We start from the raw sequence: 57,671 nt of genomic DNA, 5'->3' as shown, positions 1-57,671 counted from the left end.
ATCACCAGGCCGTAGCTCGCCATCAACGTAGTGACATAAAAGGGCAACCAAGGCGAAGTGGTGGTGACTTCCCTCTGGGTCATATCCGATTACTTCTACTACATCAATTAACGGTCCTACCAATGCTGTGATACCGGTTTCCTCCATTAATTCGCGCTTTGCTGCACAATGTAGGCTTTCTCCCGGTTCCACTGATCCTCCGGGGAAGCCCCAAGTGCCCCGTTGAGGTTCTTTACTGCGTTGGACGAGGAGAACTTCATTATTACGCAGAGTTACGGCGATTGCTGCCAAGCGTGGCTTGGCAAGTACGGAGTTCAGGCGGTTTTTATCAGACGTGTTAAAAGGGGAGGTACTACTGAGCGTAGATGCGTTAGCGGGCGTTGAGTTACCTTGCGACACGATACACTCCTGCATTGAGATTCGGATAATACAGGCGTAGGTGTCAAAACAGATTCATATATGGTTTATGTCCGTTCCTACGCCGGTATCAGCCGGATCAGGTTCAAAGGGTTTGGATAACTCCATCTCAGCCTGAATAACAGGCACCCCTCGGAAAAGTTACTGTTACTATGAGTTTTAGTATAAGTCAATATTTGGGGGGCAATTCAATGCGGCGGCTTGGCGGACGCCGGGGCGGTTTTGACACCTTCTTCGCACACTTGGCTAACGGCTAATTGGCCCGGCTTATTCGCCAAAATCACCGCGCGACGTGGTGCGGGGTAGCCTTCAATGGTGCGCGTACGGTCGTTAGGGTCAAGAAAATCCGCCAGTGATTGGTAGGTCATCCACGCTGTTGAACGCTGCTCTTCCAGGGTGGTGACCGCTTCATCGACCACGCGGACGTTGATAAAGCCACAGCGTTCCAGCCAGTGGCAGAGCGCTTTGGAAGAGGGTAGGAAGTAGACATTAGGCATCGCCGCATAGCGCTCGCCGGGCACGAATACCGTCTGCTCGTTTCCCTCAACCACCAGGGTCTCCAGCACCAGCTCGCCACCTGGCGCCAAGGCTGCTTTTAACTGCTGCAGATGTTCCAGCGGAGCAGGGCGGTGGTAGAGCACGCCCATGGAAAATACCGTATCGAAAAAACCGAGGTTCTCCGGCACATCCTCAATGCCCACCGGTAAGAACTGCGTTTTTCCGCCATCGGCATCGCCGACGAAGTGGCGTACCGCCTGAAACTGCCAGTAAAAGCGTGGCGAGGGGTCTATGATCAGCACGAAGGCCGCGCCTGCCCCGGCCATCCGCCAGGCGTGATAACCGCTGCCACCACCCACGTCGAGCACCTTACGATATTGTAGCGGTGCCAAGTGCGGGGCCACTCGTTGCCACTTCCAGTCCGAGCGCCATTCGGTATCAATATGAATGCCACCCAGTTGAAAAGGGCCTTTACGCCAGGGGGCGAGCTTTCTTAGCAGGTTAAAGCACTGACGCTGCTGGCTGTCACTCAGGGCAAGGTCGACGGTGACCGTATCGCTGTTTAAGTCCACGTGCCTGTCGGAGGGCAGCGCTGGCAGTTTAGCAACAGCCTTTTCCCAGGCGGAGAGGTCGCCATGGCGGTTACGATCTAACCCGTGGGCTAACTGCTCAGGTAGCTTTGTAAGCCAGGGTGTTAGCGAAGCATCCAGGGTTGCTTGATCCAAAAACGCCTGATAAATCGCGCGATGATCGTCGGGTAACGGCGCCACCTTTAACCCTCCTTAAACGCAATTAGCGAGGCAAAGTTAAGGTACTGGAACCAGGTCATCGAGCGTGGAAAGCCAGCCTGCTTCAAGCGGCCATGGAGGGCGTCGAGGGTATCCGGTACCAGTACGTTTTCAAGGGCGGTGCGCTTCTGGCTTATTTCCAGGTCGCTATAGCCATTAGCACGCTTGAAATCATGGTAGCGCTCGACCCGCCAGGCGTTATCGCGCTCGTCGGCATCCACGGTTTTCTCTGAGAGAATCAAGACGCCACCCGGCTCCAGCACCGCGTAAAGCCTTGCCAACAGCGCATCGCGGTCTGCGGCAGGGAGAAACTGCAGCGTAAAGTTGAGAATGATCATGCCCGAAGGTGCATACTCCAGGGTACGAATATCAGCTTCTTCTACCTGCATAGCATACGCAGGGCACTCGTCGGCAAAGGTTTGCCGGGCCTGGGAAACCATGGCGGGGGAGAGATCAACGCCCGTATAGCGAAAGGCGTCCGGCGCCAGCGCGCCCGCTAACGCCAGGCCCGAGGCGCCCAACGAGCAGCCCAGGTCATACACATGGGCGCCGTGGCGCAAATGGCGCTGGGCAATGAGACTCAGCATACCCAAAATTTGCCCGTAACCAGGCACCGAGCGGCGGATCATATCAGGAAAGCAGGCGACCACTTTTTCATCGAAAGAGAAGCGCGCTACCCGGTCAAGGGGTGTCGAAAAGATAGCGTCACGGTAAGATGCATCACTCATGGGCAAGCCGGAATCATGGAAAAGGCGTATTAGTTTACGCGCCCTGAATTAACGAGAACAGGCCTGGTTAGAATAGACTTGGTTAGGATAGGCCTGGTTAGAATAGATTCCTGCTGCAAGGATCGACGCCACTGGAGATGCCATATGGCCTCAGCATCAAGCGCTACCCCCGATACGTTACCCGCGTGGCAGACGTTGAAGCATCACGCTGAAACGCTGCAGCACGTTCACTTGAAAACGCTGTTTGGCACCGAACCCTCTCGCTGGGAAAGCTTTACTCGCCAGGTGGCAGGCTTGACGCTGGATCTTTCCAAGCAGCGCTGGGATGACGATACGCTCGAACATCTGTTTACCCTGGCCAGCGAAGCGGGCGTACCCTCTGCCATTGAGGCGCTGCTAAGTGGCAAGCGGGTGAACGTCAGCGAAAATCGCCCGGCGTTGCACACGGCGTTGCGTTTACCCGCCGATGCGACGCTTGAGGTGGAAGGTGAAGATATCGTCGTCGCTGTGCACGAAAGCCTTGCCCAAATGGAGCGCCTGGTGAGCCGTTTGCACGCCGGGCAGTGGCGCGGGGCCACCGGCAAGCCGATTCGTCATGTGGTTAATCTAGGTGTCGGCGGTTCTGACCTTGGGCCGTTAATGGTTACCCATGCGTTGACAGATTTCCGGCCCAAAGGTATTCATCCGGTCGAAGTGCACTTTGCCTCTACCATGGATGGCTCGCAGTTAGCGGATTATCTGAGCCGGTTAAACCCTGAAACCACCATCTTTGTGCTGTCATCTAAATCATTCACGACTATCGATACGCTCTCCAACGCCAACACGGCTCGCGAGTGGCTGTTAAGCCGCTTGACCCAACATGGCGCGACGCCGATTAGCGCTGAATTAGTGGTTCGTCAGCATTTCATTGGTGTTTCGGCGAGTCCTGAAAAAATGACCGAGTGGGGCATCACTCCCGACCACCAGTTAACCTTCTGGGAGTGGGTGGGCGGTCGCTATTCGCTTTGGGGCACGATTGGCTTACCCATTGCGCTGGTGGTCGGCATGGCGAATTTCCGCGAATTCCTCGCGGGTGCCCACGCCATGGATCGCCACTTTTCTGAAGCGCCCATGGAAGATAACTTACCTGTCCTGCTTGGATTGGCAGGTATCTGGAACGTCAATTTTCTGGATATTCGCGCGCACTCTATTCTGCCCTACGATGGGCGTTTGGAGTACTTTGCCGCATACCTTGAACAGCTGGAGATGGAGTCCAACGGCAAGTCAGTGACTCGCCAAGGTCAACCCGTCAACTACTCTACCTGCCCGGTGCTTTGGGGGCAGTTGGGGCCCAATGCGCAGCATGCGTTTTATCAGTTACTGCATCAGGGCACTCAACCGGTCGTGTGCGATTTCATAGCGCCGCTGAAGCGCTATAACGAAGTAGAAGATCCGGACACCCGTCACCATCTTAAAGCTCAACACCGCTTGTCGCTGGCGAACTGCTTTGCCCAGTCCCGCGTTCTTATGCTTGGCGACGATGCCTTGGAAGATGACGGCCCGCGGCCTGAGCATAAGCGCTATCGTGGCAATCAGCCTTCAACCACAGTGCTGCTTGACCAATTGACGCCCGCTACCCTGGGGTCGCTTATCGCGCTATATGAACACAAAGTGTTTGTTCAGGCGGTAATTTGGGATATCAACCCGTTTGACCAGTGGGGCGTTGAGCTAGGTAAGCAGATCGCCACGGACACTCAAAAGATTATCGACCATCAGGGCGATCTATCGCGGATGGATGCTTCCAGTAAGGGGTTGATTGAAGCGTTCTGGGCGGCTGAGCAGGAATAATGTAGCCATTCAAGCCCGGGGCTAACCCGGCGACAGGTCTACGAGGAGGCGCTGTGAACCCATCCATGGGCGCTAAATTTGCCATCTGACCGCCATGGATGGCGGAAATGCCGGAATTGAAGGGATCACTTTTCCGGCCATGGCAAATGACCTCCTCTACGACCTATCCCCGGCGCCCCTGGTAATAAGCATGAAGCATGGCTAGATATACAGCTTTTTGCTTTTCCGCTATCCTGTGCTTCTTTGCAAGCTGCCCATTACTCGATTCAGCATTAATATGGCTGCCAGTACGATTTTTCAGGGAACCGACGTTACATGACCCAGTTTGATGCCTCTCAGTACGGCGCGAGTTCCATCGAAGTCCTGTCCGGGCTCGAGCCGGTACGTAAGCGTCCCGGTATGTATACCGACACCACACGCCCCAATCACTTAGCCCAGGAAGTCATCGATAACAGCGTCGATGAAGCGCTGGCGGGGCATGCCACCATGATCAACGTCGTGCTGCATAGCGATGGCGGGATCGAAGTGCAGGACAACGGCCGGGGGATGCCGATCGATCTGCACCCTGAGCACGGTGTGTCAGGCGTTGAACTGATATTTACCAAGCTACACTCTGGTGGCAAGTTCTCTTCCACTAGCTACCGCTTCTCGGGCGGCCTGCATGGGGTAGGGGTGTCAGTGGTTAACGCGCTGTCGCGTCGGTTAGATGTCGAAGTCACCCGCGATGGCGCACGCCATGCCATGGCCTTCGAGTTCGGTGAGAAAGTCGAAGAGCTGCATGAGATTGGCAAAGCCCCCAAGCGGGCAAGCGGTACTCTGGTGCGGTTCTGGCCAGACGAGAGCTACTTCGATAGCCCCAAGCTCGCGCTAACCCGGCTTAAACATCTGCTGCGTGCCAAGGCGGTACTTTGCCCCGGCTTGAAAGTCACGCTGGTAGAACCTGACGGTACTTCGACCGAGTGGGAGTTCGCCGACGGTTTGCGCGACTATCTGGTCGAAGCTACCGACGGCTACGAAGTGCTGCCGGCGGAGCCGTTTGTCGGCCACTTCAATGACGACGAGCACGGCGTAGACTGGGCGATTCAGTGGCTACCCGAAGGCGGAGAAGCGCTGCTGGAGAGCTACGTTAACCTGATTCCCACGCCGCAGGGTGGCACCCATGTAAACGGCTTTCGTTCCGGGTTGCTGGACGCGCTGCGCGAGTTCTGCGAATACCGCAGCCTGTTGCCCCGGGGCATAAAACTCACCGCCGACGATCTTTGGGAGCGCACCTCCTTTGTGCTCTCGGTTAAAATGCTCGACCCACAGTTTGCCGGGCAAACCAAAGAGCGGCTCTCGTCTCGAACCATTGCCGGTTTTGTTTCCGGCGTCGTTAAGGACGCTTTCTCGCTGTGGCTGAACCACCACGTGGATCAGGCCGAAGCGATTGCCGAGCTGGTGATCAGCGCGGCGCAAAATCGGCAGAAAAAAGCCAAAAAGGTCGCCCGTAAAAAGGTCACTTCCGGCCCGGCGCTGCCCGGTAAGCTGGCGGACTGCTCCGGCCAGGATCCCGCCCAGAGCGAGCTGTTTTTGGTCGAAGGGGACTCGGCAGGCGGCAGTGCCAAGCAGGCACGTAACCGCGAAACCCAGGCCATTTTGCCCCTGCGCGGTAAAATCCTGAATACCTGGGAGGTGGAGACCCACGATATCTATGGTTCTCAAGAGGTTCACGATATCGCGGTCGCCATTGGCGCCGACCCTGGAAGCGCCGATTTAGAAAAACTGCGTTACCACAAGATCTGTATTCTCGCTGATGCCGACTCTGACGGCCTGCACATTGCTACGCTGCTCTGCGCACTGTTCGTGCGCCACTTCCCCAGTTTGGTGGATGCAGGCCATGTCTATGTCGCGATGCCACCGCTTTACCGCATCGATTTGGGCAAAGAAGTGCATTACGCCCTGGATGAGAGCGAAAAAGCCGCCATTCTCAAGCAGCTCGCTAACAAGCGTGGCACGCCCAACGTCCAGCGCTTCAAGGGCCTGGGTGAGATGAGCCCGCTGCAACTGCGTGAAACCACCATGTCGACGGAAACTCGACGCCTCGTCCAGCTCACTTTAACGGAAGGCGACGGCACCATGGAAATGATGGATATGCTGCTGGCCAAAAAGCGTGCCAGTGATCGCAAAAAGTGGCTGGAAGATTACGGCAACCTCGCAGACATTGAGGTATAACCCCCGATGACCATGGATATTCAAGTAGCGGAGGGAGACGTCGAACGCCTCTCCCTGCGCGACTACACTGAAAAAGCGTACCTCGACTACTCGATGTACGTCATTCTCGACCGCGCCTTGCCCAATATCGGCGACGGTATGAAACCCGTGCAGCGGCGGATTATTTACGCCATGCGCGAGCTGGCGCTGCACGCCAACGCCAAGTATAAAAAGTCGGCGCGTACCGTCGGTGACGTACTGGGTAAATTTCACCCCCATGGCGACAGCGCTTGCTACGAAGCCATGGTGCTGATGGCACAGTCATTTAGCTACCGCTATCCGCTGGTGGATGGCCAGGGCAACTGGGGTAGCCCCGACGACCCTAAATCCTTTGCCGCCATGCGCTATACCGAGGCCAAGCTTTCCAAGTTCGCCGAAGTGCTGCTGGGTGAACTAGGCCAAGGCACCGTCGATTGGGCACCCAACTTCGACGGCACCATGCAGGAGCCGCTGGTACTGCCTGCAAAGTTACCCCATGTGCTGCTCAATGGCGGTACCGGGATTGCCGTCGGCATGGCTACCGATATTCCGCCGCACAATGTGGCGGAAGTCGTCGAAGCCACATGCCATTTGTTGCGCAACCCCAAGGCGACCACTGCCGATTTAATGGAATTCGTGCCTGCGCCGGATTTCCCTACCGATGCGGAAATTATTACCCCGCCTGCGGACCTGCGTAAGCTCTACGAATCAGGCCGCGGCTCGGTCAAACTTCGCGCACGTTATATCCGCGAAGAAGCCAATATCATCATTACCGCGGTGCCTTATCAGGTGAGTGGCGCTAAGGTACTTGAGCAGATTGCTGCTCAAATGCAGGCCAAAAAACTGCCCATGGTGGCCGACCTGCGCGATGAATCGACCCATGAAGAGCCAACGCGGCTGGTCATTGAACCGCGCTCCAATCGGATTGACGTTGAGTCATTAATGGCGCACCTGTTCGCCACCACCGATTTGGAAAAGAACGTGCGGGTGAACATGAACGTGATCGGCCTGGACGGCCGCCCACGGGTCATGCCGCTGCCGGAAATGCTGGGCGAATGGCTACAGTTCCGCCGTAGCACGGTGCGCCGCCGTTTAGAGCACCGCCTAGGTAAAGTCGAGGATCGTCTGCATATCTTGGAAGGCCTGCTGATTGCCTACCTCGATCTGGATGAAGTAATCCGTATTATCCGTGAGGAAGACGATCCAAAAGCCTCGCTGATGGCGACTTTCAGACTCTCCGAACGTCAAGCGGAAGCCATTTTAGAGCTGCGTCTGCGTCATCTTGCCAAACTCGAAGAGATGAAAATTCGCGGTGAGCAGGATGAGCTTGAAAAAGAGCGCAAATATTTAGAAGGTCTGTTAGGCAGCGAAGCCAAGCTCACTACGCTGATTGAAAAAGAGATTCGCGCGGCGGGTAAAGAGCATGGTGACGAGCGCCGCTCGCCGCTGGTCGAGCGGGCAGAGTCCAAGGCACTGTCTGAAGTAGAGCTGCTAGGCGCTGACCCGATTACCGTGGTGCTCTCGGATAAAGGCTGGATTCGTGCGGCCAAGGGGCACGATATCGACCCCGAAGGGCTCTCTTATAAAGCCGGGGATAGTTTCCAACTGTCGGCAAAAGGTAAAACCAATCAGCCGCTGGTGCTACTGGACGATACCGGGCGTGCCTATACGCTGTCTGCGCATAACTTACCCAGTGCGCGTGGCCAGGGTGAGCCGGTTACCGGGCGTGCTAACGTTGCCGCCGGAGCGAAGATGGCGGGGCTGATGTTTGCGCCACCGGAGCGGCATTTCGTACTTGCCACTGATGGCGGCTATGGCTTTGTGGCGCGGCTAGATACGCTCACCGGTAAAAACAAAGCGGGTAAAGCGGTCCTTAGCCTGCCCAAGGGCTGCAATGTCATGGGGCCAGTGGAAGTGCCTGAGGGCGAGGAGCTGTGGGTGGCTTCGGTGTCAAATGAGGGCCGACTGCTGCTGTTCCCCTTGGATCAGTTGCCCGAGATGTCTAAAGGCAAGGGCAATAAAATGCTCGATATCCCAGGCCCACGAGCCGCCCGCCGGGAGGAGTTTGTTACCGGCATTGTGGTGCTAGCTGCCAGTGATGCGCTGTTGATCCATGCTGGCAAGCGCAAGCTGACGCTAAAAGCCGACGACTTGGCATACTATCGCGGTGAGCGTGGTCGGCGTGGTAGTAAGCTGCCCCGCGGCTTCCAGAAAGTAGATCGACTAGAGGCAGGGGAGTAAGTAATGGCACGCGGTGATTTGATCCTAACCGTACTAGCGTCGGATTTAACCGCCGACATTCAAACTCAGGTAAATGCTCTCATTACGCAGTTTAATCTGAACGTGAAGAGTACCCAACGGCTTGCCGATGTCTCATTTCAGTCAGGTGACGGCATCGACTGTGTTGAGTACTGTTTGTCTGGCGACGCAGATAGCAAAGCAGTGCGCGACGCCGCGCTTTTGCTGAGTGAAACGCTGGGTATTGATATCGTTGCCCAACCAGATACTCGCGATCACGTTCAGCCCCGTTTGGTCTGTTTCGATATGGACTCCACGCTGATTAAAGCTGAGGTGATTGATGAGCTTGCTCGCCGCCATGGCGTGGGTGAAGAGGTCGCCGAAGTCACCGAGCGTGCCATGCGCGGGGAGCTGGATTTCAAGGCGAGCTTTCGCGAGCGGATGAGCAAACTGGTCGGTTTGGATGAGTCGGTGCTGGCGGACATCGCTGAGGAGCTGCCGCTGATGGAGGGCGTTGAACGCCTGATGGTCAATCTAAAGCGGTTAGGCTATCGCACCGCCATACTCTCCGGCGGCTTTACCTACTTTGCTCTCCACTTACAAAAGAAGCTTGGCTTTGACGAGATTCATGCCAATGAGCTGATCATTGAAAATGGCAAAGTGACCGGTGAAGTAAGCGAACCAATCGTGGATGCTGAGCGCAAAGCCGAACTGCTCGAAGTCATCGCACTGCGACAGGGCTTTACCCTCGATCAGACGATAGCGGTGGGTGACGGTGCCAACGATCTTAAAATGCTGGCCAAAGCGGGGATGGGCATCGCGTTTCGGGCCAAGCCGTTGGTGCGTGCCCAAGCGTGTCAGGCGATCTCGACATCGGGGCTTGACGGTGTGCTCTACCTGCTCGGCTACCAGCAGCAGGATTTAACACCGTAGAACCTGCTGTGGCAGCGTCGCGAAAAGTGTCATTGCGAGGAGCCTGCGACGCGGCAATCTCAACCTGCGGGGGCGCAGTTCAACCCGAGATTGCCGCGCTTCGCTCGCAATGACAAAAGCGAGATTGCCGGACTTCGCTCGCAATGACAAAAGCGAGATTGCCGCATCTCGCTCGCAATAACAAAAGCGAGATTGCTTCGCTTTCAGCCATGGCCCTTATCGGGGTGCGGTACCGGTTTGTCGCCGACTTCTTCAGCCCTTAACTCGACCGGATGCCCCTGCGTCTTGACCGCATGCTTCAATCGCAGGTGTAAGCCAGATTTGGCCAGCAGGTGGGCGCTGACGGGGGCGGTAATAAACAGGAAAAGCGTAATCAGCAGTTCTTGGATATCCGGTTTGCCGTCCACGCTCCAGAAATACAGCATCGAAGCGATGAGCATGCAGCCGATGCCCAAGGTGGTGGCCTTGGTCGGGCCATGCAGGCGCATATAGAAATCGCGCAGGTGCGCCATCCCCAGCGAACCGATAAAAACAAAGATTCCGCCGGCGATCAGCAGCAGTGAAATAAGCGCTTCAACGATTACAGACATAGATCCCCCGGGCTTTTGTTCATCGTTTGATAATTCATGTTAATCATTCGATGATGTCTCCGCGCAGAATATATTTGCAAACCGCGACGGTGCTGATAAAACCTAGCATTGCGATCAACAGCGCTGACTCGAAATAGGTTTTGCTGTTCAGCCACAGCCCCAGCAGTACGATAAGCGCAATGGAATTAACGTACATGGTGTCTAACGCAAGTACGCGATCAGGCAAGCTGGGCCCAATGGTCAGGCGGTAGAGGTTCATCAGCAGCGCCATCACGACCAGAGCTAAGGTGATATAGAGTGCAATGCTTAACATTCGTAGATCTCCTTAAGTGGGCGTTCATAGCGCTCACGAATCTGGTTAATCAGCGCCTCCTCGTCGTCCACGTTCAAGGCGTGAATCAGCAGTGACTTACCATCCATGCGCAGATTGGCCGACACGGTGCCCGGTGTCAGGCTGATCGTGCTGGCGAGCAGCGTGATGGTGAACCGCTCCTCTAGCATTAATGGGTATTCAATAAAATGGGGTTTAAGCTTGCGCCAGGGGTTGGCGATCAAGTAAGCCACTTCAAAGTTGGCGGTGATAATGTCGCCCAGCACACGGAAGATAAACCGCAGCAAGGCAAAGGGTTTGGCGATAAGAGGCCGTGCATCCCAAAAACGATGGGTTAGTAGGGGTATCAAAATAGCTAACGAGCCGCCTAACACGAACTGACCAAACGCGTAGCTGCGTACTAACAACAGCCACACGACGAGTAGAAGTATCGATAATACAGGCGTGGGTAGCCAGGAGCGCGGGGCGATCATTGGGCATCTCCAGCAGCATTGGGTAGTAGCGTGCGAATCAGCACCTGAGGGTTGGCTAATTGGTCAGCGGTCGCTTGAGTGTAGCTGCTTACTGGCCCTGCCAGTGCAACCAACAGCGGTGCTGCGCTAAGCAGCCAAATAACGCCGAACCACTGGCGACGTGGCAACGGTGAACCACTCACGTTGCCACGATGGCTACGCCAAAACAGCGTAGAGCCAGCACGGGAAAGCGCAACCAGCGAGGCTAGGCTGGTCAACAGCAGTAACGGCCAAAGCCAAAGACGCTGCGTGCCTTCGGCAGCATTAAGCATTAATGCCTTGCCGATAGCGCCTGAAAACGGCGGAACGCCAGCGACGGCGATGGCGCCTACAAAAAATAGCATGGCGAGCCCCGCGCCCTGAACCATCGGACGGCCCTTCACCAGGCGCGTACCTGCTTTACCACGTTGCAGGCCGATCATTTCCGCCAACAGGAACAAACCACCGGTAACCAGCGTGGTGTGGATCAGGTAATAGAGTAGGGCCGAGACAGCCTGCGGTGAGCGCATGCCGATACCCGCCAGCAGCGTGCCTACGGATACCAACACCAAATAAGCCACCAGCAAGCGCAAATCTCGTGCGGCCATTACGCCGACACCAGCGGCCGCCAAAGTGGCAAGCGAGAGCCACCAAATCCAAGGTTGCTCCAGTGCTTCCAGCCCGCCAGCGCTGTCGCCAAACAGCAGTGAATAGACACGCAGAATAGCGTAGATACCTACCTTGGTCATGATGGCAAACAGCGCTGCTACCGGCGCAGGCGCGGATGCGTAGGCTTTGGGTAGCCAGAAGTAGAGTGGCAGGATGGCTGCTTTTAACCCAAAAACCACCAGTAGCATTAATGCGCCGGCGGTGACTAAGCCTTCACGCTCTGCGGGCAGTTCAGCCACGCGGATTGCCATATCGGCCATATTGAGCGTGCCCGTGGCACCATACAGAATCCCCACCGCGATGAGGAACAGCGACGAGCCTGCCAGGTTGAGAACCACGTAGTGGACGCTGGCTTGAATGCGCGCTTTTCCTCCGCCGTGCAAAAGCAGCGCGTAAGAGGCCAGTAGCAGTACTTCAAAAAAGACGAACAGGTTAAACAAATCACCGGTTAAAAAGGCGCCGTTGATGCCCAACAGCTGCCACTGAAAAAGGCCATGAAAGTTACTGCCTTTTTCATCATCCCCCGCGCAGGCAAACACAACGGCGCCGACTGCCAAAACAGCAGTGACCAGCAGCATCAGTGCTGACAGGCGATCCAGTACTAGCACAATGCCGAACGGTGCTTGCCAATCGCCCAGGGCATAATAAGTGACCTGATCACTGGCGGCTTGGCGCAAAAGGCCGATTGCTACCAGCAGTAATAGCACGGTGGCGGCAACGCTGACTGCACGCTTATAGCGCACTAAGCCTTGCCGTTGATAGAGCAGTAATATACCCGCCACTAGCGGTAAAACGACAGGAAAAACAATCAGGTGCTGCATCATTCTCGGTCTTCCTTTTTACCGTCGACATGGTCGTTACCCACTTCACTGCGCGCCCGCATGGCTAGAATCACCACGAATGCGGTCATCGCAAACCCGATAACAATGGCCGTGAGCACTAGCGCCTGGGGGAGTGGGTCGGCATAGCTCGTTCCTTCAGACACGATGGCTGGCCCATCAGTGGTGAGCCCCCCCATCGAAAACAGAAACAAATTCACTGCGTATGAGAGCAGCGTTAGGCCGACCACCACAGGAAAAGTGCGGCCTCGCAAGGTCAAGTAGAGACCGCAGGCGGTCAAGACGCCGGTGGTCATTGCATAGAGCAGTTCCATTAACGAGGCTCCTTAGCAGAAGAGGTTGCAGCAGCGGCATCGGTGTCTTTTTCCGAGGCTTCGGTCACCGGACGGTGCGCCGTAGTGACTTTGCCAAGGTTGGCCAAAATCATCAGCGTGGCGCCTACTACGGCTAAGTACACGCCCAGATCAAAGAGCAGCGCGGTGGCCAATTCAAAGGTACCGATCAGCGGTAGGCTGAAGTAGCCAAAGGCAGAGGTGAGGAACGGATGACCAAACAGCCAGCTACCCAGCCCCGTGAGCGTGGCAACGGCGACCCCGATAACGGCTACCGGTTGGAAGGGGAAATCCAGACGCTCTTGCGCCCACTCCACGCCACGCGCCATATACAACAGAATGAGGGCGACTGCGGTAATCAGGCCGGCAATAAACCCACCGCCCGGCTGATTGTGGCCACGCAGGAAGATAAACGCAGAGACCAGGAGCGCCAGCGGTAGCAGTGTCATTGAAATTGACGTTAGCACCGCCGGGTAGCGATCGGGTGACCATACCCGTCCCTCACCGTCACTGTGCGGCATAAACAGGCGTAAGCGGTTGAGCAACTTAAAGATCGCCAAGCCAGCGATGGCCAATACGGTGATTTCCCCTAAGGTATCGAAACCACGGAAGTCGACCAGAATGACGTTGACGACGTTGTAGCCCCCACCACCGGGCTTGCTGTTTTCCACAAAGAAGCTGGAAATCGACAGTGTATCGCGCGTCATGACGGCGTAGTTAAGGCTGGCGATCACCAGACCAAGCGAGCCAGCCAGCAGCATATCGCGAACGTTGCGTAATGGGCTGGATTCGCGCGGCGTTTTTTGCGGTAAGAAAAATAGCGCCAGCATCAGCAGAATCATGGTCACGACTTCCACAGAAAGCTGTGTCAGCGCTAGATCGGGTGCCGAGAAACGGGCAAAGGTCAGTGCCACGAATAGGCCCACTACCGACAGCATCAATAGCGAAATCAACCGATAGCGATGGGTGGCGGCGGTCGCCACGCCACCAAACATCAGCATCCCAGCGCCTAGAATAAGGATGCCGTCCAGCGGCTGATTTCCTGCCGCCCCGGTCAAGTCGGTGATTTGTACGAGGCCAATACCCCCCATTACCAGCGCCGCCAGCCATAGCCAACCCACATAGCGTTGGAGCGAATTGCCTTCCAGAGCCGCAATCAGTTGCTCAGCGCGATAGCCGATCGAGATAAGAATGCGCTCAAAAACGCGTCGGGCGTCAATGCCTGCAAACTGTTGCGTAAATCGACGCACATCACCATGGCGCCAATACAGCGCAATCCCGATGACAAAGGCCAGCAAACTCATGATGAGCGGTAGATTAACGCCGTGCCAGATAGCCAAATGAAAATCGAGTGGACTTCCAATCACCGCTTCGCTGGCAAGTTCTAACAACCCTGTGGCCATAAACGCCGGGAAAAGGCCGACCACCACACAAAGCACCACTAAGATTTCAACCGGCAGACGCATTAAATGCGGCGGTTCATGGGGCGTTTTGGGCGGTTCTTCACGCGCTGGTTTGAAGAAGACGGCGTGTACTAAACGCAGCGAATAAGCGACCGAGAGAACGCCGCCGAGGGCCGCTAGCGCAGGTAATAGCCAGCTCACCCCACCCAAAACGGGCGTTGCTAACGACTCGGTAAAGAACATCTCTTTGGATAAAAAGCCATTGAATAACGGCACGCCTGCCATGGCGGCAGCCGCCAGCGTGGTCAAGAGCGCCGTGACAGGCATGGCTTTTTTCAGGCCACCCAGCTGCTTTAGCTCCCGGGTGCCGGTTTCATGATCGATAATGCCTGCGCTCATAAACAGAGCGGCTTTGAAAGTAGCGTGATTGAGGATATGGAACAGCGCGGCCAGGATCGCCATGGGGCTGCCAATGCCTAACAATACCGTGATTAAACCTAAATGACTGACCGTGGAGAACGCTAAAATGCCCTTCAGGTCGGTTTTCATCAGAGCAAACCAAGCGCCATACAGCATGGTGACGATGCCGACGAGGGAAACGACCACGCTCCACAGCTCACTGCCAGCGATGGCAGGGTGCAACCGCGCCATCAGGAAAATGCCCGCTTTAACCATCGTCGCTGAGTGGAGATACGCCGATACGGGCGTGGGCGCCGCCATCGCATGAGGTAACCAAAAATGGAAAGGAAACTGTGCGGATTTGGTAAAGGCCCCCAGCAATACCAAACCGAGCATGAGCGGGTAGCGCGGGTCGGCAAGAATGACGTCTCCGCTGGCTAACACATCGCCCATATTGAAGCTGCCCGCCATATCGCCTAACAGTAGTAAACCAGCCAGTAGCGCAAGGCCGCCCGCGCCGGTTACCGTTAGCGCCATACGAGCGCCTTTGCGTGCATCACTGCGGTAGGACCAGTACCCGATCAGTAAAAACGAAGAGAGGCTGGTTAACTCCCAGAATAGCCATAGCAGAATCAGGTTGTCCGACATTGAAATACCGACCATTGACGCCATAAAAAGCATCAGGAAGGCGTAGAATCGGCCAAAGGGTTCATCTTTTGCTAAGTAGTAGTGGGCATAGAGAATAATCAGTAAGCCAATGCCCAGTATCAACAGATTAAACAGCAGCGATAGCCCATCGAGGCGGAACGCTAAGTCCAGCGCCAACTCAGGCATCCAGGTGACTGAAAAACGTAGTTGCTCACCGTCTAGCAGGGCTGGCATGTTGAGTAGCGTCATTACTAAGGCGGTCGCTGGCAGCACTGCCGTCGCAAGGGAACAGAAGCTGCGACCACGCTGTGCGGTAAGTGCCGGCACCAGTACGCCTAGCAGAGGCAATAAGGCTATCCAAAGCAGTGTCATGGGGGATCATCCAGCGGCTAAAGTTAAAAAATTCAAAAGAGTACCAACAGGGCGCTTTGAGGGCGTTCTGATGGCGTAGGATACATCAAGTGAAACAACAGGATATCACTTGTGTAGAAGGTGTGTAGTTTTAGTATAAAGTGTGCCGGTCAACCGTTGAGAGATTTTACGTTCCATGAGTGAACCCTTTAATACCTGGCAAGCCCGTTTTGAAAGGCTGCGTAGTAATAAGATTTTTGAAGCGGTCGTGATTGCCATTATCGTCATTTCTGCCCTGGTGATAGGGGCAAAAACCTATGAAGAAACCACTCAAGTGGAGCAGTGGCTGCTCTATCTTGATATGGCGGTCACCATATTTTTCCTGATTGAGATTTTAATCAGGATAGCCGCTGAACGCACGCTGCTGAGTTTCTTCAAGAAAGGGTGGAACGTCTTTGACTTCCTCATTGTGACCGCCAGCCTGATTCCCATGGATGATTCTGAAATGGTGCTGCTGGCTAGGCTACTGCGTATTTTCCGGGTGCTTCGCTTGGTGTCGATGATTCCCGAGCTACAAATGCTGTTAAGCGCCTTGGTCAAGTCGGTGCCGCGTATGGGGTATGTCGTCCTACTGATGTTTATCATCTTCTACATATACGCCGCCATTGGGAGCTTCCTTTTCCACAATGTGGACGAGGGGCTATGGGGCAATATTTCCCTGGCCATGTTGACGCTATTTCAAGTGGCGACCTTCGAGAGCTGGGCTACAGCGGTGCTTTACCCGGCCATGGAGGTTTATCCCTACGCCTGGATCTATTTTTTAACCTTTATCTTTTTGAACGCCTTTATTTTTCTCAATATGATGATTGGTATTGTGCTGGACGTGATGCAGAAAGAGAGCGCGCAAATGGCGTTGGACAACGGCGAAGGTGAAGAAGCCGAGCTGCAGTCGCTGCGCAATGATGTTCGCGGGCTGAAAGCGCAGCTTGACCGTATGGAGTCAGCGCTCTCTCAAGCATACTCGCCAGCCCCACCACACCAGAATGATGCGGGCGGTAAGCACAGCGACAAGCCCCCCACTGACTGATTTTAGGAGAGCCGCCATGATGTTGTCTGACCCCGCCAAAAAGTACCGCCCCTTTGTGGCCGTTGATCTGCCTGACCGCCAGTGGCCGAGCCAGCGCATTGAAGCAGCGCCTGTCTGGTGCAGTGTGGATCTGCGCGACGGTAATCAATCGCTGATTGATCCGATGGACCAGGAGCGTAAGCAGCGATTGTTCGACATGCTGTTGAATGTTGGCTTTAAGCAGATTGAAGTCGGCTTTCCCTCGGCCTCACAAACCGATTTTGATTTCGTACGCTCGCTGATCGAGCAGGATAAGATCCCTGAGGATGTGACCATTCAGGTGCTGACCCAGGCGCGCCCGCACTTGATTGAACGCACCTTTGAAGCGTTACAAGGCGCCAAAAACGCCATCGTCCACGTCTATAACGCCACCGATCCCATGTTCCGCCGGGTGGTGTTCAATGTCGATAAAGCCGAGTGCGTGCAAATCGCCGTCGAAGCAACCCAGCAGATTCGCGCCCAGATGGACGCCGCGCCGGAGACCAACTGGACGTTTCAGTACTCGCCGGAGCTGTTTACCACCACCGAGATGGACTTTGCTGTTGAGATCGTCGAAGCGGTCATGGATGCTTACGGCACCCGCACCGATAAGCCGATGATCGTGAACCTGCCTGCCACGGTAGAAGTCGCTACGCCCAATAACTATGCCGACCAAATTGAGTGGTTCTGTCGCAACGTCAAAAATCGTGATCATTTGATTGTTAGCGTTCACCCACATAACGACCGCGGTACTGGCGTGGCGGCAGCAGAATTGACGCTAATGGCGGGAGCTGACCGCGTTGAGGGCACGCTGTTCGGTAACGGCGAGCGTACCGGTAACGTCGATATCGTCACATTGGCGATGAACATGTACACCCAGGGCGTTCATCCGCAGCTCGATTTCTCCAATATCACCCCGATCATGCGCGAAGTGGAGTACTGCAACCAGTTGCCGGTGCATCCGCGTCACCCTTACGTGGGCGATTTGGTATTCACCGCGTTCTCTGGCTCTCATCAGGATGCGATCAAAAAAGGCATGGCGGATCGCCGCGCTAATCCAGATGCTGTGTGGGATGTACCTTATTTACCTATCGATCCGCTCGACGTGGGCCGCAGCTACGAAGCCGTTATCCGGGTTAACAGCCAATCGGGTAAGGGCGGTGTTTCTTACCTGCTCGAGCAGGAGCACGGCATTGAGTTGCCGCGTCGCCTTTCGATTGAGTTCAGCCAGGTAGTGCAGGAAGTCGCTGAGCGCACCGGGCGCGAGATCACGTCGAAGATGATCTACCAAGCGTTCGCGGATGAGTATCTGGAACAGCGAGCACCCTTTGGGTTGGTGAGTCACCGGCTCTCTTCTGAACCTGACAGCCCCAAAGTGACCCTGGAAGCCATCGTTGAGACTGATGGCAGCCGCCAAACGCTCAGCGGTGAAGGCAATGGCCCGCTAGCCGCCTTTGTTAAAGCGCTGGCCGCCGCCGGACACGATGTGGAAATCATCGACTACCATGAGCACTCCCGCGGTCAAGGCGCCGATGCTGAGGCAATCGCTTACGTGGAAGTACGTATCGATGGTAAAGCAGTGTTCGGCGTGGGCACTGATGAAAGTATCACTAGCGCTTCCATGAAAGGCGTTCTTAGCGCTATAAACCGCCATCACTCCACTCAACCTGCGGCGGCGAACGTGACGGCGGAAACATTGGGGTAATTACTCAGTTACCCATTTAGCGAGGCGAAAACGATGCGGCCCTGGCAGATCATAGTATTGACCGCGATGGTAATCGCAGGGCTCGCATCCGCGCTGGCTTCCCACGAACCGTTTGAGTCTCAACTGGTGCGCCTGGAAGCTCAGCGGGCGCTGCCCTCTATTGAGCCATCGCTTCAGCGTGAGTCCCCGGAAATCAATGCGCTCTTCCTTAGCTACGCTTCGGATCAGGCACTATGGATGAGCGCCTCCCTGGCCATTTTGCATTACGACGATTTGGCCCGGGAAGTGTTGGAAGAGTATGGTCTCTCACCTCAGTTTCAGGGTGTATTGTCGCGCTTTGGCGCTGACGCGGTAATGCCCATCAGCTTTTTCCGCACACACGATGTCGCCACGCTAAGGGCACAACATTGGGTCGGCGAGCGCTATCAGCAGGTCAGTCGTTGGTGGAGTGATGAGGAAGCAACCGCTAATGCAGAACTGACGCCATTCCGCCGTGGGCAGATGGGCATTGCTCTACTTGAGGAGAACGGTCACGCGCTGCTTAATCAGTTTGTGTTGAGTGACCAAGGTGAGGTCGAGTGGTTACAAGGTGAGCGAGTGGTCGCGGGTGTCGGCGACTTTTTTACCAGCGGCCTGCGTGATCTCGAAAGCCAGTGGCGGCGGGGCGACAACATTGGCGCCGCCGATCTAGGCTGGGCGGGTGTCGATCTGCTGGTCATGGCCAGCACTGTCAAAGTGCTGCGGGCAGGCAGAGCTACACGTGCTGCTCGTGTAGGCAGTATCGAAGCGCAGGGCGCCCGAACAGGGCTGCGACAAGGGGTGTTGGCCACCAGCGGCCGTTTTGCATCGTTGCCTCGCATGGCCAGGGTCGCCGCCGTAGCGGGCACCGCTTATGTGGTGGTTCGCCACCCAAGCTTAGTGAGCGCACTCGGTGCCAATCTCTCGACCTGGCTTGGCTGGCCGGTTTGGTTCGGTCAGTTTCTTATCTGGCTGATTGTACTACTGCCGATCCTGTTCATTACTCGCTTTGCCTATCGCTGGTTGCTCACGCCACTATTGTGGCTGTTGGTACCAGTAATACGGGTGTGTTTTGGTGCAGCAAATAAACAGTTAGCCAAACGTACCAAGCCTCATACCAGTGATCTTGGCTGAAACAGGGTGAGAAAGTAGCTGTTAACGCAATCGGGGCGGCTTTAGAGCCACCCCGATTGTTACTTGCCCATTTTGCTAGCGTTATTCTGGCAGGGCGTAAACCGTGATTTGATCACCTACCTGGTTTTTCAGAATGGTATTCCCACCGGAAATAAAGGCAACGTATTGGCGACCGTCGTACTCGTAAACGGCGGGGTTAGAGACAGACGGGGCTTCGGTCTGATCTGACCAGAGTTCTTCGCCGGTGTCAAGGGAGTAAGCACGTACCTTGGCATCCATTGAGGCACCGATAAAGATAACGTTACCCGCGGTGACCGCTGGGCCACCAATGGTAGGCGAACCCCAGCTTTCGGGCATATAGAAGCCATACTGCTGCGATGCTCCCAACGGACGACGCCATTTGATATCGCCAGTGGTCATGTCGAGAGCTACAAGCTCACCGAAAGGCGGTTCCCAGCAGGGCATGCCTAGCCTGTTGAGGGCAACCTCAAGGCGCATGCCGTAGGGCGCGCCTTCCTGAGACGCAAAGCCACTCTCGTTGCCCGATGCTCTATTGGCTGACTCGTAAGCTTCACGGTCATAAAGTCTGATGTACTGCACGATATGCGACGTGTTGACCACCGCCGTCTGACTTTCAGGATCGAATGCTACGCCGCCCCATTGCACGCCACCTGCGCTGATAGGAAAGCCTAACGTACCTTCACCCTCGGTAGTGGGTGGGGTGTACATACCTTCATAGCGAAGTTCCTCCCACAGTGCTGAACACTCTCCGAAGCTAACCGCGTCGGCCAGCGCCCAAACCTTGGGCTTTTCTGCCTGATCCATCAGCGGGGCCGGTTTAGTGGGGAAGGGCTGAGTGGGCGCATAGACTTCCCCCTCAACGGAGCCGTCACCACTCGGAACCGGCCGCTCTTCAATCGGCCAGACGTCTTCACCGGTTTCACGATTGACCACAAACAGAAAGCCCATCTTGGTCGCCTGGATCAATGCCGGTATCTCTTCACCATCTACCGTAATGTCCATTAGTGTTGGCGCAGAATTAATATCGTAATCCCAGATGTCGTGATGAACCCACTGACGGGACCAAACAACTTCGCCAGTTTCAATATCCAGGGCAGTGGTTGATGTACCGAGAGGGACTTCTTCAGTACGGTTGCCACCCCAATAGTTAGGTGAGGGTGAAGAAACCGGGAGGTAAACCAGGCCGCGCTCTTCGTCGGCAGACATGTGTGTCCACACATTGGCGGTACCGCTCTGCTCGCGCATCTGGTCGCTCAGTGCCTGGAATGTCCATTCAAGCTCGCCAGTGCGGGCGTTGATTGAAAAGACGGTGCCGGGGGGCGCCTCTTCATAGGCCCAGTCCATGCCTGCCCAGCCCAAAATCAGGTGATCTCCCACCACGGTAGGTGGCTGTAACAGCGATAATGGCCATTTATCGTTGGTGTCGTTCCACTGATTGGCATTGAGCACGCCGTTATCGGCAAACCCTTGGCACGGCTCGCCGCTGTCGGCGTCGACCGCGAACAGCTGAGCATCCATGGTGCCCATGTAGATGATTTTCTGGCACGATTCGCCAGCCACCGGATCATCGGCCTCCCAGTAAGCGACACCACGATTCTTTAAGGCGGGCTGGGTGAGTGCTTCCAGAGAGGACTGGGTGTCAAAACTCCATTTCTCTTCGCCACTCGCTGGGTCAAGCGCGATAATTCGGTAGAACGGTGTGCCGATATAGAGCGTGTCGTTGGCAAATACTGGTGTTGCAGACCATACCGTCGCCGGTAAATCGCCCGAGCCATCCGCAACATCACCGGTATGGAGTTCCCATACTTTCTCTAACTCGCCAACATTATCGGCATTGATTTGGTCAAGTGGGCTATATTTCTGAGCGTTGAGTTGGCCATGGAAACTGTCCCAGGTTGGTTCGCCAGGCACCAGCGGGATGGGCGCAGAGCTGACTGGGTTCTCCTCACTATTTACCGACTCATCTGGCTGATCTTGTGCCAGTAACGGTATGGGTGATAAACAAAGCGCCAATGCTGTGGCGGTGCCCCAGCGCAGCGTGAGGGTATTAAAGTGAGGTCGTTTAGCAAATGAAGAAGTTGGCATCGTCGGCTCCTCAGGCATGTGTAGGGCGGGTATGGTGCGACGGACGAACCATATCAAGGATCAGGCCGATTAAACCGACCACCATAGCAGCACAGATCCACCATTGATGAAGTAGCATGCCAGCGAAAAAAGTGCCGATGAGGCCCACCAAGATGAGCACTCTCAATGCAATAGAAGCGCCTCGCCCTTTGATGGCCGCGAGAAGGAGTGCCAACACCGCAAGGGCGAGGCAGGCCACAATGGCCACCAGGGCGCCGAGTGTCCCGGTCACGCCGGTTAGTGGAGTGAAATAGGCGTATACAGCGATGGCAAGCCCGGCGAGGGAGGCGACGAAAAGAACGATTGCGCCCATTTTAGAAGAGTGGGATGACGACATAGCATATGGCCTTCTGGTAAGTGAGGTGCCCGATGTTGAGGCTAAGCCAACATCGCAAATCGTTAGCACTGTAACTTTAGCAGAAAATGATATTTTTACGATTGTGGGGGTGATATTGAGGCTTGGACGCTGATTGTCTAGCGGGAGCTCTCATCTCTCACAGCGGCGTTTTACTCTCTTTACCGGGAATCTCCCTCACCAAGCGTGGCATTAAGAACCCAGGGAGGTGGGCGCGAAGTTGAGACACCAGCTCGCGCGCTTCATTATCCGCCACATCAAAATGCGCTGCGCCCTGCACAGGGTCGAGAACATGCAGGTAGTAGGGCAGTATGCCGGCTTCAAGCAGGCGCTCGGAAAGGGCGGCCAGCGCAGTGACGTTATCGTTCACATCCCGCAGCAATACGCTTTGATTGAGCAGTGTTGCTCCTGCCTGTTTCAAGCGCGTGCAGGCATCCACCACCGCTTGATCAATCTCATTGGCGTGGTTGATATGCAGAACCACTACTTTCTGTAAGCGGGTCGTTCCCAGCCAGCCAAGTAGATCTTCATTAATCCGGTCAGGGATGACCACCGGCAGGCGGGTATGTATGCGTAGCCGCTTAAGGTGTGGAATGTTTTCTAGCTGTTCTACCAGCCATGCCAACTGGCGATCGCTGGCGGCTAGTGGGTCACCACCGGACAAAATGGCCTCATGAATAGTGGAGTCGTCACGTAGATAACCCAGCGCTTCCTGCCACTGCGCCCTGGAAGGCGAGTTGTCGCTATAGGGAAAGTGGCGGCGAAAGCAGTAGCGGCAGTTGATTGCACAGGTGGGGCTGGCGATCAGCAGCACTCGGCCTGCGTACTTATGGATCAACCCTTTGGCTGGCCGATGTTCGCTCTCTTCGAGCGGATCCAAAACGTAACCTGCGGGCGATAGTGTTTCTTCACTGAGCGGCAGCACTTGCCGTAGCAGTGGATCGTTTATATCGCCATGGGCTATTCTGCTGAGGTATGCCTCAGGTACCCGCACTTCAAATAGAGCATGGCCTGATTGAGCGCCAGCAAGCCACTCCTTGTCCAGATCTAGTCGGTCGCAAAGTACCTGCGGGTCTCGAATTGCTTGAGAGAGCTGCTGTTGCCATGTAAGGCGTGTTTCAAACGCGGCAATAATGATGTTCTCCTGCAAAAAAGCCCTCCTTCGGGTTATCATGCGCGCACTCATTGAAGAACGATATCTATAGGCGAAGCGTAGCTTCGAGCTTTACGCTACTGAAATAAAACATTGAGAGGCATTATGGCGAACTATTCTACCAATGAATTCAAAGGCGGTTTGAAAGTAATGCTCGACGGCGATCCCTGTTCGATCGTCGAAAACGAGCTGGTCAAGCCTGGCAAGGGGCAGGCGTTTAACCGCGTTAAGCTGCGTAACTTGATGACGGGCCGTGTGGGTGAGAAGACTTTCAAATCTGGTGATTCGCTGGAAGGCGCTGACGTCATGGATTTGGAGATGGAGTACCTCTACACCGATGGTGACATGTGGCACTTCATGAAGACCGATGGTTCCTTTGAGCAGTACGCCGTTGAAAAAAAAGCCTTGGGTGATACTGCTAAATGGCTGAAAGAGCAGGTGCCCTATATCATTACACTTTGGAATGATAAGGCCATTTCTGTGACGCCGCCCAACTTCATTGAGCTGGAAGTGGTTGAAACTGATCCAGGTTTGAAAGGCGATACGGCGCAAGGTGGCTCTAAGCCTGCTACGCTATCATCTGGCGCTGTAGTGCGCGTACCGCTGTTTATCAATCAGGGCGAAGTGTTGAAAATTGATACGCGCAGCGGGGACTACGTCTCTCGCGCTTAATTACTTTTCACGTTGTTTTTCGCTTTGGTAATGAGGATGGCCACGCTTTTAGCGTGGCCATTTTTTGCTAAAAAATAGCTTGTCTATAGCTTATCTAAGGAGCAGTGATGGCCATTGATTGGCAACCCTCGGCGTCGATTGAAACGCTCCGCGAGCGTGCGCGGTTAATGACCAAAGTGCGGGCGTTTTTTGACCAGCGTGACGTGTTGGAAGTGGAAACGCCGGTATTGGGGCAGGGGGGGAGCACGGATGTGCATCTGGTATCGCTTCATACCCTGGCTCGCACCGATAGAGGGCAGCGCCGTTTATGGCTCCAAACCTCGCCTGAATTCCATATGAAGCGGTTATTGGCGGCCGGTAGCGGACCGATATTTCAGCTCGCCAAAAGTTTTCGCGATGGTGAAATTGGGGCTCGCCACAATATCGAGTTCACCATGCTGGAGTGGTATCGGCCGCAGTTTACGCTGGATAAACTGGTCGATGAGACGGCTACTCTGGTCATGTCACTGCTCCCCAGTTTCCCTGGCCCAGTCGTACATTATCGTTACCGGGAGCTTTTTCATACCCACCTAGAGGTGGACCCCTTTACCACGTCGCTGGAAAAGTTGCGTTTGGTCGCCGCGGAGCGAGCGCAAATGTCTGCGCAATCCTTGGCCGGTGAAGATCGCGAGACCTGCCTTGACCTGCTTATGAGCGTGGTGATCGAGCCACAGTTAGGCCAGCATGAGCTAAGTGTTGTGGTTGATTATCCCGCAAGCCAGGCCGCTCTGGCGCAACGCCACCAGGATGTAGATGGTGAGTGGGTGGCTTCACGCTTCGAGCTCTACCTGAAAGGTGTTGAGCTGGCCAATGGTTACCAAGAGCTGACCGATGCCTCGGAGCAGCGAGTGCGGTTTACGGATGATAACGCTGAGCGCCGCCGCTTGGGCTTGCCGGAAGTGGATGTAGATGAGCGTCTGCTGGCCGCTCTAGAGCACGGTATGCCAGCTGGTGCGGGTGTCGCGCTGGGGATTGATCGCCTCATTCAACTGGCGCTAGGCAAAGCACGCCTGGAAGACGTGCTCGCCTTTTCTACGCCTCGCTGCTAAACCATCGGCTCGCTACTAGGGGGCGCATCGCTATCATAAGTCAGTTTATCAATGTGGCCCAGCGCTTGCCCCATGCTGACCATGGCACCCGTAGGATAGTCGTCAAAGACAACCGGTTTAGTGAAGCACATTACTACCGTGGAGCCGAGTTTGAAGCGGCCCATTTCGGCGCCCTTTTCCAGCGTGATAGGTTGCCCAAACTGCATGCGCTGAGGCTGTTCTGCAAGCGGTGTTACCTGGCCTGACCAGACGGTCTCTATGGCCGCTACAATCATTGCACCTACTAACACCATTGCCATGGGGCCGTGCTCGGTATCAAAGATGCACACCAGGCGCTCGTTACGAGCAAACAGGCCCGGCACATAGTTGGCGGTTGCCTGGTTGACCGAGAAGAGTCGACCGGGTACGTAGATCATTTCTCTTAATGTACCGGTCACCGGCATATGTACGCGGTGATAGTCCCGTGGAGAGAGGTAGACAGTGGCAAAACTGCCGCCGAGAAACTCTTCCGCCAGGGCCGTGTCGCCGCCCAGCAGGGTCTGGGCAGAGTAGGTGTGGCCCTTGGCTTGCACCAGTTGGCCGGCCTGCAGGCGCCCGTATTGGGAGAGCGTGCCATCGGCAGGGCTCAATATTCCTTCGCCTAATGGGCGCGCATCGGCTTTTAACGCCCGGGTAAAGAAGTCATTGAACGTTGCATAGGCGCTAGGATCGGGTTCCAAGGCCTGGCTCATGTCGACATTAAAGCGTTTGATAAAGGCGTTAATCAGGGTGTTTTTTACCCAGCGGTTATCGCACTGGCCGAATTTACCCGTCAGGCGCGATAGCGCATGTTGGGGTAAGGGGTATTGAAGTAGCGAAAAGGCTTTTTGGGAAAGAGTCACAGTTATATTTTCACTTCTCTATCGGGGTGTCGTCGCGGTTGCCCCATTCGCCCCAGGAACCCGCGTAGCCACGTATATTAAAGCCTAGCGCCTTGCCCACCAGCCAGGTAAAGCTGCTGCGGTGGTGGCTCTGGCAATGGGTAGCGATTTCCATATCGGGGGTCAGGCCCAGGGCGCCAAGTTCGGTGATCAGCTCGGCGTAATCGCGAATGCGCAGTGCGCGCTGTCGGTCCATGGCGTGGAGCCAGTCCATATTAACGGCACCGGGAATGTGCCCCAGGTGCTTATTGTTGCCTCGGACGCCATCGTACTCATCTTTGGAGCGCGCATCCCACACCGCGAAGTGTTTATCGTCGAGCTTCCCTTTGATCTCTTCAAACGTGATCAAGGCATTGGGGTTGAGGATTTCAGCGTGATACTCACTTTGGGTGGGGGCGGTAGGCTCGGTGCTCTCTTCCAGGCCTGCATCGCGCCAGGCGTGTATGCCGCCATTCAAATAGGAGTAACGCGTATGGCCGATGAGCTCTAACGTCCATAAAAGACGTGCCGCCCAGCCACCGCCTTCGTCATCGTAGGCCACCACGTGGGTGTCGCGGGTTAGACCTAAGGCGCTGAACAGACGTGAAAGCGCCTCAACGCTAGGAACATCACTCGGCACCGGCCCTTCACCGCGCATTAAATAGCGAAAGTCGAGGAAGATGGCGCCGGGCACATGGCCCTGACGGTAGCTGTCGCCATTGACCGGCACCTCAATGATCAGCAGCTGTGGGTCATCTAAATGCGCCTGCAGCTGTTCCGGTTCAATAATCAGCGGTAAAAGGTTAGCTTCCGACGATTGGCTTTCAATACTCATGGGTAACTCCTATCAACGTTAGCTATCCAAACTATCAAGAATCCGTCGATAGCTGGCAAAGCGTGCTGGATGAATCTTGCCTGCCTCGACCGCTGCGAGTAAAGCGCAACCGGGCTCATTGCGGTGACGACAATCACGAAAACGGCAGTAACCAATATAGTCGTGAAACTCAATGAAACCGTCGGTGACTTCCTGCTCGTTGAGGTGCACCAAGCCAAACTCGCGAATACCCGGTGAGTCGATGACATCGCCATCGGCCACGTCAGCTCGGCTCATGGTATAGAGACGTGCCGTGGTGGTGGTATGAGTACCCTTGCGGGAGTCTTCCGAGAGCGCGCCAATACGCAGGTTTTCATCCGGTAGCAGCAGGTCGATTAGCGAGGATTTGCCCACGCCGCTTTGACCAACGAATACGGAGGTACGCCCTTCAAGCTGGCTGCGCAACTCATCCAGCCCGGTGTCTGTAGCAGTGGTAGTACGCACGACGGGATAGCCCAAATCGCGATAGCGCTCCAGCAGTTTACCGAGTTCGCCGCCATCTTCTGGTAGCAAGTCGGTTTTATTGAGTACCAGCACTGGCGCAATGCCGGTAGCCTCGGCGGCGACCAGGTAGCGGTCAATAAGGTTGGCGTGAGGAGCAGGCTCTACCGCAAACACGATCAACAGCTGATCAATATTGGCGGCCACCGGTTTGAGCAGGCCGCGAGCATCGGGGCGCTTCAGCACGCTGTCGCGCTCTTCCCTGGCCACCACCACGCCAGAGCCTTCTTGCCCGGCGCGCCATATCACGCGGTCGCCGGTAACCAGACCATCCAGATTGGCGCGTAAGTGACAGCGCACCGGTTCATTATCGCTATTGCGCACCTCTAGGGTGCGTCCAAAGTGAGCAACGACACGGCCCGGCTGTTCGGCGCCGTATTCGCCAGCGGCGAGTTTTTCAGCGTCTTGCACATCACGCTTTTCAGCACGCTGGGCACGTTCCGCCTGGACTTTCTCGACTCGCCACTGCTGCTGGCGACTTAATTTACGTTTGCTCATGACCACCTGATGATCGTTACAATAGACGCCATTGTACCTACCAAGTGGGCAAGCTGTCCTGTATAGCTGCTTGGTAGGCCTATTTAAGGCACACTGGCACGATATAAATGACCATTTAGGCAAAGGGATAACGGTAATGAGCAACGAAACGACGGATTCAGCGGCGCCACGTAATGATCTGCTGGTATGGATTGACCTAGAGATGACCGGTTTAGATCCAAATAAAGAGCGCATCATTGAAGTAGCCACACTCATTACTGATGCCGATCTGAATGTGGTAGCGGAAGGGCCGGTCATTGCGGTGAAACAGCCCGATAGCCTGCTGGCGCAGATGGACGATTGGAACCAGAAAACCCACGGCGAGTCGGGATTAGTCGCCCGGGTGAAAGCAAGCCAATTGGAAACTGCCGAAGCTGAGCAGCAAACGCTGGCGTTTCTGCAGCAGTACGCAGTGGCCGGATCGTCACCCATGTGTGGCAACAGCATCCACCAGGATCGGCGTTTTCTTGAGCGTGAAATGCCTGCGCTGCTCAACTTTTTCCACTACCGCAATCTTGATGTGTCTACCATAAAAGAAGTGGCCAAACGCTGGAATCCAGGCGCCTTGGCGGGCTTTAGTAAACAGAATGTTCACCTGGCGATGGATGATATTAAAGAGTCGATTGCTGAACTGGCTCACTACCGTAATACGTTTTTGCGCGTTGAGCAGCGCAGCGACGAAGAAGAGTAAAGCGGTTAAGACATATCGGTGGCAATGCGCCTGCCGCGCTTGAGGCGCTGTTCCTCAAGCGCCCAGGCGACGTGTTCACGCACCAGTTCGCTTGGGTAGGCTCGGCGCGCCCATAGCGCGGCTTCCACGGCCTCGCTCCAAGGGGCGTTTCCTAGGCCTACGGCGATATTGCGCAGCCAGCGCTCGTAGCCAATGCGCCGAATAGGGCTGCCAGCGGTTTTATCCAGGAACTCCGCCTCGCCCCAGGCAAACAGGCTGATTAGCGTAGCGCGATCTAAATCATGGCGCGGCGCAAAGTCATCTTCCTGGGTCATGCGGGTAAAGCGGGTAAAAGGGCATACCAGTTGGCAATCGTCGCAGCCGTAAATACGGTTGCCCATGGCGCGGCGAAACTCAACCGGTATGGCGCCGTGTAGTTCGATAGTGAGATACGAAATGCACTTGCGCGAGTCGACCACCTTATCATCAACAATAGCGCCGGTGGGGCAGGCGGTGCGGCAAGCGCTGCAGCTGCCGCAGTGCTCTTGCTCAAATGGCGCATCGATAGGTAGGGGAAGATCAGTATAGAGTTCGCCCAGAAAAAACAGCGAGCCCGCTTTGGGGTTAAGCAGCATGGCATTTTTGCCGAACCAGCCAAGCCCGGCTTTTTGGGCCAGCGCGCGCTCCATTACCGGTGCTGAGTCGACAAAAGCGCGGTAACCAAATTCGCCTACTTCTTGCTCAATATTTTTTGCTAATTGGGCTAACCGTTTACGCATTAGCTTGTGATAATCGCGCCCTAGGGCGTAACGCGATACATAGGCGCGGTTGGGCTGGCCCAGTACCTTGGTGCTTTCCACTTCAGCGGGCAGATAATCCATGCGTACGCTGATAATGCGCTGAGTGCCGGGTTCAAGCTCTGCGGGGCGAGTGCGCTTGCTGCCATGCTTGGCCATAAAGCCCATCTCGCCGTGGTAGTCATTTTCCAGCCACGCGTCGAGATGGCTTTCATGGGCCGACAATTCAGTGTCAGTAATGCCGACTTGCTGAAAGCCCAGCTCTCGCCCCCAGGTTTTAATCAGGTCGGCAAGGCGAGCAAGTTTTTGGTCAGTCATTGCACTATCAGAACGTGCAAAGGCAGTGGAATTAGACATAGTCAATCAACAGCAAGGCATTAAGCGCGCTATGCTAACGCATCAGCAGCCATCAAAACATGTGAAAGGAGAGATCGTGACGATCCCGAATACTTCCATGCTACGCCCTCTATATAAAGCCGCCCAGGTGCGCGAGCTCGACCGGCGCACCATTGCCGGTGGTATCGATGGTTTTGCATTGATGCAGCGCGCCGCCTCAAGCGCTTGGCACAGCTTTCGTTCACGCTGGCCTCAGGCGCGCAGCTTAACCGTCATGTGTGGAAGTGGTAATAACGGGGGTGACGGTCATGTGCTGGCAGCGCTGGCTATGCAGTCTGGCCTCAAAGTGCAGCGAGTGACGCTGAAGCCTCTTGATGAGCTAAGCGGAGACGCAGCCCGCGCTGCACAATTGGCAACCTCCGCGGGCGTAGGTTGCGAAGAGTGGGAAGCCAACACTGTATTGACGGGCGAAGTCATTATTGATGCCTTGTTAGGCACCGGTTTGACGGGCGAGGTAGAGGGCCGGTTTCGGCGTGCCATCGAAATGATCAATGCTGCTCAGAGGCCGGTACTGGCAATTGATATTCCCTCGGGATTGGTTGCTGATACCGGCGCCGCGCCAGGACTTGCCGTTAAGGCTGCCTGCACGGTGACCTTTATTGGCGATAAGATCGGTTTGCATACTGGTGATGCACCCGCTTATACCGGTGAGATCGACTTTCGCCCACTAGGTGTTAAAGCTCAGGCATATTTTGATATTCCAGCCACCGCTTGGCGGCTGGATGATTCGCTCTTAGCGGATGCCTTTGCTCCCCGGCTGCGCACGAGCCATAAAGGTTCGATGGGGCATGTACTGGTGATGGGCGGTGCTCCCGGCTTTGGCGGTGCGGCGCTACTGGCCAGCCAGGCCGCTGCGCGGATGGGGGCGGGTAAGGTGAGCTTGGCGACGGCCCCTGAGCATGTCGCCGCGAGTTTGGTACGCTGCCCGGAAGTAATGGTCCACAGCGTGCGCGGTGGCGCTGAAGCGGCTGAGCTACCTGCGATGGTCGATGTGGTCGTGGTAGGTCCGGGGCTTGGTCAGGCGGCCTGGGGGCAGGCCGTTTTACAGAGTGCTCTGCAGTCAGACGCGCCGTTGGTAGTAGATGCTGATGGGCTGAATCTTTTAGCACGCCAGTGGCCAGATGTTCGGCGCGATAATTGGATATTAACGCCGCATCCTGGTGAAGCAGCGCGGCTATTGGGCTGTTCCGTGGCGGATATTCAGGCCGATCGACCCGCCGCTGCCCAGGCACTGCAGCGGGCACGTGGCGGCGTGGTGGTTTTGAAAGGCGCTGGTAGCTTGATTGCTGGCCCCACTGGTTTAGTGGTGTGCCCCTACGGGAATCCAGGCATGGCTAGCGGTGGCATGGGCGATGTGCTCAGTGGCATGCTGGGTGCATTGATGGCGCAGCGCGGAGATGTGGAGTTCAGTGCGTGGCTAGCCACGATGGTGCACGCGTTAGCGGCTGATCGAGCAGCACAACAAGAAGGCGAGCGTGGCCTGCTGGCGAGTGATCTGGCATCCTATGCGCGAATATTGATTAATCCGTGAAGGCAGCCCACATGCAGGTGAAATTAGACAACGAAGAGGCTCAGGTCGCGTTTGGCGAAGCGCTAGGGCTGGTATTACAAGGTCGTGGGTTGATCTACCTGGAAGGTGAGTTAGGCGCCGGTAAGACCACGTTAACACGGGGTGTTCTACGGGCTTACGGCCATCAAGGGGCGGTGAAAAGCCCCACCTATACGCTGATAGAGCCCTACGAACTGGGTTCTCAGCGCGTGTATCATTTAGATCTGTATCGTTTGTCAGATCCAGAAGAGCTTGAGTTTATCGGCGGTCGCGATGTATTAGCCGACGATGCGCTGTGTATTATTGAGTGGCCCAGCCGCGGGGAAGGGTGGTTGCCAACGCCCGACCTTCGCCTTGTTTTGACAGTCGCTGCTCAAGGCCGTTTGGCCTCTTTAACGGCTTGCAGTGATTTGGGCTCGCGTATACTGGCATTGCTACAGCGCCAGGTCCGTGAAGCAAGCCAAGTCGGTGAAACAAGTGAGATCCGTGAAGAAAGTAAGATAAGCGACGATCAGTTGGAGAATGGTGTGATTCAATGGAAATGAAGGCCGCGGCGGCTCGTGTATTGCGTTTATTAGCCGTTAGTTTTTTTGCCCTTGTGGCGGTTGATGTGCAAGCGTCGAGCGTAGAAAGCATGCGCTTGTGGGCGGCGCCTGATCATGCGCGTCTGGTATTTGACCTGTCTGCGGCCACCAACGCCAATGTGTTTTCGTTGCAGAATCCTGCGCGTTTAGTGATTGATTTAGACGATACGCAAATGGACACCGACCCGAGCACGCTGCCGCTGCATGACAGTGCCATTACCTCAGTGCGAACTGGTAAGCGGGAGGGCGGCGGTTTACGCGTAGTGCTTGAGCTTAATCGAGCTATAGAGCCGCGCCATTTTACCCTGACGCCTAATGATCAGTATGGGCATCGCTTGGTAGTTGATCTCGAGTATCCGGGTGAAAGTGCCGTTGAGAATCCCATTGACCCTATCGAGGCGATGATTCGTGAGCAGGAGATTCAGGCGCAGCGTGCCTCGACTCAAGCTCAACTGCCTGGCAGTGTAGAGCCACCCCGTAATGAAGCGCCGGCGGCCGTGCAGGAAGCCAAGCCGCATCCGCGTAGAGATATTATTATTGCGGTTGATGCTGGGCACGGTGGGGAAGACCCAGGCGCCATTGGGCCTTCAGGCACGCGTGAAAAAGATGTGGTGCTGGAAATCGCCCGCCGTTTAGCCTCGGAGGTTAACGGCACCGAAGGTTTTAAAGCCGTGCTGGTTCGTGATGGCGACTATTATCTGGGGCTTCGTCAACGTACCGCCTTGGCTCGTGAGCAAAAAGCCGACTTTTTTGTCTCGGTGCACGCCGACGCCTTTACTAGCCCTCGCCCTCAAGGCAGCTCGGTTTATGCGCTCTCTCAACGTGGTGCTACCTCGGAAACCGCCCAGTGGCTGGCGGATAGTGAAAACCGTTCCGACTTGATCGGCGGCGTCGATGGTAGCTTGTCGCTGCGAGACAAAGACCAGGTGCTGCGTGGCGTACTTTTAGATCTCACCATGACCGCGACGTTGAATGATTCGCTCTCTATCGGCGGGCAAGTGCTGGAACAATTAGGACGAGTGAATCGGTTGCATAAATCACGAGTGGAACAGGCCGGGTTTATGGTACTGAAGTCTCCTGATATTCCTTCGCTATTGATTGAGGTGGGCTTTATATCCAACCCTGACGAAGAGCGTCGCCTGCGCGATCCGGTTCATCAGGGAGGGCTTTCCCAGGCTATTTTCAGTGGCTTGCGCGAGCACTTCCAGCGTTACCCGCCGCCCGCCAGTTTGCTTGCCTGGCAGCGCGATAATCAACGTAGTCCTGCGGGTAATGAATACCGTATCCAGTCGGGCGATACCCTGTCGGCGATTGCTGTACGTCACGGTGTGCCGGTTAATCAATTGAAGCAGGCCAATGATATTAATGGTGATGTGATACGGGTTGGCCAAGTGTTACAAATTCCCCGTTCATGAAAAATCGTTCTTGAGGTGTCGTGTTGACTGAGATGACCGCAGCTGAGCCGCGAATTCATGTGCTCGACCCACGTTTGGCCAATCAGATTGCCGCTGGCGAGGTGGTTGAGCGCCCCTCGTCGGTGACAAAAGAGCTGATTGAAAACGCCATTGATGCGGGTAGCCAGCGCATTGAAGTAGAAATTGAGCAGGGCGGAACGCGGCTTATTAAGGTGCGTGATGATGGCATTGGTATCGGCGAAGAGGATTTGCCGCTAGCTCTGGCGCGTCATGCCACCAGTAAGATTGGCAGCCTCGAAGACCTGGAAGGCGTTAGCTCGTTAGGTTTCAGGGGGGAGGCGCTGGCCTCGATCAGCTCTGTTTCCCGGCTTGAGCTGATCTCCAACGCTGAGGAAGACCCTCGTCATGGCTGGCGGGTGGTCGCGGAAGGGCGAGGAATGGATGCCCGAGTGACGCCTGCGCCGCACCCTCGAGGTACCAGCGTTGGCGTGCGCGATCTGTTTTTTAACACTCCCGCTCGTCGCAAGTTTCTACGTACCGAAAAGACCGAATTTGCGCATGTTGAAGAGGCGTTTCGCCGCCAGGCGCTATCGCGCTACGACATCGCCTGGGTATTGCGCCACAACCAAAAAGTGATTCATCAACTTCCTCCTGGACACTCGGCGGCAGCTCGCGAGCGGCGAATTGCCTCGCTGCTAGGTAAAAACTTTATTGAGCACGCCCGCTATATCGAACGCGAAGCGGGTGGTTTGCGACTAAGTGGTTGGGTGGGACTGCCGACTCACTCCCGCTCTCAGGCTGATCAACAATACTTTTTCGTTAATGGCCGAGTGGTGCGTGACCGCTTGGTGGCCCATGCGGTGCGTCAGGCGTATCGCGATGTGCTGTTTAACGGTCGGCATCCGGTGTTTGTGCTCTATCTGGAGCTTGATCCGGATGTAGTGGACGTCAATGTTCACCCTACCAAGCATGAAGTCCGTTTTCGCGACGGCCGTATGGTGCACGATTTTCTGTACTCCAGCCTGCATCACTGCTTGGCGTCCTCTAAGCCTGCAGAAAGCGGTGACGAAAATAGCGACGAAGAGGCGAATGGTGTCGTTGCTTCTCAGCAGCTAGAGCGTGGTCAGCCGCCCCAGGTAGGTGCGGAGGCATGTGAAAACGTCGAGCAGCCTCGCTGGCAGCAGCAGGGCATTGCGCTGACTCACTCTCCGGATCGCCATCCTGGTGCTGAGCGCGTACGCCGCTTTATGCAAGGGTATCAGGCGCTCCACCCCAATCACGAAGAGACGCTGTTAACGCCGCAGGTTGGCGTGGCGAGTGAAGGCGAATACGAAGTGCGGGAAGCGCCGCTGGCGATGCCTGATAACGACCCCACAGTGGCGCCGCCGCTTGGGTTTGCGCTGGGGCAGCTGCACGGTATTTATATTCTGGCCCAGAACGATCAGGGGTTGGTGGTGGTGGATATGCATGCCGCCCATGAGCGAATTGTCTATGAGCGTATGAAAACACAGCTAGCGGCTGCTAAAGGATTAGATGCCCAGCCGCTGCTAGTGCCGGTTTCTATCGCCGCTAGTCGGGCAGAAGTGGCGACGGCTGAGAGTGAGCAAGCGGCTATCGCCAAGCTGGGCATTGAGCTGGATGTTGCCGGACCGGAAACGCTGCTGGTGCGCCAGTTGCCAGCGTTGCTCTCCCAGGCGGACCCTGAGGCTTTAGTGCGACAAATGCTAGAGGAGTTGGCGCGCTATGGGCGCACTCATCAGGTCGAAGCGCGGCTGCATGAGCTACTCTCTACCATGGCGTGCCATGGCAGCGTGCGTGCTAATCGGCGGCTTACGATCGAAGAAATGAACGCGCTGCTGCGCGACATGGAGCGCACTGAGCGCAGTGATCAGTGCAATCATGGCCGGCCCACCTGGACGCAGATGGGGCTAAAAGCGCTTGATCGGCTGTTCTTAAGAGGCCAATAGCAGCACGATCGAAAATTTAATTTCTGATAAATATTGGAGCACTACCCGCGCATGGCTGATACGCGCCCTTGGGCAATTTTTTTGATGGGCCCGACAGCGGCCGGGAAAACCGATACCGCGATGGCGTTGCATGAGCGCTTAGGGCATGAACTGATCAGCGTTGATTCAGCTATGGTGTATCGCGGTATGGATATTGGTAGCGCCAAACCTAGTGCCGCTGAACTTGCTCGTGCACCCCATCACCTGATTGATATCCGCGACCCGGCTGAGCCCTATTCAGCGGCTGACTTCCGTGAAGATGCGATAAAACTGATGCGACAAATCAGCGCGGCGGGCCGGGTTCCTCTGTTGGTCGGCGGTACCATGCTTTATTACAAGCGGCTGATAGAGGGTGTGGCCAATTTGCCTTCTGCTGATCCGATCATTCGCCAACAACTTGAAACGCAATGGCAATATGAGGGACTGGAGTCGCTGCATAAACGGTTGGCCGAGGTGGATGCAGTTTCTGCTCAGCGTATCCATCCCAATGATCCTCAGCGCTTAATACGTGCGCTAGAAGTATATTATGCCAGCGGACGGCCAATGAGTGAGTTATGGGCGGAGCAACAGCCTGAAACCTTTCCATGGCGCGTGTTGTCGATAGCGTTGGCGCCTAGTGATCGTGCCCTTTTGCATCAACGTATCGCTAAGCGCTTTGAACTAATGATGGATGAGGGCTTGATAAATGAAGTCACTGCCCTCAAAAAGCGTAATGACTTACATTTAGGCCTACCGGCGATGAAGAGTGTTGGTTATCGTCAAGTGTGGGAGTACCTGGAAGGTGAGTATGATTACGCCACGCTTGTTGAGCGGGGCATAATCGCGACTCGCCAGCTCGCAAAGCGTCAGCTAACGTGGTTAAGAAGCTGGCCATCGCTTGAATGGGTAGATTCGCAGCGCCCTGACGCGCTTGATAAGGTGTTGAAACTCGTGCGTGAAAGCGGTGCTTAGCGTAAGATAGTTCTTCAAGATAGTAATTTAGTAAGCGTATGTTTTCGAATGGTCACTTGGCCTTTTCGGCAACATTAGGCCTTTCGGGCAAAAAGATTGCGGCGTAGCACTAGTAGGGCACGCCATTTGATAATTAACCCCAACGACAGTTTTAGGGAGAGCAACATGTCCAAAGGGCAGTCCCTTCAAGACCCGTACTTGAACATTCTGCGCAAAGAGCGCATTCCGGTCTCCATCTTTTTGGTCAACGGCATTAAGCTTCAGGGCCAGATCGAATCGTTTGACCAGTTTGTTATCTTGTTGCGCAATACCGTCAGTCAGATGGTTTATAAACACGCTATTTCTACGGTGGTTCCGTCTCGTAACGTACGCTTGCCTGCGCAAGACCCGGCAGAGCAAGACGCGGAGATTTAACACCGCTGGATAAGCAAGAGATTCCACGAGGTATTGATTGTTTTTCGAACGCCCAGACGCCGGTGAAACGGCAGTTCTTGTTCATGTCGATTTCCATGATGAGCAAAAACGTGAAGACCCGGGTGAGTTTCTAGAGCTCGTGCGCTCTGCGGGTGCAGAGCCTGCGACTCTACTCACTGCCAGCCGCCACCGGCCTGACTCACGCACATTTATTGGGTCAGGAAAGCTGGAAGAGTTGCGGGCACTGCTCGCGGCTCACGCGGCAGAATTGGTGATCTTCAACCACAGCTTAAGTCCCTCTCAAGAGCGCAATGTTGAGCAAGAGCTCAAGTGCCGAGTGCTTGACCGTACCGGTCTTATTCTCGATATTTTTGCGCAGCGGGCAAGAACGCATGAAGGTAAGCTGCAAGTAGAGCTTGCTCAACTTGAATATATGTCGACTCGCCTAGTGCGCGGGTGGACGCACCTTGAGCGCCAAAAAGGCGGGATTGGCCTGCGCGGCCCGGGTGAAACTCAGCTTGAAACTGACCGACGCCTGCTGCGTGGACGGATTAAATCGATTCACAAGCGGCTGGATAAAGTGCGTAGCCAGCGCGACCAGAATCGTCGCGCCCGTGCTCGCGCTGAAATCCACAGTGTATCGCTGGTGGGCTATACCAACGCGGGTAAATCGACGTTATTCAACGCGTTAACTAACTCTGATGTTTACGCCGCTGATCAGCTGTTTGCCACACTAGACCCAACGCTGCGGCGGCTTGAAATTGAAGACGTCGGGCCTGTGGTAATGGCGGACACCGTCGGGTTTATCCGTCATTTACCGCACAAGTTGGTCGAGGCGTTTCAAGCGACGCTTCAAGAGGCTTCAGAAGCGTCGCTGCTGGTACACGTGATTGATGCAGCAGATCCTGACCGCGAATTAAATGTGGAGCAGGTGGAGCTAGTGCTAAAAGAGATTGGTGCAGATGATGTGCCAGTGCTCAAAGTCATGAATAAAATTGATAAGCTCGACAGCGCGCCGCGTATTGAACGTGATGGTCATGGTGTGCCAGAGGTGGTTTGGCTCTCAGCGCAGCAGGGCCAGGGGCTTGAATTACTTCATGAAGCACTGACCGAACGCTTAGCAAACGATGTGATTGGCTTCTCGCTGACACTTAACCCTGAGCAAGGTAAGCTGCGTGCTGGTCTTCACGAACTAAATGCAGTTCGTGAGGAAGCTTTTGATGAGCAGGGGCATTCGGTGCTAGATGTGCGTTTGCCGCGGCGCGATTTTAATCAGTTGATGGCTCAATTAGGCGAGCGTGCCAATACTTATTTACCGGTAGCGTTACAAGAATCCGATGAGTGGTAGGCTACTCATTACGAATCTTAAAGCACTGCTTGTATTCTGCTTTGTATAAAAATGGTACAAGGTTTATAGAGCAATAATATCAAAACGCGATGCTATCGTTTAAAACGCTGGCATTTGCGTTAGCGAATACCTTAGTGGAGACGAAGTATGGCCTGGAATGAGCCTGGTGGTGGCAACCAGCACGACCCTTGGAGTAGTGGCGGCCGACGCGGTGGAAATGATAATGATGGAAACCGTGGCAGTAATAATGGTGGCAACAACGGCAATAAAGGAGGCGGTAACCAAGGTCCTCCTGATCTGGATGAAGCGCTGAAAAAATTTCAGGATAAGCTCAACAGTATGCTGGGTGGCGGTAAAAAAGGCGGCAGTAAAAAAAGCGATGGTGGTGGCGGTAGCGGTAAAAGCCGTAATCCTTTCGCTTTGCCTGGCTTACTGATTATTGTTGCGCTGGCGATTTGGGCTGCGATGGGCTTTTACTTAGTCGATCAATCCGAGCGTGGTGTTGTGCTTCGTTTTGGCGAGTTCCAGGGCATTGTAGAACCCGGCCTGCAGTGGAATCCGCCGTTGATTGATGATGTGCGGATGGTGAATGTGACGCGCGTGCGGTCATTGACTCAAACGCAGTCCATGCTGACCCGCGACGAAAACATCGTTGAAGTGGAAATTTCAGCACAGTACCAAGTCGCTAATCCCCGTGATTTCGTTCTAAACGTACGTGATCCCGCTATCTCTATTGAGAATGCGTTGGACTCGGCGCTGCGTCACGTGGTTGGCGGTACTGATATGATCGATATCCTGACCTCGGGTCGTGAGATTCTGGGTAGCTCTGTTTCTAGTCGTCTCCAGTCCTATCTCGATAACTATGGTGCTGGTATTCGATTACAAACCATCAACATTGAGTCGACGTCTGCGCCTGCGCCGGTAATTGATGCCTTTGATGACGTTATCCGTGCCCGTGAAGATCGCCAGCGTACGATCAACGAAGGTATGGCTTACGCCAATGCGATTATCCCGGCTGCCCAGGGTCAGGCCCAGCGTGTGGTTGAACAGGGCCAGGGTTACCGTGAGTCGGTGGTTGCTGAAGCACAGGGTCAAGCCAACCGCTTTAACTCGCTACTCTCCGAGTACGGTAATGCGCCGGATATCATGCGCGAGCGTATGTATCTAGACACTATGGAAGATGTGTTTAGTAATTCGCCGAAAGTGCTGCTGGATGTGAGCGAAAACGCCCCCTTAATGTATCTCCCGCTGGATCAAATGCGCGGCGGTACTAGTGGTAATCGCAGCAATTCATCGTCTGGCAATAGCGAGAATAGCAGTGATGAGCAGTTGGACGCGGATGTGCTTGAGCGGCTACGCAGTACCCAGAGTAGCTCATCAACGAATACCAATAGTAGTAACTCCATCCGCAGGGAGGGCCGGTAAATGATTAATAATCGATCCCTGCTGATTGTTGGTGGTCTGGCTGCCGTGGCGTGGCTGGCGAGCAACACTCTGTACGTGGTAGACGAAACTGAACGTGCCGTTAAGCTGCGTTTTGGTGAAGTCATCGAAGAGAATATTCAGCCTGGTTTGCACGCAAAAGTGCCGATCGCGCAAACGATTCGTAAGTTTGATACGCGTTTGCTGACGCTGGATACCGATACTAGCCGTTATCTGACGCTTGAGCAGAAAGCGGTAATCGTTGACTCCTACGTTAAGTGGCAAGTTATTAACCCAACGCGCTACTACGAGGCGACCGCTGGCGATGAGTTGATGGCTATTCGCCTGATTCAACCGCGCGTGGATGAAAGCCTGCGTAATGAATTTGGTCGTTTGAATCTTCAGGAAATCATCGCTGAACGACGTGATGACCTGATGACCGGCCCCACCGCCGAGCTCGATGAGCTAATGCGTGAAGAGCTAGGTGTGGCTATCCGCGATATTCGTATTAAGCGGATCGACCTGCCTGAAGACGTCTCGGCAGCTGTTTTTGACCGTATGCGCTCCGAGCGTGAGCGTGAAGCTCGCGAGTGGCGTGCTCAAGGTCAGGAAGAGGCTGAGCGTATTCGGGCCAACGCAGATCGTCGCCGCCAGGTGTTGCTTGCTCAAGCCAATGAGCGCTCCGAAACACTGCGTGGTGAAGGTGATGCCCAGGCTGCTGCGATCTTCTCTGAGGCGTATGGCCAGAATCAGGAGTTCTTCTCCTTCTGGCGCAGCCTAGAAGCTTATCGCGAAAGCTTTGCTGACGATGGCAATCTGATGGTGCTGGAGCCGAATAGCGATTTCTTCCGCTATTTGCGTAACCCAGAGCCGGAAGGTAGCGACAGCGAGTAAGTCGCTTTTGGCCGGTGCACCTCGTCTCGTCATTCCTAGGGCTTGGCGGGGTTTATCCGGCCAATAAACGTGATAGAATTTATCAACCGGGCGTCGCCCGGTTTTTTTGTGGCCCTCATTTAACGCTGGCGTCGGCAATCATATTGCTTCGTTACTGCTTGAGTTTGTTGGGCCTTCATCGTCTTGCAGGATTGTTCACATGACCATCGCTGACCGCTGGCTACTGCCCGACGGCATGGATGAGGTGCTTCCGCCTCAGGCAAGCCGCATGGAAGAGCTGCGCCGCGCGCTGCTCGATCTTTACCATTGCTGGGGCTATGACCAAGTAATGCCGCCGCCGGTGGAGTTTCTGGACTCCTTGTTAACAGGTACGGGTACAGATCTCGATCTGCAGACCTTTAAGCTGACCGACCAGCTAACCGGCCGCATGATGGGTGCCTCCGCTGACGTAACGCCGCAAGTGGCGCGTATGGATGCCCATTCGCTTAAGCGACAGGGCCCAGTGCGCCTTTGTTATTGCACCAACGTATTGCGTGCAAAGGCGGATCAGCACCAAGGCGGGCGTAGCCCCGTGCAGGTAGGCGCTGAACTGTTTGGCCATGCCGGGCTTGAGGCTGACAGTGAAATTATTCACTTGGCGCTGGCCAGTATGAAAGCGGCCGGCGCTCAGGAGATCCACTTAGCGCTTGGGCACATCGGTATTTACCGCAGCCTAGTTGAAGCAGCAGCGCTCAGTGATGAGCAGGAAAGCGCGCTATTTGAAGCGCTGGCGCTAAAATCACCTACGCAATTAGCACAGCTTGTAGACGCTAGTGTTAGTGACCCGGCATTAGCGGATATGCTGTTGGCGCTTGGTGAGCTGCATGGCGGAGCGGATATTTTAAGCCAGGCGCGCGAGCGTTTTGCGGGCGCTCCTGCCTCAGTCACGGCGGCATTGGATCAGTTGGATGCGCTCTATCAAGGCGTATTGGCGCGCTTTGATGTGTCGCTCTACTTTGACTTGGCTGAGTTGCGTGGCTATCAATACCATACCGGTATGATGTTTGCCGCCTACGTGCCGGGCTATGGGCATGCGCTTGCTAAAGGCGGGCGTTATGACGATACAGGGCGTGCCTTTGGTCGTGCTCGCCCCGCTACCGGTTTCTCGATGGATCTTAAACAACTGGCGTCGTTGGCGCTGGCTGCCCCGAGTCGCGGTAGTATTTGGGCACCCGCCCAGCAGGAGGAGTCGCTCAACGCTGCCATTGTTGCACTGCGTGAGCAAGGGGAACGCGTGATTCAAGCGCTGCCTGGGCAGCGTACTGGGCCGGCGGAGCATGAATGTGACCGCCGTCTTGAGCTTATCAATGGTCGTTGGCAGCCAACGGCCCTGACACAAGAGACGAGTGCATCATAATGGGTAAGAATGTCGTAGTGCTGGGCACCCAATGGGGTGACGAGGGCAAAGGTAAGATTGTTGACCTGTTGACTGAATCAGCATCCGCCGTGGTGCGTTTCCAAGGTGGTCACAATGCTGGCCATACGCTGGTCATCGACGGTGAAAAAACCGTTCTTCACCTGATTCCTTCCGGCGTTTTGCGTCCAGGCAAAACCTGCGTGATTGGTAATGGCGTGGTGCTTTCACCTGAAGCGCTGATCAAAGAGATCCGTGAGCTGGAAGCCAAAGGCGTACCGGTACGTGAGCGCCTGCGTCTTTCACCCGCTTGTCCGCTGATCCTGCCTTACCATGTGCGCCTGGATCAGGCCCGTGAAAAGGCCCGGGGCATCGCTAAAATTGGCACCACCGGCCGTGGCATTGGTCCCGCTTACGAAGATAAAGTGGCCCGCCGTGGCCTGCGCTTAGGCGATATGCTTCATCGCGAGCGCTTTGCTTCCAAGCTGGGCGAAGTGCTCGACTACCACAACTTCGTGTTGGTGAATTACCACGGCGAACCGGCGGTCGACTTCCAGGAAGTGCTGGATACTGCAATGCAGATGGCTGAAGAGCTGCGCCCAATGGTCTGCGACACTGTCAGCATGGTGCACGACCTCCGTAAAGCTGGTGAGAACATCCTGTTTGAAGGTGCTCAAGGCTCGCTGCTGGATATCGACCACGGTACCTACCCGTACGTAACCAGCTCAAACACCACTGCAGGTGGCACGGCCACAGGCTCTGGCGTCGGCCCGCTTTATTTGGATTACGTGCTGGGCATTACTAAGGCATATACCACTCGCGTTGGCTCAGGCCCATTCCCCACTGAGCTATTTGACGTTGATGGCCGCCACCTTGCCGAGCGTGGTCATGAGTTTGGTGCCACGACTGGCCGTGCACGCCGCTGCGGTTGGTTTGACGCCGTGGCCCTGCGTCACGCGGTGCAGATCAACTCGGTCTCCGGCATCTGCCTGACCAAGCTGGATGTACTGGATGGGTTGGAAAATATCCGCGTCTGCGTTGGCTATCGCAGTAAAGATGGCGACGTATTGGATAACCCTGTGGATTCAGAAGGCTACGAAGCCGTCGAACCGCTTTATCAGGATTTACCTGGCTGGAAAGAGTCCACGTTGGGCGCTAAACAGGTCGAAGATTTGCCTGCCAATGCCCGCGCCTACATCAGCTTCCTTGAAGAGCAGGTGGGTACAAGTATCGATATCATTTCTACTGGTCCAGACCGTATGGAAACCATCGTGCTGCGTAACCCGTTCGATAGTTAATAACGGTTCAAGCTGGCTATTGATGAGCAGATGAGCAAAAGGGGCAACGGAGTTGCCCCTTTTCTGTATGTATCAGCTTATATTTAAAAGTCGATGCCACGGCGCGCTTGTAAGCCGTTATTGAAGGCATGACGAACCTCCTGCATTTCGGTCACCGTATCGGCCATGGCGACTAGCTCGCGATGGGCATTTCTTCCCGTAATAATCACCGTCTGTTCCGTCGGGCGTTTCTCCAGCGCTTGTTTAACGGTTTCAATGTCCAAGTAACCAAACTTGAGCATATAGGTAATCTCATCAAGCACCACCAGATAGATCTCTGGGTCCGCTAACATACGCTCGGCGTCTTTCCATACTGCGTGGCACGCCTCTGTGTCCGCTTGGCGATTCTGGGTGTCCCAGGTAAAGCCGGTGGCCATTATCGCTACCTCAAGATTGGTATCTTCCTCCAATCGGTTACGTTCGCCGCACTCCCAGAGACCTTTAATAAACTGCACCACGCCAACTTTATAGCCATAACCCAAGGCACGGGTGACCGTCCCCCAGGCTGCGGTGGTTTTGCCTTTGCCGTTACCGGTGTTAACAATGATTAGGCCGCGCTGCTCGTCGGCACTGGCGACTTTCTCATCTACGCGTGCTTTCAACTTCTGCATGGAGGCTTTATGGCGGATCTCGCGGTCACTCATGATGTCTCCTGGGGGGTAACGTTTTTTAAGATGGCAAGAAGGTTATCGCGCTAGCCTAAGTCATCTAACAGGGGTTGAACATCTTTTTGAAGAGCTTAATGGATAACTTTTGTATAGATTTAGGTGGGCAATAATCAAGTTTTGGTTCAATAAAACATGCTTCAAAACCGAAAAGGACAAGAGATAAACAACAGAATTGGCCCCTAGGGGGCTGGCTGCTCTAGAATAGGTGGTCATGTCTTGTCAGGAATTACATCATGCCTTCATTTGATATTGTCTCAGAGTTCGATAAGCACGAAGGTGCTAACGCCGTTGATCAAGCCAACCGCGAAGTGCAGTCGCGTTTTGATTTTAAAGGCGTCGACGCCAGCTTCACTTTGGAAGGCGATAAAGTGCAGCTAGAGGCGGAAGTTGATTTCCAGCTTAAGCAAATGCTTGATGTGCTGCGAGCCCGTCTTATCGCCCGTGGCATTGATGCCCGCTGTATGGACGTTCAAGACCCGGTGCTTTCCGGTGTAAAAGCCCGCCAGGAAGTTGCTTTAAAGGAAGGGCTTGATGCGGCGGAAGCCAAAGATGTGGTTAAGCGCATCAAAGCCAGTAAGCTCAAAGTACAGGCACAAATTCAGGGTGAGAAGGTGCGGGTAACGGGTAAAAAGCGCGACGATTTACAAGCTGTTATGGCGTTGCTGCGGGGCGAAGAGGGGCCGGATTTGCCGCTCCAGTTTGATAACTTCCGCGACTAACTAGCAGGGCAGCGCCACTCGCCGCCGTCACCTGGTATTAACTATATAAATATTCGTTTTATACAGGAGTCACGCATTATGTCTGATCCGCAGCCGGTTTATTTAAGCGACTACCAGCCACCCGCTTACCGGGTAACTCATACCGAGCTGACGTTTGATCTTGACCCCGCCGCGACCCGTGTGAAAGCGCGACTGTTGATAGAGCGACATGCGAAGGCTGACGCGAATGCGCCGCTGGTGTTAAACGGCGAACATTTAAAGCTCATCTCCCTGTCGATCGATGCAACGCCGCTGAATGAATCCGCGTATCAAGTAGATGCAGAGACCCTAAGTATTGCCAATGTTCCAGAGCGGTTTGTGTTGGAGAGTGAGGTAGAGATCGCACCGCAAGAGAACACGGCGTTAGAAGGGCTTTATCAGTCCAACGGCATGTACTGTACTCAGTGCGAAGCCGAGGGTTTTCGACGTATTACCTTTTACCCCGACCGCCCAGATGTCATGGCGACCTTCAAGGTCACGGTGATCGGCGATCAGCAGCGTGAACCAGTATTACTGGCTAACGGTAACCCGTTAGAGCGCGGCGAGCTGGAAGGTGGTCGTCATTTCGTCACCTGGGAAGATCCGCATCCCAAACCCTGTTACCTATTCGCTCTAGTGGCAGGCAACCTGCATCGCGTAGAAGACCACTTCACCACCATGAGCGGTCGCGAGGTCACGCTGCAAATTTGGGTGGAGCAAGAGAACCTGGATAAGACCGAACATGCTATGGCCTCGTTGAAAAGGGCCATGGAGTGGGATGAGCAGGCTTATGGTCGTGAGTACGACCTGGATCTATTTATGATCGTGGCCGTCAATGATTTCAATATGGGGGCGATGGAGAATAAAGGCCTTAATATCTTTAACTCCGCCGCGGTGCTGACGCATCCCCATACCGCTACCGATACCGCCTTTCAGAATGTTGAAGGCATCGTCGCCCACGAATACTTTCATAACTGGTCAGGCAATCGTGTCACCTGTCGCGACTGGTTCCAGCTTTCGCTGAAAGAGGGCTTTACGGTCTTCCGTGATCAGTGCTTCTCGGCGGATACCAATTCAGCACCGGTTAAGCGCATCCAGGATGTCTCCTTTTTCCGCACGGCACAGTTTGCCGAAGATGCTGGTCCTACGGCGCATCCGATTCGCCCTGACCACTTTATTGAAATTACCAACTTCTACACCCTGACGATTTATGAGAAGGGGGCAGAAGTCGTACGCATGCTGCGTAATTTAGTGGGGGAAGAAAATTTCCGTCGCGGCTCAAACCTTTACTTTGAGCGATTCGATGGCCAAGCGGTGACGATTGAAGACTTTGTAGGCTGCATGGCGGAAACCTCCGGCGAGGATTTAAGCCAGTTTATGCGTTGGTACTCCCAGGCAGGTACGCCGGATATTGATGCTCACGGCGAGTATGACTATGTGCATGGCGAATATCATTTAACGTTGCGTCAGCGCACGCCCGCGACACCAGGCCAGCCGGATAAACTGCCGCTGCATATTCCAGTACGTATGGGGTTAGTCGGTACAAAATCAGGTCAAGACCTAACGTTAACCCTCAACGGCGAAAAAATAGGCAAAGATGCCGTTATTCACCTTCGTGATGATGAGCAGACCTTTGTCTTTACTGATGTCGCTGAAGCGCCGGTGCCGTCTTTACTACGTGAATTTTCAGCGCCCGTTAAGTTGCACTTCCCCTATTCACGAGAAGATCTTGCCTTTCTGTTGACCCATGACAGCGATGGCTTCAACCGCTGGGATGCTGGCCAGCGCTTGGCGCTGTTGGCGTTGGATGACCTAATTGCTGCTCACCGCAATAGTGTCGAGAAGGTGATGGACAGCCGTGTTGTTGATGCCTTTAAAACACTTCTGAACGGCCCAATGAGCGATAAGGCGGTATTAGCTGAAATGCTGACACTTCCTTCAGAAGCGTATATAGCGGAGCAGCAGCCAATTGTGGATGTCGACGCCATTCATGCGGCACGTGAATTTGTGCGCCAGTCGTTAGCCGTTGCTCTGCGCGATGAATTTATTGCCATCTACGAAGCCAATGTGACGGAAGAGACTTACGCGCCAACGCCAGAGCAAATTGCCCAGCGAAGCCTTAAAAACGTGGCGCTCTCCTATCTCATGTCGATCGAGGATGAGCAGGGCTTAGCGCTGTGCGAAAAGCAATTTGCCGCCGACCACAATATGACCGATGTACGTCAGGCTCTCACTTTACTGGTGCACAGCGATCGCGATGATTTGGCCTCACCAGCATTGAAATCATTTGGCGAAAAATGGGCGCATGACCCCTTAGTGATGGATCAGTGGTTCACCATTCAGGTCTCACGCCCGCAGGGAGATGTGCTTGAGCGCGTGAAGTACTTGATGCAACACCCCGCTTTTTCACTTAAGAATCCCAACAAAGTGCGTGCCCTCATTGGGGCGTTTGCCCAGAACCGAGTCAATTTCCACCGCTTAGATGGTCAGGGCTACCAGCTGTTGGCCGATGTGGTGATTGAACTCAACCAGCTGAATCCAGAAATTGCCGCGCGGCTTATCACGCCGCTAACGCGATGGCAGCGTTTTGATGAAACCCGCCAAGTATTAATGCGGTCTCAGCTAGAACGTATTAGGCAACAGCCGCTGTCTTCAAATGTGTATGAGGTGGTCGAGAAAGCATTGGCATAGGTACAGGCATGGTGGGCAAAAGCAGTTAACCAAGGAAAGGAACAACAACGGTGACAGATTCGCAGCAACACTATTTACTTATTATTAATGGTAAATCTGCCGGTAACCCGGCATTGCGTGAGGCAGTCAATGAACAACGCCAAGCAGGGATGCAAATTACTGTTCGAGCTACCTGGGAAGGGGGCGACGCTGCTGATATTGCTGAGCTATCTGACACCATGGGTATTACGCATGTGATTGCCTGCGGTGGCGATGGCACGGTTAGCGAAGTCATGAACGGGTTGATGCGTTTGCCCCATGACCGTCGGCCGGTATTAGGTATCGTGCCATTGGGCAGTGCTAATGATTTTGCCACCTCAGTTGGTTTGCCATTAGAGCCAGGCCCTGCTTTAGCCGCCGCAAGAGCGCTAAGTGCTTACCCCATTGATGTTGTACGTGTGACAGCTGGTGCGGGTGGTGAGTCCGCAACCAGCTACTATATCAATATGACGACCGGGGGATTTGGCGCTGAAATTACCTCATCAACGCCGAAAACCCTAAAGAGGCTATTGGGAGGCGGCGCGTATTCATTGATGGGCGCGCTCAAAGCATGGCGACACCGCAGCTATCGCGGCACGCTACATTGGGATGAAAAAGAGGAGAGTGCATCGCTACTGTTGCTAGCACTAGGCAATGGCCGCCAATCAGGCGGAGGGCAGGTGCTGGGGCCACGGGCCAAGCTTGATGATGGTCGTCTGGATGTGCTTCTGGTCAAGGACTTTAGTTCGGTGACAGAGCTGAGCAAGTTGATTAGCGAGCTGCAAAGCTTTCCCTCTGAGGGGCGATTTGTGCGCTATTTCACCACGACTCAACTAACGCTGACGACACAGGCGGGTGATCCGCCCTGGCCATTAACGCTGGATGGTGAGGCGCGCTGTTATGACCATTTCTGTGCCGAAGTAGTACCTCTAGCGTTGCGTGTGCTGTTACCAGAGGAGTGCCCCTTACTCTCTTCCAGCAACCGGCCTTAACTGGTTTCACTCAGATTTTAAACGTTATAAAGGAGAAGTATCTAATGGCCAATCGCGTGTGGATACCTGTAGTTGCCGCAATGGCTCTACTGCTGAGTGCCTGCGGTGACTCCCAGGAAGATCCCACCGTAACACCAGATGATAATTCTGAGGTGACGGATGATGAAGCAGTGCGCGAAGAGGAGTCGCCAGCAGCGGCTGAAAACGCGGCAGAAATGTCTAGCCCCGAAGAAGTAGAGGATGATATCGAGGCACAGCAAGCCGCTGAAGAACTTGAGCAAGCGGAAACTCTACGTGAAGGTAGTGACAGCCAAAATGGTGATAGTTCTGCTGATGCTGCGACGGTAGAGGCCGAAGAAGATACGCTGGCAGCCGACCCTGATGATGTGCTCGATGAGGAAAGCGCAATGCCGGGAGAAGCAACCCGTTCTGATGTCGATGAGATGATTGCCGAAACTGAACGCCGCTTTGAAGAAGCGGAAAAGCGACTTGAAGAGCAGTTTCAAGAAGTAGAGCAGCAGGCACCCACGTTAGAGCCAATGGAAAATGAAGATTTCTCGTCTAGCTGGGATGAAGATAGCAGCTTGCCAGAGCGAACGCCGTTGGAAGATAACCGCGAAGCTACCGACGTTGAGGCTTTGATCGAGGATACAGAGCGTCGCTTTGAAGAAGCGCAGCAGCGTCTTGAAGAGCAGTTTCAGGAATTGGAGAGTCGAGAGGCCGAGACTGGCCCAGCGATCGAGTCAGACGCGAGTGATAGTGATATAGGCGCTAGTGAGATGGATGAGCTTGATACCAGTGCAGATAGCCAAGCAGCTAACCGTAATCGTGAGGAATAAACAGTTGTGGCTAAGCTGAGCCTTAAAAATCAGCCATAAAAAAGGCCCGCGTTAGCGGGCCTTTGTCCATCCGGTAGCAATTAAGCTGGGCGGATGTTGGAAGCCTGAAGGCCTTTTTTACCCTGAGTCACTTCAAAGCTGACTTTTTGACCGTCTTGCAGGGTCTTGAAGCCTTCAGCTTGAATTTCGGAGAAGTGGGCGAACAGATCGTCTCCGCCGTCATCAGGAGAGATGAAGCCGAAGCCTTTAGTATCGTTGAACCACTTAACTGTGCCAGTTGCCATTTTCTATTTCCTTAACATGCTTAATATTCAAACGGGCAACTCAATTGTCCACCCGCTACAATTACTCTAGATGCAAACGCGGCTGTCGTCCAGCCACATACCTAAGATTTTTTATTTCTTTGCGAGCAAGCACAAATGATGCAGTTGGGTTTTGTTGATGCGCAGTTTATTTCCTTCCTGGTGGCTATCACGCTGCTTACGATTAGCCCTGGCGTCGACACGCTGCTAGTCATCCGTAACACGGCTCGTGGAGGCATTCGCGATGGTGTGACTACCAGTGTAGCTATCTGCTGTGGGCTGTTTATCCATGCCACTATCTCTGCGTTAGGCATCTCGCTTATTCTGCTGCAATCGGCCTGGGCATTTCATATGTTGAAGCTGGTAGGGGCGGGATACTTGATTTGGCTGGGGATCACCAGTTTATTGGCAGCGAGGCGAGGGCAGCCGCTGCCCGTTAATGGCGTACTAAAAGATACGCCTGCTGTTTCTCGCTGGCAGCCAGTCAAAGAGGGCTTTTTGTCCAATGTGTTGAACCCCAAAACGGTGGTCTTCTACATGGCGTTTTTGCCTCAGTTTATCGCCCCCGGCGATCCTGCTTTGCTGAAATCCCTTTGGCTGGCTGGCGTGCATTTCATTATCGCCAATATTTGGCAGATCAGCGTGGTAATGATGGTGGGGAGTGCCGGTAAGTGGCTCGCCAACGCGCGTTTTGCGCAAACCTTGAACGCCGCTACGGGAACCGTGTTGGTTATCTTTGGTATCCGGCTTGCACTCACTCAGCGCCCGGTTTAGACCGGGCGCCAAGGCTAGTGGGTAGCTAGCCTAACGACGGGCGAGCAACGCCCGGTCGTAGCGTACCTGCTGTTCGTTATCGCTCAGCAGCGAAACGCCTTCGCTGTTGCCACCGTTAGCAAGGCTTTCAAAAATCACACGATAGCTCAGGACGGCTTGTACGTAGTCGCGGGTTTCGCGGAAGGGGATGCTTTCCACAAATAGGTCAAACGCCTCCACGCCATCACCTAGCCATTGGTCAACTCGACCAGGGCCAGCGTTATAAGCCGCAGCGGCTGCTAAGCGATTGCCCTGGTAGCGTTGCAGCTTGTCACGCAAGTAGGTGCTTCCCAAACGGATATTTAGCTCTGGGTCCAGCACGCCGTAGGGGCCTGGATCGTTAATGCCCAGCTCGCGGCTGACTTGGCTAGCAGTGCCTGGCATTAGTTGCATTAAGCCTCGCGCGCCTGCAGGCGAAAGGGCGTTTGGATTATAAGCACTTTCGCGGCGGGTAATGGCCATCAGTAGGTAGGGATCAACGCCGGTGAGCCGGCCCCAGTGCTGAAAGCTATCGTGGTAGGCCTGGGGAAAACGCCAATCCAAGGCGTCCCACATCTCGGCTGCAATGGTGGTTTGCACCAAGCGAGCATGCCACTGCTGCTGGGCAGCATAATCGGCTAATGCGCGTGCCTGCTGTGGAGAGCCAGTTTGTACCGCATGCAGCCACTCGCTATTGGCAAGCCCATCTTCACCAATACGAAGCAATGCCTCGGTACGCTGAACGGCAGGTAGTTGCGCTATACGCTGCCGCGACGCGTCGTCAAAATGATTGCGTTCCATATTTAACTGATAGGGCTGTCCGAGTTTTTCGGCGGCTGCAAAGCCGTAAAAACTGCGATCTGTCGCCGCGCGTTGGTAACGTTCCTGGGCGGCTGTATGGTTGCCAAGCTGGGCGTTGGCACGGCCCAGCCAGTACTGCCAGCGACTGTTTTCCTGTTGGTCTACCGGCATTTCGGTAACCCAGTGAAGCACGCCGTTCCAGTCACGGTTAGCCAATGCATGGCGAACACGCAGCTCTAAGACACGCTCGCTCTCAAGGGTTGGTAGTACGCTGTCGACCCAGCTAAGTGTACCCGGCACATCGCGGACCAAAGCGTAAAAAGCCAGCTCTTCCTCAATGGCTGCACGGTCGCTGGGCAGCAGGTTTAGGCGTGGTGATAGCGCTTGCCAAGCAGCAAACGCTGCGGGGGTATCTTCTCGTGTAAATCGCTGCATGGCCGCCTGATAAAAGCTAGCGGTAGCCGCACACTCCGGGCCTAGGCACGAAGGCGCCTGAGTGATTGCGTGACTGCTGGTGGTGACACTGTCGATGGTGTCCAGCGCGGTTTGCCACTGGCCATTTAATAGCCCGCCCAGATAATTTGAAAGGCGCGTTTCTCCGGCTTGCCAAGCCAACATTTTGCGTTCCCAGATGGCCGCGGCATCAATAGTGCCGTTAGCGCGCAGGCGGTTAAACAATGGATCGCAAGCCTCAGGCTGTGAACTGCCCGTACGCCACAGTTTAAGGCCTGCTTCGCTGGCCTGCTGGGGCTGAGTAGCCAGTAGCGCCGTGTAGTAATAGCATTGCCGCGCTGTACCTGCTGGCTCGCCATCAGCGACCGCTAGTAAGTCGTTGTAACGTCCTGCATGGCCATACTTAGCAATCGCTTGGCCACGCATCCAGACCGCTAGTGGTGAATCAGCATACTGGTTGATAAAACCTTGCACGCTGTCAGGCGATAGATGGGGCAGTTGCCCCCTCAGCCGGTGATATTCCACATAGCCTTTTAAGGGATGGCTTTCTATTGAGCGGCTATCAACCTGCTCCCACTGCTGCTCTCTTGCGGCAGCGAGGGCATCGCGTAACTCACTGTCTGAGGCGGCCCACGAAAACGCGGGTAGCCCCACCAGCAGGGTTGTGCATAGTGCGCGAGCGGTATGGCGAAATGGTGAAGCCAACATGGTGCTCTCTCTCTATCAATTTAACTCTGTTTAAGCTCGGTGGAGGTAGTCCACAGGTATTATCGAGCAACCGCTATACTGAACGAATGTAAATAACCATGATCTGACTGCCCAGATACTAGGAGGATTTAATTACGATGGCCCCATTATCCACTTGGTGGTTCCTGCGTCGACTCAAATCCCGCGTTTGGGCGGCAAAACGTATTGTGCGTGCGCTAAAACTGTTTGTACCAATGTCACGTGACGTGATCCGTGGTGATTTTCGCCCCATCCCCTGGTCGGCATTTGGCATGATGGCATTAGCCTTGGGTTACTTGGTACTGCCGTTTGATCTGATACCCGATTTTCTCATGCTGATCGGTGTGGTGGACGATGTGCTGATTGTCGGCTGGTTGCTCAACCGGATCGACCAGCGCTTAGAGGGCTATCGTGCTTGGAAATACGGTGACCCCGACCTAACGCCTTCTTAAGCTCTGCTGTTTCTTACCCTCAGCTGCTTGAAAAAGCGCTGCTTATCCCCATATTTGATCCACGAAACCTTTTTATGCTCCTGCTGAATAGCGCAGGGGCAATTGACCAACGTGATCCAGAAGGGATAAGCGCATGACTACTGCTACCCACGAACAAGCGACTGATAAGTCGGCTAACCACGAAGAAACGCTAGGCTTTCAGACGGAAGTTAAGCAACTGCTGAATTTGATGATCCACTCTCTGTACTCTAACCGGGAGATTTTCTTACGCGAGCTTATCTCAAATGGCGCCGACGCCTGCGATAAGCTTCGCTACGCGGCCCTTGATAACGATGCGCTCTATGAAGGCGACAGTGAGTTGCGTATCGAAATCGAGCACGACCACGAAGCCAACACTATCACCCTGCGTGATAACGGTGTAGGCATGAATCGCGAAGATGTGATTGCTAACTTAGGCACCATCGCGCGTTCAGGTACCGCTGAATTTCTCAAGCAACTTTCCGGTGAGCAGCAGAAAGACGCCAAGTTGATTGGTCAGTTCGGCGTTGGTTTCTACTCTGGCTTTATTGTTGCTGATGAAATCGCGGTGCGTACCCGTAAAGCAGGTACCGATGCCAGCGCAGGTGTCGAGTGGCGTTCCAAAGGGGAAGGCGAGTTTACCGTTGCTGATATCGAGCGAGCCCAGCACGGGACCGAAATTACCCTGCACCTGAAAGAGGATGCCAAAGAGTTCGCCGATGATTACCGGCTACAAAGTCTGGTACGTAAATATTCGGATCATATCGAAGTGCCCGTGCGTATGCCGAAGACTGAAACGGCGAAGGACGACGAAGGCAACAGCATTGAGGGTAGTGAAGTAACGACCTGGGAAACCATTAATGAGGCCACGGCGTTATGGTCGCGTCCTAAGAGCGAGGTTTCCGACGATGAGTACAAGGCGTTCTACAAGCACGTTGCCCACGATTTTTCCGACCCGCTGACCTGGAGTCACAATAAAGTCGAAGGCAAGCTTGAATATACCAGCCTGCTGTATGTGCCAGGGCGTGCCCCGTTTGATATGTTCGACCGTGATGGGGCACGAGGGGTGAAACTCTACGTTCAGCGTGTCTTTATCATGGACGATGCTGAACAGTTCCTACCGCTTTATCTGCGCTTTATCAAAGGTGTGCTGGATACCCGCGAGCTGTCGCTCAACGTTTCTCGTGAATTGCTCCAGCAAGACCCCAATGTCGATAAAATCAAGTCGGCGCTTACCAAGCGTGGCTTGGACATGCTCAAGAAACTCGCCAAGGACAAAGAGCAGTATCAAACCTTCTGGAATACCTTTGGTAGCGTATTGAAAGAAGGGCCGGGCGAAGATCCGTCTAACCGTGAAAAAATCGCTGGTTTGTTGCGCTTTGCTTCAACCCACACCGATACCGCTACCCAGGAACATGCGCTGGCTGATTATGTGGAGCGCATGAAAGAAGGCCAGAAGAAGATTTATTACGTGGTGGCGGATAGCTTTAATGCAGCGAAAAATAGCCCGCATCTGGAAATCTTCCGTAAAAAAGGCATCGAAGTACTGCTGTTGTCGGATCGTATTGATGATTGGTTGATGAGCCATCTGACTGAGTTCGATGGCAACACCTTTGCCGATGTCGCTAAGGGCGAGCTTGATCTTGGTGATGTAGAAGATGAAGCAGAGAAGAAAGCCCAGGAAGAGACCGCTAAAGCGAAAGAGGATCTGGTTAAGCGCGTCAAAGAAGCGCTAGGCGACGGCGTGCAGGAAGTGAAAATCACGCATCGCCTGACCGACTCGCCCGCCTGTGTAGTGTTACCTGAGCATGAGATGGGCTATCAGATGCGCCGCATTATGGAAGCGGCAGGGCAGCCGCTGCCCGAGGTGAAGCCTATTCTTGAGCTGAACCCCAGCCATGCGCTAGTGGCCCGCTTGGAAGGGGCTGAAGGTGATTTGTTCACGCAGCTTTCCTACATCCTGCTGGATCAAGCCATCATTGCTGAAGGCGGTCATTTGGATGATCCTGCCGCCTACGTGAAACGCCTTAACAGTGTGCTGACCGCCTAGAAGGTTCTTACACCAAGGCGCTATGGCTTAGGCGTTAGTAACTAACGCTCATATTTATCAGCGCCCAAAACGGCCCGTTTGGTTACCCAAGCGGGCCGTCTGTTTTAGTAGGCTAGTTTTGATAAAGTGGGCGTGTACGTTCTGCGAGACTTATTAGGACACCATCATGGCTGAGCAGCAAATTAAGGTCGCCGTACTCGGAGGCGGTAGTTTCGGTACGGCATTAGCAAGTATTGCCGCCGATAATGGCGCCCACGTCCGTCAGTGGATGCGTGACGAAACGCTGGTCGCGCAAATAAATAACGAACACCGTAACGGGCGCTATCTGCCGCATTACGCAATGAATCCAGCCGTAGAAGCCTCAACCGATATGCAGGCTGTATTAGCTGATGCCTCCCTGGTACTGATTGCGATTCCCTCAAAGGCCTTTCGCAGCGTGGTGCAAGCAGCAAAAGCGTGGCTGAGGCCTGAGCAAATTCTGGTAAGTACCACCAAAGGGATTGAGCAGGACGGCTTCTTGCTCATGAGCCAGGTGCTTGAACAGGAGACAGGCTTTAGCCACATTGGTGTGATTGCAGGGCCTAACTTGGCATCTGAAATTGCCGATAAACAGTTAACCGCTACGGTCATTGCTAGCGCTGACCCGTTAACCCGCACGCGGGTTCAGCAAGCGCTGGGCTGCCGTTATTTCCGCGTTTACGCCAGCGATGATCGCCACGGTGTTGAGTTAGGTGGCGCACTAAAAAATATTTACGCCATTGCGGCGGGCATGGCGGCGGCGCTGGGTATGGGTGAAAACACCCGCAGTATGTTGATGACCCGCGCGCTGGCTGAAATGAGCCGCTTTGCGGTTGCCCAGGGCGCTAACCCGATGACTTTTTTAGGCTTGGCAGGCGTAGGAGACTTGATCGTTACCTGCTCGTCTAATTTATCGCGTAACTACCGGGTTGGCTATGCCATGGGAGAGGGGCGGACGCTTGAAGAAGCCGTTGATGCACTTGGCCAAGTGGCGGAAGGCGTTAATACAGTGAAGCTGGTATGCGCCAAAGCGAGCGAGATGGGTGTTTATATGCCGTTGGCGGAAGGGCTTCATCACGTACTGTTTGACGGCGTGCCTGCTCAAGAGATGGCGCGCACCCTGATGATGGGCGAGCAGAGTAGTGATGTAGAGTTTATTCTGCCCCGTGAGGCTGTTCAGCAGGCTCATCGCGACCAAGCCCATCATGACCAGGCTCCTCCCTCTCAAAAAAACGGAGGCTCGAATGCCTGATATGTTGATCATGCGCCATGGCGAGGCTGGGCCAGGGTATCCCGATCACGCGCGCCGCTTAACATCGCGCGGTGAGCGTGAGGTCGAAAAAATGGCGCGCTGGCTGGCCGAGCGTGTGGCTGCTGGTGAATTGCCAATGCCAACGCTTTATGCCAGCCCCTACGCACGAGCGCAGCAAACCGCGCAAGCGCTGTGCGACGCGCTGGGTACTCCCCTTGAGACGCTAGATTTTATCACCCCAGAGGACTCACCCAGCGCTGTGAGCGACTGGCTGCTTGAACAGCCTGAGGGCACGCCGATTATGCTGGTGAGTCATATGCCGCTGGTGGGCGATTTGGCGGGGCTGTTGGTCGAGGGGAGTCCAGCCCAAGGCATTGGTTTTCCTACCGCCGCCATCGCTGAGTTTGAAGCCGAGGTCTGGGCGGCAGGCTGCGCGCAGCTGAAGCGTTTTACCCAGCCCAGCCAGCTTTGATGGCCATAAAGACCAAAAAGCGGCTGCCGGGGCAGCCGCTAGTTGTTCGAAAATTTCAGTTCCGAATCAACTCGTAGCGGGGGTCTTTCGCCAAGGATGGCGAAAGTAGCGCCCAGGGAGGGGTTTACAGCGCCCCCGCCAAGAGTTGTTCGGATTGTCCAAAACTGCCGTTACAACAGCGCGTCGAGCTTCTCTTTTAGCAAGCCATTCACCTGCTGCGGGTTGGCGGTGCCACGCGATGCTTTCATTACCTGACCGACAAAGTAGCCGATCATCTTGCCGCGTTTTTCCGGCTCCGAATCACGATACTGGGCAACCTGGGCGGGACTGTCGGCGATCACTTGATCAATCATCGCTTCAATCGCGCCGGTATCCGTTACTTGTTTGAGCCCTTTGGCATCAATAATATCGTCGGCGGATTCGCCCTGGCCATTCCACAGCGCCTGAAAAACCTCTTTTGCCGCTTTACCGTTGATGGTGTTGTCCAGCACGCGACTGATCAGCTGGCCTAGCTGGCGCGCCGAAATCGGGCTGTTGGCAATGCTTAGGTTTTCGCGATTAAGGGCGCCGGAAAGCTCACCCTGTACCCAGTTAGCCGACTGCTTAGCGTCGCCGCACTCGTTATGCACGGCCTCAAAGAACTCGGCCATATCGCGGCTGGCTGAAATGACATTGGCGTCATAGGCAGATAGCCCCAGCTCGTTTTGGAACCGTTCGCGCTTATCGGCAGGCAGTTCAGGCAACTGGCTGCGTAAGTGATCCAAGTAGGCTTGATCAAGAACTACTGGCAGCAGGTCGGGGCAGGGGAAGTAGCGATAGTCGTTGGCTTCTTCCTTGGTACGCATGCTGCGGGTTTCATCGCGATCCGGGTCGAATAGGCGCGTTTCTTGAACCACGCTGCCGCCATCTTCGATCAACTCAATTTGACGCTCAACTTCAAATGCAATCGCACGTTCGACGAAGCGGAAAGAGTTAACGTTTTTAATCTCTGCGCGCGTACCAAAGGCCTCCTGACCCGTGGGACGCACTGAAACGTTAACGTCGCAGCGCATGGAGCCTTCCGCCATGTTGCCGTCAGAAATGCCCAGGTAGGTGACGATCGAGTGAATCGCCTTGAGATACGCCGCGGCCTCTTTCGCGCTACGCATATCGGGCTCTGAAACGATTTCCAGCAGCGGTGTGCCAGCCCGGTTCAGGTCAATCCCGGTCATACCATGAAAATCTTCATGCAGCGACTTGCCAGCATCCTCTTCAAGGTGAGCATGGTGAATGCGGATACACTTGGTGCTGCCATCTTCCAGGGTAATCTCAATGTCG

Annotated in this window: 50 protein-coding genes and 1 riboswitch (2 of these 51 running past the window's edge); of the genes, 30 read left to right on the top strand and 20 right to left on the bottom strand. The window is 54.8% G+C overall.

Annotation, left to right across the window (positions count from 1 at the left end; all coding sequences use genetic code 11):
* The 3 genes from CXF87_RS08250 to cmoA form a co-directional block, all read right to left on the bottom strand.
* Positions 1-399 carry the 5' portion of an NUDIX hydrolase gene (locus CXF87_RS08250; RefSeq protein ID WP_022524007.1) on the bottom strand. It extends 165 nt beyond the left edge of the window, so 399 of the gene's 564 nt are visible here — the first part of the coding sequence; the start codon lies at positions 397-399; its stop codon lies off the left edge, out of view.
* 57 nt (positions 400-456) lie between these two features.
* A riboswitch (TPP riboswitch) is annotated at positions 457-560 on the bottom strand.
* A 45-nt stretch (positions 561-605) separates the two neighbouring features.
* On the bottom strand, positions 606-1,685 hold the full coding sequence (cmoB, locus tag CXF87_RS08245) for a tRNA 5-methoxyuridine(34)/uridine 5-oxyacetic acid(34) synthase CmoB (protein ID WP_232774795.1): 1,080 nt from the start codon (positions 1,683-1,685) through the stop codon (positions 606-608).
* Positions 1,686-1,687: 2 nt separating this feature from the next.
* A complete protein-coding gene (cmoA, locus tag CXF87_RS08240; RefSeq protein WP_101146287.1) occupies positions 1,688-2,431 on the bottom strand; it encodes a carboxy-S-adenosyl-L-methionine synthase CmoA in 744 nt (247 codons plus the stop codon).
* Between the two features lie 144 nt (positions 2,432-2,575).
* Between cmoA and pgi the strand changes: the two genes are divergently transcribed.
* From pgi to serB, 4 genes are all read left to right on the top strand, one after another.
* Positions 2,576-4,258, top strand: a complete 1,683-nt coding sequence (pgi, locus tag CXF87_RS08235) for a glucose-6-phosphate isomerase (RefSeq protein ID WP_101146286.1) — start codon at positions 2,576-2,578, stop codon at positions 4,256-4,258.
* A gap of 315 nt (positions 4,259-4,573) precedes the next feature.
* Positions 4,574-6,469, top strand: a complete 1,896-nt coding sequence (parE, locus tag CXF87_RS08230; RefSeq protein ID WP_101146285.1) for a DNA topoisomerase IV subunit B — start codon at positions 4,574-4,576, stop codon at positions 6,467-6,469.
* 6 nt (positions 6,470-6,475) lie between these two features.
* Positions 6,476-8,728: a DNA topoisomerase IV subunit A gene (parC, locus tag CXF87_RS08225; RefSeq protein WP_101146284.1), complete on the top strand. Its 2,253-nt coding sequence runs from the start codon at positions 6,476-6,478 to the stop codon at positions 8,726-8,728.
* A 3-nt stretch (positions 8,729-8,731) separates the two neighbouring features.
* Positions 8,732-9,658, top strand: coding sequence for a phosphoserine phosphatase SerB (gene serB, locus CXF87_RS08220; RefSeq protein WP_101146283.1), 927 nt, complete (start codon positions 8,732-8,734; stop codon positions 9,656-9,658).
* Between the two features lie 203 nt (positions 9,659-9,861).
* Here serB and CXF87_RS08215 read toward each other — a convergent pair whose 3' ends face one another.
* The 6 genes from CXF87_RS08215 to CXF87_RS08190 are packed head-to-tail and all read right to left on the bottom strand — an operon-like array spanning position 9,862 to position 15,732.
* The gene (locus CXF87_RS08215; protein WP_008958593.1) at positions 9,862-10,248 is read right to left on the bottom strand and encodes a Na+/H+ antiporter subunit G; all 387 of its coding nucleotides are present in this window, start codon (positions 10,246-10,248) and stop codon (positions 9,862-9,864) included.
* Positions 10,249-10,291: 43 nt separating this feature from the next.
* Positions 10,292-10,561 carry a K+/H+ antiporter subunit F gene (locus CXF87_RS08210; protein WP_008958594.1) on the bottom strand — a complete coding sequence of 90 codons (270 nt, stop codon included), beginning with the start codon at positions 10,559-10,561 and terminating at the stop codon, positions 10,292-10,294.
* Positions 10,555-11,052, bottom strand: a complete 498-nt coding sequence (locus CXF87_RS08205) for a Na+/H+ antiporter subunit E (RefSeq protein WP_008958595.1) — start codon at positions 11,050-11,052, stop codon at positions 10,555-10,557. The genes CXF87_RS08210 and CXF87_RS08205 overlap by 7 nt, the downstream gene beginning before the upstream one ends.
* On the bottom strand, positions 11,049-12,563 hold the full coding sequence (locus tag CXF87_RS08200) for a monovalent cation/H+ antiporter subunit D (RefSeq protein WP_101146282.1): 1,515 nt from the start codon (positions 12,561-12,563) through the stop codon (positions 11,049-11,051). The genes CXF87_RS08205 and CXF87_RS08200 overlap by 4 nt, the downstream gene beginning before the upstream one ends.
* The gene (locus CXF87_RS08195) at positions 12,560-12,892 is read right to left on the bottom strand and encodes a Na+/H+ antiporter subunit C (protein WP_101146281.1); all 333 of its coding nucleotides are present in this window, start codon (positions 12,890-12,892) and stop codon (positions 12,560-12,562) included. The genes CXF87_RS08200 and CXF87_RS08195 overlap by 4 nt, the downstream gene beginning before the upstream one ends.
* On the bottom strand, positions 12,892-15,732 hold the full coding sequence (locus CXF87_RS08190; protein ID WP_101146280.1) for a monovalent cation/H+ antiporter subunit A: 2,841 nt from the start codon (positions 15,730-15,732) through the stop codon (positions 12,892-12,894). The genes CXF87_RS08195 and CXF87_RS08190 overlap by 1 nt, the downstream gene beginning before the upstream one ends.
* A 175-nt stretch (positions 15,733-15,907) precedes the next feature.
* Here CXF87_RS08190 and CXF87_RS08185 point away from each other — a divergent pair, with 175 nt between their 5' ends.
* Genes CXF87_RS08185 through CXF87_RS08175 form a run of 3 tightly spaced genes read left to right on the top strand, consistent with a single transcriptional unit; the run spans position 15,908 to position 19,673 of the window.
* The gene (locus CXF87_RS08185; protein WP_101146279.1) at positions 15,908-16,798 is read left to right on the top strand and encodes an ion transporter; all 891 of its coding nucleotides are present in this window, start codon (positions 15,908-15,910) and stop codon (positions 16,796-16,798) included.
* Positions 16,799-16,814: 16 nt separating this feature from the next.
* On the top strand, positions 16,815-18,521 hold the full coding sequence (gene leuA, locus CXF87_RS08180) for a 2-isopropylmalate synthase (protein WP_101146278.1): 1,707 nt from the start codon (positions 16,815-16,817) through the stop codon (positions 18,519-18,521).
* Positions 18,522-18,554: 33 nt separating this feature from the next.
* A complete protein-coding gene (locus CXF87_RS08175; protein ID WP_101146277.1) occupies positions 18,555-19,673 on the top strand; it encodes a hypothetical protein in 1,119 nt (372 codons plus the stop codon).
* A gap of 81 nt (positions 19,674-19,754) precedes the next feature.
* On the opposite strand, the gene CXF87_RS08170 is transcribed toward CXF87_RS08175, so the two are convergent.
* The 3 genes from CXF87_RS08170 to epmB all read right to left on the bottom strand — a co-directional run bounded on the left by CXF87_RS08170 (position 19,755) and on the right by epmB (position 23,323).
* A complete protein-coding gene (locus CXF87_RS08170; protein WP_101146276.1) occupies positions 19,755-21,779 on the bottom strand; it encodes a pyrroloquinoline quinone-dependent dehydrogenase in 2,025 nt (674 codons plus the stop codon).
* A gap of 10 nt (positions 21,780-21,789) precedes the next feature.
* The gene (locus CXF87_RS08165) at positions 21,790-22,155 is read right to left on the bottom strand and encodes a hypothetical protein (protein WP_101146275.1); all 366 of its coding nucleotides are present in this window, start codon (positions 22,153-22,155) and stop codon (positions 21,790-21,792) included.
* A 157-nt stretch (positions 22,156-22,312) separates the two neighbouring features.
* Entirely contained in the window at positions 22,313-23,323 is a 1,011-nt protein-coding gene (gene epmB / locus CXF87_RS08160) for an EF-P beta-lysylation protein EpmB (protein WP_232774784.1), read from the bottom strand.
* 108 nt (positions 23,324-23,431) lie between these two features.
* On the opposite strand from epmB, the gene efp reads away from it, so the two are divergent.
* Both efp and epmA read left to right on the top strand, forming a co-directional pair.
* Positions 23,432-23,998: an elongation factor P gene (efp, locus tag CXF87_RS08155; protein WP_008958607.1), complete on the top strand. Its 567-nt coding sequence runs from the start codon at positions 23,432-23,434 to the stop codon at positions 23,996-23,998.
* Positions 23,999-24,105: 107 nt separating this feature from the next.
* Positions 24,106-25,086, top strand: a complete 981-nt coding sequence (epmA, locus tag CXF87_RS08150; protein ID WP_101146273.1) for an EF-P lysine aminoacylase EpmA — start codon at positions 24,106-24,108, stop codon at positions 25,084-25,086.
* Here the strand turns inward: epmA and asd are convergent.
* Genes asd through rsgA form a run of 3 tightly spaced genes read right to left on the bottom strand, consistent with a single transcriptional unit; the run spans position 25,083 to position 27,858 of the window.
* The gene (gene asd / locus CXF87_RS08145; protein WP_101146272.1) at positions 25,083-25,967 is read right to left on the bottom strand and encodes an archaetidylserine decarboxylase; all 885 of its coding nucleotides are present in this window, start codon (positions 25,965-25,967) and stop codon (positions 25,083-25,085) included. The genes epmA and asd overlap by 4 nt on opposite strands.
* 10 nt (positions 25,968-25,977) lie before the next feature.
* The gene (locus CXF87_RS08140; RefSeq protein ID WP_101146271.1) at positions 25,978-26,820 is read right to left on the bottom strand and encodes a sulfurtransferase; all 843 of its coding nucleotides are present in this window, start codon (positions 26,818-26,820) and stop codon (positions 25,978-25,980) included.
* Between the two features lie 18 nt (positions 26,821-26,838).
* Positions 26,839-27,858, bottom strand: a complete 1,020-nt coding sequence (gene rsgA / locus CXF87_RS08135) for a small ribosomal subunit biogenesis GTPase RsgA (RefSeq protein WP_101146270.1) — start codon at positions 27,856-27,858, stop codon at positions 26,839-26,841.
* A gap of 136 nt (positions 27,859-27,994) precedes the next feature.
* Between rsgA and orn the strand changes: the two genes are divergently transcribed.
* Positions 27,995-28,588: an oligoribonuclease gene (gene orn, locus CXF87_RS08130; protein ID WP_101146269.1), complete on the top strand. Its 594-nt coding sequence runs from the start codon at positions 27,995-27,997 to the stop codon at positions 28,586-28,588.
* A gap of 5 nt (positions 28,589-28,593) precedes the next feature.
* Here the strand turns inward: orn and queG are convergent, their stop codons facing one another.
* Complete coding sequence (gene queG / locus CXF87_RS08125) at positions 28,594-29,721, bottom strand: tRNA epoxyqueuosine(34) reductase QueG (protein WP_431313235.1); 1,128 nt, start codon at positions 29,719-29,721, stop codon at positions 28,594-28,596.
* Between the two features lie 97 nt (positions 29,722-29,818).
* Here queG and CXF87_RS08120 point away from each other — a divergent pair, with 97 nt between their 5' ends.
* The 11 genes from CXF87_RS08120 to CXF87_RS08070 all read left to right on the top strand — a co-directional run bounded on the left by CXF87_RS08120 (position 29,819) and on the right by CXF87_RS08070 (position 43,034).
* Complete coding sequence (locus CXF87_RS08120; RefSeq protein ID WP_101146267.1) at positions 29,819-31,291, top strand: NAD(P)H-hydrate dehydratase; 1,473 nt, start codon at positions 29,819-29,821, stop codon at positions 31,289-31,291.
* Between the two features lie 11 nt (positions 31,292-31,302).
* Positions 31,303-31,854 (top strand): tRNA (adenosine(37)-N6)-threonylcarbamoyltransferase complex ATPase subunit type 1 TsaE, encoded by a 552-nt coding sequence (gene tsaE / locus CXF87_RS08115; RefSeq protein ID WP_101146266.1) that lies wholly within the window; start codon positions 31,303-31,305, stop codon positions 31,852-31,854.
* A complete protein-coding gene (locus CXF87_RS08110) occupies positions 31,845-33,308 on the top strand; it encodes an N-acetylmuramoyl-L-alanine amidase (protein WP_008958616.1) in 1,464 nt (487 codons plus the stop codon). Before tsaE ends, CXF87_RS08110 begins: the two co-directional genes overlap by 10 nt.
* A gap of 32 nt (positions 33,309-33,340) precedes the next feature.
* A complete protein-coding gene (mutL, locus tag CXF87_RS08105) occupies positions 33,341-35,275 on the top strand; it encodes a DNA mismatch repair endonuclease MutL (RefSeq protein ID WP_101146265.1) in 1,935 nt (644 codons plus the stop codon).
* A gap of 51 nt (positions 35,276-35,326) precedes the next feature.
* Positions 35,327-36,265 carry a tRNA (adenosine(37)-N6)-dimethylallyltransferase MiaA gene (gene miaA / locus CXF87_RS08100; protein WP_101146264.1) on the top strand — a complete coding sequence of 313 codons (939 nt, stop codon included), beginning with the start codon at positions 35,327-35,329 and terminating at the stop codon, positions 36,263-36,265.
* A 165-nt stretch (positions 36,266-36,430) separates the two neighbouring features.
* Positions 36,431-36,679, top strand: a complete 249-nt coding sequence (gene hfq / locus CXF87_RS08095; RefSeq protein WP_007114649.1) for an RNA chaperone Hfq — start codon at positions 36,431-36,433, stop codon at positions 36,677-36,679.
* A 37-nt stretch (positions 36,680-36,716) separates the two neighbouring features.
* Complete coding sequence (gene hflX / locus CXF87_RS08090; protein ID WP_101146263.1) at positions 36,717-38,027, top strand: ribosome rescue GTPase HflX; 1,311 nt, start codon at positions 36,717-36,719, stop codon at positions 38,025-38,027.
* 147 nt (positions 38,028-38,174) lie between these two features.
* A complete protein-coding gene (gene hflK, locus CXF87_RS08085; RefSeq protein ID WP_101146262.1) occupies positions 38,175-39,452 on the top strand; it encodes an FtsH protease activity modulator HflK in 1,278 nt (425 codons plus the stop codon).
* Positions 39,453-40,343, top strand: coding sequence for a protease modulator HflC (gene hflC / locus CXF87_RS08080; RefSeq protein ID WP_008958621.1), 891 nt, complete (start codon positions 39,453-39,455; stop codon positions 40,341-40,343).
* 199 nt (positions 40,344-40,542) lie between these two features.
* Entirely contained in the window at positions 40,543-41,739 is a 1,197-nt protein-coding gene (locus CXF87_RS08075) for an ATP phosphoribosyltransferase regulatory subunit (RefSeq protein ID WP_101146261.1), read from the top strand.
* Positions 41,739-43,034 (top strand): adenylosuccinate synthase, encoded by a 1,296-nt coding sequence (locus CXF87_RS08070; protein ID WP_101146260.1) that lies wholly within the window; start codon positions 41,739-41,741, stop codon positions 43,032-43,034. The genes CXF87_RS08075 and CXF87_RS08070 overlap by 1 nt, the downstream gene beginning before the upstream one ends.
* 83 nt (positions 43,035-43,117) lie before the next feature.
* Here CXF87_RS08070 and cobO read toward each other — a convergent pair whose 3' ends face one another.
* Positions 43,118-43,717 (bottom strand): cob(I)yrinic acid a,c-diamide adenosyltransferase, encoded by a 600-nt coding sequence (gene cobO / locus CXF87_RS08065; protein WP_101146259.1) that lies wholly within the window; start codon positions 43,715-43,717, stop codon positions 43,118-43,120.
* A 257-nt stretch (positions 43,718-43,974) separates the two neighbouring features.
* Between cobO and CXF87_RS08060 the strand changes: the two genes are divergently transcribed.
* From CXF87_RS08060 to CXF87_RS08045, 4 genes are all read left to right on the top strand, one after another.
* Positions 43,975-44,460 carry a YajQ family cyclic di-GMP-binding protein gene (locus tag CXF87_RS08060; RefSeq protein WP_007114656.1) on the top strand — a complete coding sequence of 162 codons (486 nt, stop codon included), beginning with the start codon at positions 43,975-43,977 and terminating at the stop codon, positions 44,458-44,460.
* 78 nt (positions 44,461-44,538) lie between these two features.
* Positions 44,539-47,169, top strand: a complete 2,631-nt coding sequence (pepN, locus tag CXF87_RS08055) for an aminopeptidase N (RefSeq protein WP_101146258.1) — start codon at positions 44,539-44,541, stop codon at positions 47,167-47,169.
* 50 nt (positions 47,170-47,219) lie between these two features.
* Positions 47,220-48,179 carry a lipid kinase YegS gene (gene yegS, locus CXF87_RS08050; RefSeq protein WP_101146257.1) on the top strand — a complete coding sequence of 320 codons (960 nt, stop codon included), beginning with the start codon at positions 47,220-47,222 and terminating at the stop codon, positions 48,177-48,179.
* A gap of 44 nt (positions 48,180-48,223) precedes the next feature.
* A complete protein-coding gene (locus tag CXF87_RS08045) occupies positions 48,224-49,018 on the top strand; it encodes a hypothetical protein (RefSeq protein WP_101146256.1) in 795 nt (264 codons plus the stop codon).
* Positions 49,019-49,098: 80 nt separating this feature from the next.
* Here CXF87_RS08045 and CXF87_RS08040 read toward each other — a convergent pair whose 3' ends face one another.
* Positions 49,099-49,302 (bottom strand): cold-shock protein, encoded by a 204-nt coding sequence (locus tag CXF87_RS08040; RefSeq protein WP_007114660.1) that lies wholly within the window; start codon positions 49,300-49,302, stop codon positions 49,099-49,101.
* Positions 49,303-49,437: 135 nt separating this feature from the next.
* On the opposite strand from CXF87_RS08040, the gene CXF87_RS08035 reads away from it, so the two are divergent.
* On the top strand, positions 49,438-50,094 hold the full coding sequence (locus CXF87_RS08035; protein WP_101146255.1) for a LysE family translocator: 657 nt from the start codon (positions 49,438-49,440) through the stop codon (positions 50,092-50,094).
* A 30-nt stretch (positions 50,095-50,124) separates the two neighbouring features.
* Here CXF87_RS08035 and CXF87_RS08030 read toward each other — a convergent pair whose 3' ends face one another.
* Positions 50,125-52,074: a transglycosylase SLT domain-containing protein gene (locus CXF87_RS08030; protein WP_101146254.1), complete on the bottom strand. Its 1,950-nt coding sequence runs from the start codon at positions 52,072-52,074 to the stop codon at positions 50,125-50,127.
* A gap of 137 nt (positions 52,075-52,211) precedes the next feature.
* On the opposite strand from CXF87_RS08030, the gene CXF87_RS08025 reads away from it, so the two are divergent.
* The 4 genes from CXF87_RS08025 (at position 52,212) to sixA (ending at position 56,354) form a co-directional block, all read left to right on the top strand.
* The gene (locus CXF87_RS08025) at positions 52,212-52,544 is read left to right on the top strand and encodes a YkvA family protein (protein WP_101146253.1); all 333 of its coding nucleotides are present in this window, start codon (positions 52,212-52,214) and stop codon (positions 52,542-52,544) included.
* Between the two features lie 133 nt (positions 52,545-52,677).
* Complete coding sequence (gene htpG / locus CXF87_RS08020) at positions 52,678-54,612, top strand: molecular chaperone HtpG (protein WP_101146252.1); 1,935 nt, start codon at positions 52,678-52,680, stop codon at positions 54,610-54,612.
* Positions 54,613-54,778: 166 nt separating this feature from the next.
* A complete protein-coding gene (locus CXF87_RS08015; RefSeq protein ID WP_101146251.1) occupies positions 54,779-55,882 on the top strand; it encodes an NAD(P)H-dependent glycerol-3-phosphate dehydrogenase in 1,104 nt (367 codons plus the stop codon).
* Positions 55,875-56,354: a phosphohistidine phosphatase SixA gene (gene sixA, locus CXF87_RS08010; protein ID WP_101146250.1), complete on the top strand. Its 480-nt coding sequence runs from the start codon at positions 55,875-55,877 to the stop codon at positions 56,352-56,354. Before CXF87_RS08015 ends, sixA begins: the two co-directional genes overlap by 8 nt.
* Before the next feature lie 170 nt (positions 56,355-56,524).
* On the opposite strand, the gene gatB is transcribed toward sixA, so the two are convergent.
* Positions 56,525-57,671, bottom strand: partial view of an Asp-tRNA(Asn)/Glu-tRNA(Gln) amidotransferase subunit GatB gene (gene gatB / locus CXF87_RS08005; protein ID WP_101146249.1) — the 3' portion only. 308 nt of this gene lie beyond the right edge of the window; 1,147 of the gene's 1,455 nt are visible here — the last part of the coding sequence; its start codon lies beyond the right edge, outside the window; its stop codon occupies positions 56,525-56,527.

Source organism: Halomonas sp. MES3-P3E, from assembly GCF_002836035.1.
In the GTDB taxonomy this organism is placed as follows: Bacteria; Pseudomonadota; Gammaproteobacteria; order Pseudomonadales; family Halomonadaceae; genus Vreelandella; species Vreelandella arctica.
Note: the sequence above shows the minus strand (reverse complement) of the source record. Positions and strands in the feature narration are given on the sequence as shown.

What these genes read in the sequence shown, in the direction of transcription:
- cmoA (WP_101146287.1), bottom strand. Translation starts at nt 2,431, where the DNA reads ATGAGTGATGCATCTTACCGTGACGCTATCTTTTCGACACCCCTTGAC.
- pgi (WP_101146286.1), top strand. Translation starts at nt 2,576, where the DNA reads ATGGCCTCAGCATCAAGCGCTACCCCCGATACGTTACCCGCGTGGCAG.
- parE (WP_101146285.1), top strand. Translation starts at nt 4,574, where the DNA reads ATGACCCAGTTTGATGCCTCTCAGTACGGCGCGAGTTCCATCGAAGTC.
- parC (WP_101146284.1), top strand. Translation starts at nt 6,476, where the DNA reads ATGACCATGGATATTCAAGTAGCGGAGGGAGACGTCGAACGCCTCTCC.
- serB (WP_101146283.1), top strand. Translation starts at nt 8,732, where the DNA reads ATGGCACGCGGTGATTTGATCCTAACCGTACTAGCGTCGGATTTAACC.
- CXF87_RS08215 (WP_008958593.1), bottom strand. Translation starts at nt 10,248, where the DNA reads ATGTCTGTAATCGTTGAAGCGCTTATTTCACTGCTGCTGATCGCCGGC.
- CXF87_RS08210 (WP_008958594.1), bottom strand. Translation starts at nt 10,561, where the DNA reads ATGTTAAGCATTGCACTCTATATCACCTTAGCTCTGGTCGTGATGGCG.
- CXF87_RS08205 (WP_008958595.1), bottom strand. Translation starts at nt 11,052, where the DNA reads ATGATCGCCCCGCGCTCCTGGCTACCCACGCCTGTATTATCGATACTT.
- CXF87_RS08200 (WP_101146282.1), bottom strand. Translation starts at nt 12,563, where the DNA reads ATGATGCAGCACCTGATTGTTTTTCCTGTCGTTTTACCGCTAGTGGCG.
- CXF87_RS08195 (WP_101146281.1), bottom strand. Translation starts at nt 12,892, where the DNA reads ATGGAACTGCTCTATGCAATGACCACCGGCGTCTTGACCGCCTGCGGT.
- CXF87_RS08190 (WP_101146280.1), bottom strand. Translation starts at nt 15,732, where the DNA reads ATGACACTGCTTTGGATAGCCTTATTGCCTCTGCTAGGCGTACTGGTG.
- CXF87_RS08185 (WP_101146279.1), top strand. Translation starts at nt 15,908, where the DNA reads ATGAGTGAACCCTTTAATACCTGGCAAGCCCGTTTTGAAAGGCTGCGT.
- leuA (WP_101146278.1), top strand. Translation starts at nt 16,815, where the DNA reads ATGATGTTGTCTGACCCCGCCAAAAAGTACCGCCCCTTTGTGGCCGTT.
- CXF87_RS08175 (WP_101146277.1), top strand. Translation starts at nt 18,555, where the DNA reads ATGCGGCCCTGGCAGATCATAGTATTGACCGCGATGGTAATCGCAGGG.
- CXF87_RS08170 (WP_101146276.1), bottom strand. Translation starts at nt 21,779, where the DNA reads ATGCCAACTTCTTCATTTGCTAAACGACCTCACTTTAATACCCTCACG.
- CXF87_RS08165 (WP_101146275.1), bottom strand. Translation starts at nt 22,155, where the DNA reads ATGTCGTCATCCCACTCTTCTAAAATGGGCGCAATCGTTCTTTTCGTC.
- efp (WP_008958607.1), top strand. Translation starts at nt 23,432, where the DNA reads ATGGCGAACTATTCTACCAATGAATTCAAAGGCGGTTTGAAAGTAATG.
- epmA (WP_101146273.1), top strand. Translation starts at nt 24,106, where the DNA reads ATGGCCATTGATTGGCAACCCTCGGCGTCGATTGAAACGCTCCGCGAG.
- CXF87_RS08140 (WP_101146271.1), bottom strand. Translation starts at nt 26,820, where the DNA reads ATGAGTATTGAAAGCCAATCGTCGGAAGCTAACCTTTTACCGCTGATT.
- rsgA (WP_101146270.1), bottom strand. Translation starts at nt 27,858, where the DNA reads ATGAGCAAACGTAAATTAAGTCGCCAGCAGCAGTGGCGAGTCGAGAAA.
- orn (WP_101146269.1), top strand. Translation starts at nt 27,995, where the DNA reads ATGAGCAACGAAACGACGGATTCAGCGGCGCCACGTAATGATCTGCTG.
- queG (WP_431313235.1), bottom strand. Translation starts at nt 29,721, where the DNA reads ATGTCTAATTCCACTGCCTTTGCACGTTCTGATAGTGCAATGACTGAC.
- CXF87_RS08120 (WP_101146267.1), top strand. Translation starts at nt 29,819, where the DNA reads ATGCTACGCCCTCTATATAAAGCCGCCCAGGTGCGCGAGCTCGACCGG.
- tsaE (WP_101146266.1), top strand. Translation starts at nt 31,303, where the DNA reads ATGCAGGTGAAATTAGACAACGAAGAGGCTCAGGTCGCGTTTGGCGAA.
- CXF87_RS08110 (WP_008958616.1), top strand. Translation starts at nt 31,845, where the DNA reads ATGGAAATGAAGGCCGCGGCGGCTCGTGTATTGCGTTTATTAGCCGTT.
- mutL (WP_101146265.1), top strand. Translation starts at nt 33,341, where the DNA reads ATGACCGCAGCTGAGCCGCGAATTCATGTGCTCGACCCACGTTTGGCC.
- miaA (WP_101146264.1), top strand. Translation starts at nt 35,327, where the DNA reads ATGGCTGATACGCGCCCTTGGGCAATTTTTTTGATGGGCCCGACAGCG.
- hfq (WP_007114649.1), top strand. Translation starts at nt 36,431, where the DNA reads ATGTCCAAAGGGCAGTCCCTTCAAGACCCGTACTTGAACATTCTGCGC.
- hflK (WP_101146262.1), top strand. Translation starts at nt 38,175, where the DNA reads ATGGCCTGGAATGAGCCTGGTGGTGGCAACCAGCACGACCCTTGGAGT.
- hflC (WP_008958621.1), top strand. Translation starts at nt 39,453, where the DNA reads ATGATTAATAATCGATCCCTGCTGATTGTTGGTGGTCTGGCTGCCGTG.
- CXF87_RS08075 (WP_101146261.1), top strand. Translation starts at nt 40,543, where the DNA reads ATGACCATCGCTGACCGCTGGCTACTGCCCGACGGCATGGATGAGGTG.
- CXF87_RS08070 (WP_101146260.1), top strand. Translation starts at nt 41,739, where the DNA reads ATGGGTAAGAATGTCGTAGTGCTGGGCACCCAATGGGGTGACGAGGGC.
- cobO (WP_101146259.1), bottom strand. Translation starts at nt 43,717, where the DNA reads ATGAGTGACCGCGAGATCCGCCATAAAGCCTCCATGCAGAAGTTGAAA.
- CXF87_RS08060 (WP_007114656.1), top strand. Translation starts at nt 43,975, where the DNA reads ATGCCTTCATTTGATATTGTCTCAGAGTTCGATAAGCACGAAGGTGCT.
- pepN (WP_101146258.1), top strand. Translation starts at nt 44,539, where the DNA reads ATGTCTGATCCGCAGCCGGTTTATTTAAGCGACTACCAGCCACCCGCT.
- CXF87_RS08045 (WP_101146256.1), top strand. Translation starts at nt 48,224, where the DNA reads ATGGCCAATCGCGTGTGGATACCTGTAGTTGCCGCAATGGCTCTACTG.
- CXF87_RS08040 (WP_007114660.1), bottom strand. Translation starts at nt 49,302, where the DNA reads ATGGCAACTGGCACAGTTAAGTGGTTCAACGATACTAAAGGCTTCGGC.
- CXF87_RS08035 (WP_101146255.1), top strand. Translation starts at nt 49,438, where the DNA reads ATGATGCAGTTGGGTTTTGTTGATGCGCAGTTTATTTCCTTCCTGGTG.
- CXF87_RS08030 (WP_101146254.1), bottom strand. Translation starts at nt 52,074, where the DNA reads ATGTTGGCTTCACCATTTCGCCATACCGCTCGCGCACTATGCACAACC.
- CXF87_RS08025 (WP_101146253.1), top strand. Translation starts at nt 52,212, where the DNA reads ATGGCCCCATTATCCACTTGGTGGTTCCTGCGTCGACTCAAATCCCGC.
- htpG (WP_101146252.1), top strand. Translation starts at nt 52,678, where the DNA reads ATGACTACTGCTACCCACGAACAAGCGACTGATAAGTCGGCTAACCAC.
- CXF87_RS08015 (WP_101146251.1), top strand. Translation starts at nt 54,779, where the DNA reads ATGGCTGAGCAGCAAATTAAGGTCGCCGTACTCGGAGGCGGTAGTTTC.
- sixA (WP_101146250.1), top strand. Translation starts at nt 55,875, where the DNA reads ATGCCTGATATGTTGATCATGCGCCATGGCGAGGCTGGGCCAGGGTAT.